A 57,671-nucleotide genomic window follows, 5' to 3' on the forward strand; every position below is an offset into this window, starting at 1 on the left:
TTCCGGCCATTTACTTTCTCCAGCTAAAGTTCAATTATATCCTTAACTGGACTGGTCAACTCAATTAAACCACCTCATATCAGTTGCAAACCACACTACCCCTAGGGTTGCGCGATGCGGCGGATAGTTAAGCGCGTAAAAGCTCGCGTCTACCTCGTCAATTCGGTAGTCTTCAGACTTATCTAAATAGGTATAGCTGGCAACTACATCTGCGCTATCAAAGCGTTTAATGGCAATTACCTCAACACCCAGGGTTTCGATATCAACGGGGTTTGCACTGCGTGCTGAAGTAGCGTCGAAGCTATATGTCCAATCTGTCAGCTCGTTATCCCAGCGATAGAATACAGCGGTATCAACTTTGAAAGACGTTTTATCAAATGACGCCCCAAACTCTAGGTTTTTGCTGACTTCTCGCTGTAACTGATTGTTACTTCTAAACAGACCGCTTGTGGTGCTGCCGCCTACAGCAGTGTAGCCAGCCACCTGCGTCGCCTCTGCATACGAAAGATAGAGTGTACGCGAGGCATTATTACCTGTTTGGGTCAGCCAGCTAATATCGCCCACAAAAGACAGTCGGTCGTCGTCGCGATTTGTATCGTCAAACGCCCCACCTAAACGAACGGTAAGCGATTCATTGCTGTTCAACTGAGTTCGATACTCGGGCACTAGGCTTATTTTGTAGTAGTCGCGAGAGGTGAAATTGTTCTCTAGTGTGGTTGACGTGATGTCGTCTGCAGTAAGCTGTGCTGCGTAGTTAATACCGAATTCTTGCGAAACATTATGAGTACCGGAAAATGCCAATGACTTCACTTGGGTTTCATGAAACGCCTGAAACGCTTCAGGATTTTCACGTGAGAATACGTAATGGTCGTCATTCTCTCTGTAGTAAGCAGAGACCTCAAAGGTATTTTTCATGCTCTCTTCGCCGTAGCGCTGTTTGTGATTTAGCATGACCAAACGGGTTTGAATGTCTTCTGTCTCGTTTACATTAAAAGGCGTGTACAAGTTAGGCCAGCCAAAAAATTTTTGCTGAAAGCCATAAAACACGTCGGTTTGTGAGTCATTACTTGCCAGCTGAATACGCCCTGACGCGCGTTCGAAATTATGATCGCCATTAGCAATAGTGCCATCACTTTCAGAGCGAGAATACTCCCCTTCAATCCCAACAGACCAACCGGGTAAATCACTAAGCGCGTGCTTTACTGCACCGTGTACACGCTGCAAATTGAAGTTGTTATTACCTATTCCCACTGACACACTGCCTGCTGTTTGGATGGGACGCCAGCCATAAGACACGGTACCTACGGAGCTATTTACGCCGTAAAGCGCGTTATCGACGCCCGTGAAAATACTCGGCTTCGTCAACATTTCTGGCGCAATAGGAATCTCGGCGAAATAGTGCCCCGTTTGCGGGTCGATCAGCGTTGCGCTTCCTATGCGAAAACCCGTGTTTTCGAATATACCGCCGCGAATAGTCACGTCAGCCTGCGCTTCTGCCATGTTTCTTGATTGCAAATCGACTCGCGGATCGTACTCTAAGTTAGATATAGGTGAATTAAACGTCCCTACCGGCTTGTTGTTCGCCGTCGCCGCCCCTTCAATCGTAATTTTTTCTACGCCTTTTTCGTTGCTGTTCACGCCAGAGTTAGCGTTTGATGAATCAACACTTTCAGCGGCCATGGCGGTAAAAGGTAAAGTACAAAAGAGCAAAGGTAGGATTGTGTGACGCATTCAGTGTCCTAGTTAAAAATTTAGGTTCAGCCTGCAGGCAAGAGTAATAAAAACGCGAAGTGTATAGCATTAGTAGACCGAGGAAAACGCTGCGCAGGTGAGTTTAGACCAGTAAGTTTATTTTTACCCACAGCTCTGCACATTTCCATTTATCAATACAAACAGCCTGTATGTATCTGTAGCAGCTCGCAATAATCATCAATCTCACCTTATTGTCTGCTTACCCTCCTTGCTAAAAGAAACGAGATAACATAACATTCGCGACCTCTACAAAACCTGCCAAAGATACGTAATATCTTGCTTATGCTTGACCTTAAAAGAAGGGATCACGCGCTTCATTGATGCGCTAGATTTTGTGCCCACCATTGTTAGACAAAACAACTCTGGCGGCATGTTCGATAGCTTTGCGAGCCGAAGTTTTTCTGGCGATGAAAATAACCCATCGGGATATTTAATAAACGGCTTCAACGTGCGTGGCTATAGCGGTAATAGAAGCACGGTTAACGTTCAAACCACAAAGATCAACACGCTCTAGAGCGTGTGACTCACAAAGATCCAAGTACCAACCGAAACAAGCACAATGCCACCAAATGTCTCTGCTCGCTTACCTATCAATGTTCCCATAACACTGCCCAACATAATGCCAATAGTTACCATCGAAAAAGTGGCTATCCCAATTAACGTCGCAGCAATAGCAATATTCACCTCAATTAGCGCGAGACTTGCACCCACTGCCATTGCGTCGATGCTTGTGCCTAACGCAGTAATACACAATAAAATAAAGGATTGTTTTTGAGACGTCGACTCTTCTTCGGCAGGTTTCAGGCTCTCGAGTACCATATGAATACCTAAACCAGAAAGAATGATTAGCGCAATCCAATGATCCCATGCTTCAACGTATGAAGACGCCGCGCGACCAATGAACCAGCCTATAAATGGGGTTGTTGCCTCTATCAGTCCGAACAAAAGGCCAATTTTGAGGGCAAAACTTAAACGAGGGCGATTGATTTTGACACCTTTGCCTATCGCGGCGGCAAACGCATCTGTTGACATAGCAAAGGCTAGCAAGATAAGAGCGAAGATACTCATAGTTTTAGAACTCCGGTCAGGCTAATTGAGTCCACGACAAATCCACAAGCCTGACCTTTAAGCGTGGACTTATCGATGGTCTCGCCAACCAAGAGGTGTCTGTACCATGGTAATGTGACCAATTATGTTGATACAAACTTTTCCATTTGAAACGGAAATAGGCTACTCCCCAACCGAGGGCCCTACGTTAATATAGCCGCTATAAACTGATCAAGTTGATTGCGACAAACTGCCCAACTTGAGATATAAATGACACCATGGTCACGCTCTTTCGATTGCACATATCCCAACAGTGGTCATACACTCAATTTTATTAAGTGTCGGCAACCAAGTATTTTTTCCAGCGTTACGCTTTGCGCCTCTCCCCTACTCATGGACTCCCTGAATAAGCCGTTGTCTTAGCGAGTTAACGATTTCATTGTTCATCTCTTTCCTCTGCCCGTACAATAGAGGCACTTCGTTGTTGCAGCGCCAGTATTTCCGGCTCGCACTGTATAATTCGACAACTCATTGCTAAAAGAGACTTTTTTATGAGAATTCTACTTTCCATTGCCTTCGTTGCCATTCTTGCAGGCTGCGCTACTCTCTCTCAACTGGCGGTTTACACTGTATCTAATGCCGAGTTAGAACAAGTGCTTGATAGCCAAGTGAGTAAATTGCAAAAGCAAACGTCACTTGCTGGTATTCCTCTTTATTTAGACGTGGAAGATATGACAGCTACCATAGGCCCAGATGGCAGAGACGTGGTTCAGCTAGGCACTATTGCCACTGCCCGTATTAGTGCATTTGGGTTGAACTACCCTGCAAAAGTGAGTCTAGCTTTGGAAGGCACGCCTTATTACGACAGTGAAGAAAAAGCGATTTTTGTGCGCTCATTGTCTCTTCTTGATAGCACAATTGATGCTGGCGGCTTTAAAGGTAATTTAGCCCCTGTAAGTGGCGAATTCATGCAGCTCATCAACGGCTATTTGGCCTCAAATCCAGTGTATCGGCTAGATCCTGCGAACAAAGCAGTAAGCATGCTTTCAACGGTGCCAATGCAGCTCACCGTTGAAGAAGGTAAATTAAGGTTAAGCGCTAAGCCTTAACACTATTGGCAATGCCAATGTAAAACAGTGGATTGCTGCTGGCTATACCGCAGACGACTGGCAGGTGCGCGTAAACGTAAACAACCTGTTTTGAGGGCGCTTTTTATTTTTTACGTCTAGTCTCTAGAATCTTATTGTTTCTTCGAAATGCGGAATAAACGCATTCCATCCTTTTTCTTTAATGGCACTTTGCAATGTATGTTTAGCACCTTCCTCTCCGTGGATTAAGTAAATCTTGGGCAGCGTATTGAAGTGCGACAACCAGTCAATTAGCTGTTCTTGACTAGCGTGTGCTGAAAACCCACCTAACGTGTGGATTTGTGCGCGAACGGCAATATCCTCCCCCGCCATTTTTACATGTGTGGCTCCATCGATTATCTTACGTCCCGGCGTCCCCATTGCCTGAAAGCCGACAAAAACTACATGGGACTGTTTACGCCATAAATTTTGTTTTAAATGGTGTCGAATACGCCCACCGTTGCACATACCGCTGCCCGCAATGATTATGGCACCGCTAACCACTTTGTTAAGCGCAATCGACTCTTCTGTTGATGTGGTATAGCTTAATATGGGCAACAATGAATGTAAGCTCTGATTTTGGCTATGAACGCGCTCGGCACTATCGGAAATAGCATCGAGATCTTCTTCGTTATAAACATCTTGGTAGCGGTGATAAATTTCAGTGACCGCAATCGCCATTGGGCTGTCTAAAAACACCCGCTGCTGCGCTAATTTGCCTTGTTGATATAGCTCACCTAATCGAAATATGATCTCTTGGGTGCGCCCTACCGCAAATGATGGAATAAGAATGTTTCCGCCGTTTTCACTGGCTTGTAAAATAACCTGTTCAAACTCATCTAGGGTGGCTTCCATTGAACGATGGTTGCGATCGCCATAGGTAGACTCTAAAAGTACGATATCCGCTTCTTCTATTATATCCGGATCGCGAAGTAACGCGGCTTGCGAATTACCGAGATCGCCAGAAAAGACTAACTTTTTAACGTCACCGTTTTCAGTGATACATATCTCTACTATCGCCGAGCCAAGAATATGCCCGGCGTCAGCAAAATTAAGCTCAACGTCTTGGGTTATTTTACGTTTGGTGTAATAGCGAATGGGTATGCACTGCTTTAACACGCCATCAACTTCTTCTTTGCGATATAATGGTTCGATAAGGGGTTTACCCGAACGCTGACGACGTTTATTTTCCCATTCTGCGTCTCGTTCCTGTAAAGACGCAGCATCTTTTAACAAAACTTCAATGAGATCGGCGGTCGGCCGAGTCATATAGATTGGGCCGCTATAGCCCTCTCTTAGTAAAATAGGCAAACGGCCAGAATGATCAAGGTGTGCATGAGACAATATCACCGCATCAAGCTGGCTGACATCCACGGGCAAGGGTTCGTGGTTTTTTGCTTCTTCATCTCGCCTGCCTTGATATAACCCGCAATCGAGCAACAAGGTGCTGTGCGCTGTCTTAAGCAAATGCATTGACCCTGTCACCCCTTCAACTGCGCCTAAAAAGGTAAGTGTTGCCATAGTATGCTCCTTTAATCACCTTCCACGTTTTGTTGACTATCACCGTGCGTTGAATTTGCCGTGGTAATGCTGTCCTCGACCTGCTGAATGCGGCTAAACACTTTGATCCACATGTGCACAATTTGTAAAAGAAATTCCATACACTCGGTAGCGTCTGTCATTTGGCTAATGGAAATATCACCTTGCGTTGCCTCCAGTACCAGCGCTGATTTCAGTGTATGGTGCTCTTTATCAAGTAAATCGAATTGAACGTTTAACGCGTCGCTGCTATCAAATTGTCTCCAACGCACCATTTTCATGAACTCGTTGGTGACCGATAAATAGTTGGTAAATTGCCCTTCAAGCATTGGTTGAGCGAGCACCTCTCGACGCCTACTCAGTGCTGAAATGGCTTCGGCTTTTTGTGCGTTCGATAACATGTAGTGCTCTACTCGCATAAGCGATGCCAACGCTTCGGTAGTTTGTTCACTTAAGGCTTCGCGCTCTACTTCAACAATAAACTGCGAAATATGCTGACAGAGCGTTTCAACACTCTTTAAATCGTTTTCAACAACCGTTATTTCGCTGCTTTGTTGGGAAAGCAATTTGGGGTAAACGCTTAAGAAGCGGTCTGATACTGATAGTAACTCTAGGATGAGCGCGTTCACTGCCAAATCGGGAGTTTGAGCAATGTTTTTATCTAAGTGCTTGGGCTTCGACGCCTTTTCTTCTAACGATACAAAACGTCGCTCGAGAAAGCTTGTTAGCCAGTCGTTCAGGGGCAAAATAAGCGCCACTCCCAGCAGGTTAAACAAGGTATGAAAGATAGCAAGTGTAATGCCCGGAGCAGCTTCTAAGTCGGCAACAGCGGTTATCCAATTAATAAAGGCAAATAGTAGGGGTAAAACCAAGGCAGCCACAATGGCGGTAGTAACGTTAAAAATAACCTGTGCCGTTGCCACTCGCTTAGCACTGGATGTGGCGCCAATAGAGGCGAATAGAGCGGTAGACGTAGTGCCAATATTTGCTCCAATTACCATTGCACCCGCGGCATAAATGCCCACCATTCCAGAGGTCGCCGCGGTAATAGTTAAAGCGATGGATGCACTAGATGACTGAGTTAGCACTGTCATAATGAAGCCAATAACTAAATACATCAGAAAGCCTTCAATACCAGAGGCTTGAAACTGACTGAGATCGAAGGTGCTCACGATTCCTTCAAAGGCGGTTTTTAAACTGTCAATCCCCACAAAAAACAAACCGAACCCAGCAATCGCAATACCCAGTGATGCTAATCGACTGTTGGGTTTCAGTAGTTTTAGAATCATGCCTACACCAATCATAGGCAATGCAACGGCTTGAATATTTAGTTTAAAACCCACTAAGGCAACAAGCCACCCGGTCATGGTTGTACCTATGTTTGCACCGTAAACAATGCCCAGTGCATGGCGCATGCTAAGAAGACCAGCATTAACAAAGCCTAACGATGCCACAGTTACCGCGCTTGAAGACTGGACTAAAGCGGTCATCGCCGCGCCTGACAACACACCTCTAAATGGCGTTTTACTCCACTTAGCAAGTAACGTTCGTAAAGCGTTTCCTGCCGCTAGTTTAAGCCCGTCGGTCATCATGCCAATGGCTAGCAAGAAAAGCCCCAAGCCACCAATAATATTGCCAATCAGTACGATACTATCCATCTACCACCTTCTTTGTCTGTTAATCGCTTATCGAACGTAATTCGTAATACACTCGCTACATCTAGGCATTCGTTAGGCGGGTGTGGCATATAATGCCCCCACACCGGTGACCAATTTGTAAAGCAGAATGCTACGCACTGAACAAGCGGTGCTATGCATTCAACAAGCGCTGTATGCCTGCATAAAAGTGTAGATAAGAGTACAATGGGCGTAACTTGCATTGTTTGTTCTTGGTCAAACAATAAAGAAAAGTTACTGCGCTTGGCGCTGTAAGTCGGCAAGTCTATGTTCCCGAAGGCACGTGGCAGATCAGTAACGGGCGGCTAGTATGAAAAAGGTGATGGAAGTGACAGATCGTATCAAAACACTAGATGAATTCGCAAAGTACGTAGATTACTCTTTGCTGAATACCCTTACCCCAGACCCGCAGTCGACGTGCGATGGTGACGACCATAACCCGCGCCAAGTGTTTTCAGGTCACTATGTGCCAGTTACTCCGACCCCATTAACTGCACCGACGTACGTTGCTCATAGCGAAACGCTGTTTGCCGAATTAGGCTTAGACGATAGCTTGGCAACATCTAAAGATTTCACCCAGCTGTTCTCAGGGGACATGTCGGATGTACCTGCTCCAATGAAGCCCTTCGGCTGGGCAACCGGCTACGCACTTTCTATTTACGGTACGGAGTACACACAGCAGTGCCCGTTTAGAACAGGTAACGGCTACGGCGACGGCAGAGCAATTTCTATCGTTGAAGCAGTATTAAACGGCAAGCGTTGGGAAATGCAGTTAAAAGGTGCGGGTCGCACGCCTTATAGTCGCGGCGCAGACGGGCGCGCCGTATTGCGCTCAAGCGTGCGCGAATTTTTAGTGCAAGAACACATGCATGCGCTTGGCATTCCGACCTCACGTTCGCTGAGCTTGTTTATGTCTGAATCAAACACGGTAGACAGGCCGTGGTATCGCGAAGGGTCTCATTCCTATGAACCTGAAGTGATGGTAGAAAATATAACGGCTATTTCTACCCGCGTGGCGCCCTCCTTTTTGCGCGTAGGCCAAATAGAGCTTTTTGCTAGGCGAGCTCGCTGTAACGAACACAGCGAAGCGTTAAACGAACTAGAAGCCATTGTTAAGCACCTTATTGAGCGAGAGTACTCAAGTGAAATTGACACAACCACGTTGTTTGAAGAGCAATTGGTAACGCTGGCTGCACTATTTCGAGACCGGCTAACGCGTCTTGTTTCTGGTTGGGTTCGCGTCGGTTATTGCCAGGGCAATTTTAATAGCGATAACTGCGCCGCAGGAGGCTTTACGCTGGATTATGGACCATTCGGCTTTTGTGAATTTTTTGAAGCAGACTACCAACCTTGGACAGGCGGCGGTCGTCACTTCTCGTTTTTAAACCAGCCCATTGCTGCGCAAAAGAACTTTGATATGTTCTGTCGCTCACTGATGCCGCTACTTGAAGGCAACAGTGAACAGCTCTCTAAGCTTAACGAGATCAACGACGGTTTTTCTGGCGTGATGGAACGCGCCATGGAGAGTATGTGGGCAACAAAGCTTGGCATTGCCAGCTACAACCACGACTTGCTGATTAAGCTGCTGCAATTAATGCTGCGCACAGGCGTGGACTACAATCTGTTTTTCCGAGAGCTATCGTCAATGCCTGAAGATATGGCGAGCTTGACGAAAAGCTTTTACTACCCGCCTAAAGCAGAGGTCATGACAGAATGGGAAGCATGGCTACAAACGTGGCGTGAGCGCATTGAAAAGGACGCCGAAACACAAGGTGATGTTACAAACGCTATTGCTGCTACCGCAGAGCATATGCGCAAAGCGAACCCTAAATTCACATGGCGCGAATGGTTAATTGTGCCTGCCTATAAAGCCGCAGAGAAAGGTGACTTTACGCCAATTCACGAACTTCAGAAGATACTTACTGCGCCTTATGATGAGCAATCAAAAGAGGTAGAGAATAAGTACTACCAGCTGCGCCCACTTGAATTTTTCAGTGCGGGCGGAGTCGCTCACTACAGCTGCTCTTCGTAACAAAGAGCAGCTTCATTTTAGTTTACTTACAAAGAGTCAATCGATTCGCTAGGCTCAGTAAACCACACCGGGCCATCTTCGGTCATATAAAAGTGATCTTCTAAGCGAATACCGAACTCGTTTGGTACTACGATCATAGGTTCGTTACTAAAACACATACCAGATGCTAGCGGGTGAGGATTGTCTTTCACCAAATAAGGCCATTCGTGAATATCCATGCCTATGCCGTGCCCGGTTCGATGAGGCAAACCTGGTAAGTTATAGTCTGGTCCTAAGCCATCTTTAGCTAAGCTGTCTCGCGCGGCTTTATCCACATCGCCACAGGAAACACCAACTTTTGCAGCGTTAAATGCGGCAAGCTGCGCGCGTTTTTCGCTTTCCCATAATGCTCTTTGCTTATCGGTTGGCTCACCAAAACAATAGGTTCTCGTGATATCAGAGAGATAGCCGTGCACCTTACAGCCAGTATCAATCAATACTAAGTCATTTTTCTTTAAAACTTGAGGGTCTTTAACGCCGTGGGGAAACGAGGTGGCTTTTCCAAAAAGTACAATGCAAAAATAGTTACCAGTGGCCCCCACTTTCTTATGTGCATCGTTAATAAATGCTTCAACTTCAGTAGTAGTAATACCTTCATAAAGCATACTGGCAGTCGCTTTATGCACAGCAAGTGTCATGTCCATAGCGCGTTGAATAAGCGCTAGTTCATTGTTAGATTTGTGCATGCGACAGTGTGCTGTTACCTCAGCACCATTAATAATTTGCCAAGATTGGCCAAGCATCTTATTCAAACCATCTACGATAAAAAACTGGGTCGACTCATCCACACCCAGCTTATCGCCTCCAGCGGTATTTAGTTTATCTAGCATAGCTATGACAAGCGCATATGGGCTCTCGTGCTCTTGCCAGCCAATTATGTTGCCTTCCACTAATTTGCGTTCGTTTAAAGAGTCGATCTCAAAGGTAGGAGCTAGATATACAACGTCACCCTTTGCAGGCAAAAGCGCACCGACTAAACGCTCACTGGCGTACCACTGCATACCTGTAAAATACGCTAAGTTAGTACCCGCGTTTAAGTAGAGCGCACCAATGCCATTTTCCTGCATATAATGCTGCGCCTTGGCAATTCGGGCTTTGTATTCAGAGAGTTCTATGGGGCGCAGATCGCCTGTCATGTTGGCAAGGCTATCTAAAGCCTGCTGTGGTGTTTTTGTACCTATTATTTTACCCATTTTTTTCGTCCCTACACTGGCGCAAGACTGATTGCCTGTTGGAATGGTCATCAGCCCGCCTTAAATATGAATTTATTAAAACGGGCTCACTGTACAACATTCAATAGAAATGTCGAGATAAGCAGAGATGGCTAGACCTTTTGTACAGCTTGTACAGCGTACCTAAAGATAAACACTCGCTTATGACTCGCTGTGCTTCACAGTGCACTTTTCCACGCAGCCTCTGGTAGCAAGTACAAGCCTTTTTCGCTTTTTGCGCCTTCATTCACGATATAGCCGATACCCGCCGCCATAACGGCCAAAGTTACGTCGAAGGCATTGATGCTGTCACCATAGCCCGCAGTTAAGTTAAACATAGAGCCATCGGCTAGAAGATACAGTGTTTTATCGCCCAGTTTATAGGCATTTACATAAGGCATTGGCTCACTGTGAGTAGCGTTGTTTTTAAGGTAAGGCACATCAATTTCTTGGGCTACATGGCCTACATTTAAAATAAATGTTCCGTCTTTCATGTTGTCTAGATGACTCGAATTCACCACGCCATACGCACCAGTTGCAGTGGCAATAACATCAGCCTGGCTAGCCGCTTCATTTAAATCAACCACTGGCCAGCCGTCGTACTTCGCTTGAAGCGCTCTTGCTGGATCAAGTTCTGCAACTTGAACTTGTGCCCCAAACGCTTTAGCCGAGGCAGCAACGCCCTGCCCTACCAGACCATAACCAATAACAACTACTACTTGTTCGTGCAGGGTTAGATGAGTGGTTTGGAAGAAGGTTTGCCATGCGCTTAAGCCCACCATGTGCCTGTTGTGAAGCCCTTCTTTTACCGGCAAATCATCCCAGTTAAATATTGGATAGTTTGGCGCCATACCATTTAAACGGTTAATGCCAGAGCCCGTTGCTTCTAAGCCCGATACAATGCTCGGTACTGGTTTATTTGCTTTTATATTTTCGTGAAGTCGAGTTGTCAGATCTGCGCCCATTTCACACAAATGGGTAGGCTGCCACGCCAGCGCTTTATCGAATGACTCAGACCAGTCAGCCTCGCTCATATCACGCCATGCATGGGCCGTTGCGCCTTTATCAACAAGGTAAGACACCACGTCATCTTGCACTGTAGTGGGGTTACACGTGGTAAGAAAAATGTCGCATCCTCGTGAAAGTAGCCCTTCAACCAAAGGCGCCATTTTCAAATCTAAATGCATGTTGCAAGCAAGTTTAACGTTCGACAGATCGGGAAGTGATGCAATGGCATTACGAGTGCGCGGCATATGAAGGCTAGCCCACGCCAACTCTGCTTGAAAATCTTGGTACATGAAAAGGATACTCTGAGAAAATGAAAAGCAGAATCATACGTGAGAATGCTGTATTTATAAATCAGCTAGATACTTCCCTTTATTTCTCCTATTGGTTATTTCCTCTTATTCTGAATCTTCCTCCCAAATCACCACTTTGTTTCGACCTTTTGCTTTCGCTAGGTACAAGGCTTGGTCTGACTGTTTAATGAGAACATTTATATCCTCTTCGCCTGGCGAGGTTCCTGCCACACCTATACTTACTGTCACTCGTATGAATTTGTTGATGTCGTGGGTGAAAAGGTGTACGCGGAGATTCTTGGCAATTTGCTTGGCGTAATGCACCCGAGTATGGGGCAAAAATACCAAAAACTCTTCTCCGCCCCAGCGAAAGGTAATGTCAGAGCCCCTAACTTGCCCTTTAATTTCTTCAGCGACTTTTATTGGGCTATTTTTAGCAATATGAGTAACAAGAACACTATATGAATCTAATTCAACAGCCCCCCCCAAACCGTGTTACCAGTGAGCCCATAACGAACGCGCCCATTAGTATTTTTTATAAGTGTATTCTGCTGATATTTAGTCAGGATGTCTTCAGCAGTAAGCTGACTACCTTCCTCGTAATACATCCACAGCTTGTCGTTAACTAACTGCATTTTATCTAAAGACGCAGTACTTTTAGCGTAAGCGTGAGAGAGCCCGCCCCACAAGCAATTAACTATTACAAAACCAACAAATAAAAGAAGTGCTTTCATACATCAATTCTTTTGAATAGGGGCTTTTGAACACAGGGCTAGCTTTTGTATCGGCACCCCTTTCTTATATAAATATTAAGTTACGCTTATCAAAACCGTTTGTGAATAGGTTAAATTCATCAATATTCTACAAATGCGTTTTTGTGTTGTTTCGTTTCCACATGTAAAGGCTTACGTATCTTTTATGCTTAGTTTTATTACCAGCACGCTGATTCCTGTTTTGATCCTTCTGTTAATGGGATGGCTATTTTTTCGCATTAAATGGCTCAATGAAGGGTTTATAGAAGCTGGATCTAAACTGGTATTTAACGTTGCGCTCCCTGCGCTGTTATTTTTATCGATAGCGCGAGCAGACTTTTCTAAAGCCGCCAACCTATCGCTGATAGGCGTTGGGGTTATGGGCACGCTCATTGTTTTTGCCGCTCTGATGATTACCTCTCATCTGACCGTACATCCGTACAAAGCCAGAGGTGTGGTTGTACAAGGCGGTTTCAGAGCCAATATGGGCATTATTGGCCTTGCTTATTGTGCCAATACCTATGGGCAAGAAGGGCTTGCTGTAGCCTCGGTCTATATGGGGTGTATTACTATATTGTTTAACGTATTGTCTGTCTTTGTTCTTAATTTTTATCAAGGCGCGTCGCGTTCTTTATTGGGTCAAGTTACTGGCATGGCGAAAAACCCGCTAATTCTTTCTATCGCGGCAGCGCTCCCCTTCTCTTACTTCGAATGGCAATTGCCCACCACCTTGATAAAAACCGGTGAATACTTTGCGCAGCTAACACTGCCACTTGCACTTATTTGTACCGGTGCTTCCCTACAGTTCCGCTCATTCTCCAGTGACTGGTTTAACATTGTGCTTAGCACAACCAGTAAATGCGTGGTTTATCCCACTATATTAGTCGCGTTTGCCTATGCTTTTGGATTTAGAGGTATGGAGCTGGGCATTGTTCTTCTTCTCGCCATTTCACCTACTGCTGCAGCAAGCTATGTCATGGTTAGAAACTTAGGCGGTGATTATCGTTTGGCGGCAAGTATCATCGCAGTGAGCACATTGGCATCTTTGCCTATTACCGCCCTCGCCTTTGGAATATTAAGTAAACTACAGCTAGTGTGATGAAAATATGTCTTTGTTAAGCACATTTTAAGTTTATAAACAGTGAAGAGTGAGGCTATTGATGTGTTGTTAGACGTTATTGGAAACGAAAAGCGCCGGGTAACTCGACGTTAACCCGGCGAAAAAGGCGTAACAGACGTCGCCCTAATCTGCTTCTATCTCACCCTCTTCAATAGCCACAACGCGACGTGCTTCAACGTAGGTTTTAATAGCCCAAAGTGTCTCTTGGTCTAAGATAGGATCGGTTTGACCTTCAGGAATGCCGCCAAGTGCAGGCATGCCTTTCGCCGAGCCAAAACGCAAGCGCTCAACGAACCATTCGTCGTCTTCAAAGCTTTCTGGGTCGAGTTCACGAAGGTCTGGGTTTATTCCGCCAGACTGCGCGTGCAAGCCGTGACAACCTGCACAGTTATTTGCATAAGCGGACTCACCAAACTTGATGACCTTCGTTTTGGTTTCTTCATCAAGGCTTCGATATGGGTTTTCAAACACCCAGCCATTTTCAGACTCATCGCCATCAGTGATTGGCGGCATAGCTGAGCTATCTGCTCCTTGAGGGATAACATTTCCATGTGCAAGCACGTGGCCAGACAAGCCAGTTACCACGAGTGCCGCAAACAACATCGATATTTTTGTTTTCATAATTCGTACATCCTCAAAAGACTATGAATTAAGTATACGTACGAGGAAATAAGGGGTAACTCTACTTTGGTTTTGAAAGGCTCCTCCTTTGGTAGGAGGCCACAATGATAGCCACTGAAAGCGCAAGCTTTACAATAGCTGCTTCAACGTTAGTGCTAAAGTCAGAGTCGAAATAACGCCCATAAGAATGATGAAGACTTACCTTGCCAACAGGTAAATGAATAGGTGAAGAAAAAAAGGCCAGCGCACCTAGGCGCTGGCCATGTATTAATCACTGTTTACTGCTCAGCTAAGGTTAGTTTTTTGCCACCTGCTGATAGCGCTTGGGCAATTTAAACGTCCACACGGTGCCGCCTTGGTTGAAGTGCTTCACACGTTTAGCAACTTCACCGCCCCATAATGGCACTGCGCCGCCCCATCCTGATAGTACAGAGATGTACTGCTCACCATCCATCTCCCATGTCACTGGAGAGCCAACAATACCTGAGCCAGTTTGGAACTTGTAAACCATTTCGCCGGTTTTGTCGTCAAAGGCCATCAGATAACCTTCAGGGTTACCGGTCCAAACCAAACCACCACCTGTGGTTAACACGCCGCCCCAAAGTGGAGAGAAGTTGTTGTAGCGCCAAACGGTTTTACCTGTTTTAGGGTCAATCGCTTTAAGTACGCCGATAAAGTCCTCATTCACTGATTTGATGGTGAAACCAGCACCTAGGTACGCTGCACCTTTCTTGTAAGAGGTAGGCTCGTTCCAGATATCCATTTCCCATTCGTTTGAAGGCACATAAAAGAGTTCAGTATCCTTTGAATAGGCCATTGGCATCCAGTTTTTACCACCTAAGAACGCAGGGCGAGCGACAACCTGTGCACCTTGTTTACCATCAGCTGATTGCGCTGGGCTTCCTGGGCGATTTTCTTCAATGTAGATAGGTCGACCTTTTTCATCCAGTCCCTTTGCCCAGTTTAATTTATCAACAAACGGGAAGCCGCGAATGAAGTCACCGTTTTCGCGGTTAAGGACGTAGAAAAAGCCGTTTCTGTCGGCGGTTGCCGCCGCTTTCACTGTCTTGCCGTTTTCCTGGTAGTCAAACGAGATAAGCTCGTTTACGCCATCGAAGTCCCAGCCATCGTGTGGTGTGGTTTGGAAGTGCCACACAATTTTTCCTGTATTAGGGTCGATAGCTAAGCGCGACGACGAGAAGTAGTTATCGCCCGGACGTAGGTGAGAGTTCCACGGTGCAGGGTTACCCGTACCGAAAAATAGCAAGCCTGTATCTGAGTCGTAAGTACCACCTAGCCACGTTGCTGCACCACCGGTTTTCCATAAATCAGCAGGCCATGTTTTACCTGGCGCGCCACCTGAAATACCATTTTCGGTTTTCTTACCGTCTTTCCATATGTACCCCATGTGCCCTTCAACGGTAGGTCTAACCCATAGCTGTTTGCCAGACTTCGCGTCGTAAGCATACACTTTACCGACGATCCCGAACTCACCACCGGAAATCCCTGTAATGACTTTTCCGTCAACTACAATAGGCGCTGCAGTAATGGCGTAGCCCGCTCGATAGTCTTCAACCTTTTTCTTCCAAACGGTTTTGCCCGTGTCTTTATCCAGTGCTACTAACTTGGCATCCAAGGTGCCAAATATGACCAGATTATCGTAAAGCGCAACGCCACGGTTTATCACGTCACAGCAAGGCATAATGCCGTCTGGCAAACGCGCTTCATATTGCCATAGCTCTTCACCAGTTCTCGCATCGATGGCCCACACACGAGAGTAAGATCCGGTTACATACATCACACCATCTTTTACCAGAGGCTGCGATTCTTGACCCCGCTGCTTTTCACCACCTAATGAAAACGCCCACACAGGACGTACTTCTTCTACTGTATCGCGGTTAATGGCGGTTAGCGGGCTATAGCGCTGAGCTTTCAAGCCCATTCCATACGTCACTACGTCGTCAGTGGTAACGTGGTCATTTTGAATATCTTTGTCGGTGACAACAGCATGGACAGGAGTTAACGCACTTGCACAAACCAGCATAGATAGGGCAAGTTTTTTAATTGGCATATTATTATTCATAACGGTTCCTAGTTGCATGTAGGCCATAAATGGTCTGTTTCAGACTATTCGTTAGGATTAGCATAGCTAGGGGGGATGTCGATGCCTATGCAACAGCGGAGTGATTTGACTCCTCCTTTAGGAGGAGGAATGAAGGGCTATTTTCCCTTTTGTTTAACACCTTTACGCTTTCACTTCTTTTTAAAGTAATGCGTTCTTCCAATACTGATAGCAGTGCTTAAGATAATAAAGCTGATAGCCACAGAAGTATTGCCCAAAGTGCTTTCGTTCTGAACGCTGTTGTTCAGAGTGCGCTTATTCTGAAAGCTCTTGCCCCGCAAAATAGGGCGGCATCTCATAAATGGTTTTGTATTTCTCAAATAACCGTTGCATATCACCCTCTACCACCATTCGCGTAATTACGTCACCAATTTCATAGCCTAGCGCGCGATAATTAGTATGAACAGCAAGTCCTATATCCCACTTTTGCTTTCCAATAAGCGGAAACGCGTTGCTTGCAAGGCGATATTGCTCATTATCGACAAACTGACTGAGGTAGGATATTTGCGAGCGCAATCCCATTACCGCTTCGACGGTTCCTGCTTTCATTGCGTCAATCGCTTCTGCGTTTGAACCATAGTGCGATGTTTTTTCTCGCAATCGGCCGCCAAACGCTGACGTTAAGTAAAAGTGGGGAATGCTGTCTATTTCCGCCCCAATCGTGTGATACTGAAACATGCCCATGGTTTCCACTTCGGGCAAGGTTTGCGTGTTGTGAATGATTTGCCAGCTTTCACGCTGATAGGGGGCAAACATATGAACGAGCTCATTAACCAACAAGCCCACGTCGTCACGTTTTTGAGAAAAACTGGGGTCGTAAGGCGCGCGCATCATCACATCAGCCTTAATGCGATGAATTATATGGCCCTTCCATAGGTAATTTCTGAAATCGTCCTCTGTCGTTTCACCTGGTGTCATCCATATCAGTTCTAGCTCAACACCAAGGGCGCTCGCGATTTCACGGGCGATATCAATATCAATACCTGTGGGGCTGTCGTTTTCAATAAATGAAAATGGAGGATAGTCGGTGTACACCGCAATTCTAATTAAACCGCTGTCTTTAATATCGTCTAACGATCTTGCTTCCCCGAACGCAGAAAGCGCAGAACCCGTTATCAGGCAGAGTAAAATGAAAATAACTCGAAAAGGTTTAACTAACTGCACAGCTTACCCACTTATTCAATCGAACTTCTTAAGCATACTAAGGGGTTAGCGTGATTTTACTAATGCTACTTTAGCGCCATAGCATTCCTCCTTTAGGAGGATGTTCTTCGGGAAAATTGCCATATACCCTTATGTCAGACAAACAGATATCAGCAAAAGCATGCAGCTGAGCTCGGGGTGGTATATGGCAAAGGGTGTAAAAAGCACGGTTGAAAGACGATTAACCGGTAAGCGTTATCAAAAGTGTGTAGCGTCACTTTTTTGCTGCGTTCTGTTGTCGTTTTTAAACAGCGCGCTCGCGTTTAATGAAGCGCAACCTTCACGTACTCAACAAGCTGCACCACAGGCCTCTTTTGCCACTATTGTGGTCATTTACATAAAAGTTGCGGGCACATCTCCACCAGGCACACCAGACTATTTAAAGTCCCCCAGCAATGAGGGGACAGCTGGCGCAAGTGTGGCGATAGAGGATGCCAATATCACGGGAAAATTTCTTGGTTATCAGTTTGAGTTAACTGAAATCAGTGTGCCTTCTATCGGCGAACTGCAAGCTTCTTTAGCTAAAACACGTAAGCACTCTGGTTCAAGTGCTAACACAAATCACAAAGAAATAAGCAGCAATCAGCAAGGCAACATTGCACCCGTTGTACTACTGGACATGCGAAGCAGTGATAAGGTAAAGGCTGCCTCAATTGAGCAGTTGATTGCCAATATTCAAAGCACGCTTCCTAATGCCGTATTTTTTAACGTAGCTAATAGCGATGATTTGCTGAGACAAAATTCATGTCGCCTGCCCTTGTTTCATACAATCCCCAGTTATCAGATGAAAGCCGACGCGCTAGCCCAGTGGTTTCGCACTAAGCGTATTGACGAGATATTTGCAGTTTACGGAAAAACCGCTGACGATGCTGCATACCTAGCCGCGTTTAAACGCAGCGCTAAAAAATTCAAGCTTTCACTTGTTGAAACTAAACAGTGGCAGGACAGTTTTGATTTACGCAGGGCTGCCTTTGCTGAAATTCCTCAATTTACGCGAACAACCGAAACCTATCAGGCTGTTTTTACCGCCGATAGCGCGGCGCAATTCGCGTATAGCCTACCCTTTAACACCTATTATCCCGTACCTGTGGTAGGTGCTGCCGGCCTAAAAGCTCTAGGTTGGCATTTTACCCACGAACAATGGGGCGCCCGTCAGCTTCAAAGCCGTTTTAACGACGGGTTTAACAGACACATGAATGAAGTCGACTTCGCCGCGTATCTTGCGGTAACGGCGGTGGCAAATGCTGCGCAGCAAGGAAGCGATTTAACGCAGCAGGGAATACTTAAAACCTTGCTTAGCGACCACTACACGCTGGGTGCCTATAAAGGCCGCCCTCTTTCTATTCGCCCCTACACCCACCAATTTCGTCAGCCTATTGCGCTGGCCCACGAAGACGCATTGGTGACTCATGCGCCCCTTGAAGGCTTTTTGCACCAAACCAACGAACTGGACACATTAGGCGCAACACACACTACCTGTAAGGACAAGTTATGAGCTATCGCTTTGCACTCTTGCTTGGCAGTTTAATGGCAAGCTTTGCACTTCCTCAAGCCTTTGCACTTCCTCAGGCGTATGTCACTAACGAAAAAGACAACACGCTATCTGTCATTGATATGACGACATTTGATGTGGTTGAAACTATCGAGGTTGGAGAGCGACCCCGAGGGTTTATTTTAAGTGCAGACCAGTCCCACGCGTATATCTGTGCCTCTGATGCTGATCGCATTCAAATTATGGATTTGTCTACCCATTCCATAGTGGGCGATCTTCCCTCAGGTGCAGATCCTGAAACCATAGCATTACATCCTAACGGCACCACTATTTACACAGCTAATGAAGACGATGCCCTTCTTACTGTTATCGACATTCCAACGGCTCAGGTCATTTCTCAGATAGATGTAGGCGTAGAGCCTGAGGGGCTGGCTGTGAGTCACGACGGCAGCATGATGGTAGTCACATCAGAAACCACTAACATGGTGCACTGGATAGATACCAAAACGCACGAAAATATTGCAAATAGCTTGGTTGACGCAAGACCCAGAGATGCTCACTTTACCAGAGATGACAAGTACCTTTGGGTAAGCTCGGAAATAGGTGGAACCGTTAGTATTTTCGAAACTGCTACTAAGCAAAAAGTGAAGACCCTTTCCTTTGCCATTAAAGGCGTTTATCGCGACAAGGTTCAGCCAGTGGGTATTGTGCTTATGAAAGATAAACCCTACGCCTTCGTGGCGCTTGGCCCAGCGAATCGCATAGCGGTCATCAATACCGATACCTTTGAAGTGGAAGACTACATTTTGGTTGGGCGACGAGTGTGGCAATTAGCGTTTAATCAAGATCAGTCTTTATTGCTGACCACTAACGGTGTGAGCGGTGATGTTTCTGTCATCAATACCCACTCGTTAAACGTAGAGCATACGGTAAAAGTGGGGCGTTACCCTTGGGGCGTGGCGGTTAAATGGAAATAGCGGTTCAGGCGGTTTCACATCAGTACGGCAGCCACAACGCGCTGGACAATATAAGCCTTTGCCTAAAACCAGGCTTAACCATGCTGCTTGGGCCAAATGGCGCAGGCAAAAGTACCTTATTTGCGCTTATTACGGGCCTTCAAAAACTCACGCAAGGCAGCATTACCTTTGATGGTGCTACCCTGTCTCAATCTCGCACATGTATTATGGCGAAAATGGGCGTGGTATTTCAGCAAAGTACCTTAGATATCGACTTATCAGTAAAACAAAATTTGTCCTACTTTGCTTCGCTCCACGGCATAAATACTACTAGCGCGCTATCTCATATTCAAGGCCTGCTCGACGAGCTCGATCTTACGAGTAAGCTCAACACAAAAATAAGAAACTTAAATGGCGGGCACAGACGTCGGGTCGAGTTAGCTCGCTGCCTTATTCACAAGCCATCCTTGCTGCTACTAGACGAGCCTACTGTTGGCTTAGATATAGAATCCCGTCATCTTATTTTGCGGGTAGTACAAGCACTCGCACATTCCCAAAACGTAAGTGTACTATGGGCCACGCATTTATTTGAAGAAGTGAAGCCCAACAACAACTTGATAGTCTTATCAAAAGGACGAGTGTTAGCCCACGACCAATGTGAAGCCTTGTTAGCCAAGTATCATCAACAAGATATTGAGCACCTTTGGCAGCATTTGATGCAGGAAGGCTCCTGATGTATTGGCGCTGTTTTGTGGGCGTACTTACCCGAGAGATGCTGAAGTTCTGGCAGCAACGTACACGCCTGTTAAGTGCATTGGTGCGCCCGCTGCTTTGGCTATTTGTTTTTGCCGCAGGGTTTCGTTCGGCCCTCGGTCTTTCAATGACCGAGCCTTACGAGAGTTATATTTTGTACGAAGAGTACATTGTACCTGGGCTTGCCGCCATGATTGTGCTTTTTAATAGTATGCAAAGTTCATTGTCCATGGTGTACGACAGAGAAATGGGCAGCATGAAAGTACTGCTGTTAAGCCCGGTTCCCCGCCCTTTTCTGCTAGGCAGCAAGCTTATAGCCAACACCTTGGTAAGCGCTATTCAGGTGTACATCTTCTTTGCCTTTGCGCTTTTACTGGATGTACGCCTATCTGCGTTGGGATACGTTTATGCGTTGCCTGTTATTGCGCTACTGTCATTGTTTTTAGGTTCGTTAGGACTATTACTGGCAAACTATATTAAGCAGCTAGAGAACTTTGCCGGGGTCATGAATTTTGTCATTTTCCCGTTGTTCTTTCTATCAAGCGCCCTATACCCGCTTTGGAAAATGCGTGAGGCCAGCGAATGGCTGTATCAGATTTGCGCCTTTAACCCCTTTAGTAGCGGCGTAGAATTACTGCGATTTGCGCTCTATGAAAAACTCGAACACAACGCGCTAGCCGTTGTACTTTGTCTTACGGCTATCACTTTTATTTTGGCTGTTAGAAGCTTTCGCCCCAAAGCCTCAAAAGGGCGCTTCTCGTGATAAAAGCAAACCTAACCTGGGCTAATGAAAGCAATAAAGTTGAAACGTTAGACGATAGTGACTGCTTACTTATTTTAACTACGCCCGAGTTATTAGCGAGCCAACTCTTTCACTTTTCAACACCCGCTAAGACATACATTGAGCAGGTTTTTGACGATGAAGGTTTTGCAGGAAATAAAGGCCAATGTGTATTAGTACAAGGCCTTAAGGCGTTTAAAACAAGTTACATCTCAGACACTGAAAACAGCGGAAAAAACAAAATTAGCCAACAATTAGCTGAAGTAAAACGGGTACTGTTTTATGGTGTCGATTTTGCGCTTTTTGAAGCGTCAGATGCACCCAACGTCTCTAGCTGTGCCTCGACTTTATCTAAAACTAATGACCCTTCCATGGTTAACCGCTCAAGCTACGCTAGCGATTCAAACTCCGCGTTTTATTCGAAAAGCACTAGTGACTTGAAGCAAACTAACGCGCCAGCATTTCGCTACTTAGAACAGCAGTTCGATGCATTGTTTAAAAAGCTTAAAAGCTTGTCGGTAACCTTGGAAAAGCTGGCGTTAATGGCGCTTTCTACCACTGAAACAGTAAGCAGCGACCCTGTTAACACCATTGCGAGCCACTCGCAGTTTCTGAGTGCGCTACTTAGAAGCAATTTCAAGCACGGCTATCACTTTAAGGGCTATAAGACGAATAATCGTTCGGTTTCTAGCAGTCGAGCCCGCGACGACAACAACAACGCAAATAGTGTTGAAAAAAACGCCGCAACTAATGAAGCAATTAACCAAGCAACTGATATTAGGGGCACGCTGTCTCTTGCATTAGATGCCAAGCATTTTAATAAAGCACAAAAGCGTCTCGTTTCACACACTATCCGCTATGAATCAGCCCTGAATGCCGCGATGACGTGGGCTAAAGATCTCGCCCACATGCCAGCCAACTTATGTACGCCAGATTATCTGGCCGAACAAGCTCTGCATCTGGCGCAAACCTTTAATACGGTGTCTTGCGATATCCTCAATGAAAGTGCGCTAAAGCAGTTAGGCATGAACGGGTATTTAGCGGTAAATGCAGGTTCACAGTTTGCTGCCACCATGCCTATTCTTCGCTATACAGCCAAAGGTTTAGAGAATTCACCGCCGGTAGTGTTAATCGGCAAAGGCGTAACGTTTGACAGCGGCGGCATAACGTTAAAACGCAGCCCTGATATGCGCCATATGATTTACGACATGGCAGGCGCTGGCTGTGTATTGGGCGTCATTCAGGCGGTTGCCACGCTGGGGTTAAATATAAATATTATTGGTATTGTGGCGAGCGCCGATAATGCGATTGATGGCAAAGCCTATCGCCCGGGTGACATTATCACTATGCACTCAGGAAAAACCGTGGAAGTCATGAGCACCGATGCAGAAGGGCGTATGCTTATGGCCGATGCAATCAGCTACGCGAAACAGTTCACCCCCTCGGTTATTATTGATATTGCAACCCTAACCGGCGCGGCCATTAGCGCACTGGGGCACAAAGCCACTGCGCTTTTTAGCAACGCTCCAGCGCTTGAAAGTGCGTTAGTTGAAGCGGGTGAACTGGCTAACGACAGGTGCTGGCCTTTCCCGCTTTGGCCAGAATATCAAGACGCCATTACCTCTCAGCACGCGGATATGATGAATACGGGTATAAACTCTCCCGGTGCTATTTCGGCAGGCTGCTTTCTCTCTCGCTTTGCTGACGGCACCCCGTGGGCTCACCTCGATGTGGCAGGAACCGCTTTTACCTACACCAAATTTTTATCGGCAACCGGCCGCCCTATTCCTCTGCTGTTATCTTACTTAAGCAGCTGTGCTATCAAAAATCATCAATAAATCATCAAAATTCATGACAGTTCTCCTCCCTTAGGAGGATATCTGTTAACACATATTCAACATATACTCAGTCATGCGTTTAATCATAAAGAAGAGGAACAATTATGTGGACTAAACCCCAATACACAGAAATGCGCCTTGGTTTTGAAGTAACTCTTTACATCAATAACCGCTAGGCAACGCCCTCTGGGATGATGAACAAAAAGGCTGCCGACGCAGCCTTTTTTTACTTGTAGTATGGAGTTGTTATGCACGTATTGATTCTTGGTGCTGCCGCCGGGGGTGGATTTCCGCAATGGAACTGCCACTGCCCCAATTGTAAGGGTTTACGCGAAGGTAAAATAAAGGCGAAAGGCAGAACACAGTCGAGCATTGCTGTCAGTAGCGATGGTAAAAATTGGGTTCTCATTAATGCCTCCCCCGATTTAAGGGAGCAGATAAATAGCCATCCGCAGCTGTGGCCCGACGCCCATGTTTCTCGCGGCACACGCATAAGCGCAATTGTGCTTACCGACAGTCAAATAGATCATACTACAGGCCTGCTAACATTGCGCGAAGGCTTACCCCTTCCCGTTTATTGTACCGATGTTGTGGCCGAAGACCTAACCACCAGCTTCCCGCTTTTTACCGTATTAAAACACTGGCACGGCGGACTACAACAGCATTCAATTAATACCGATTATCATCAACGCTTTGTACCAAAGGGGGCAGAAGGCCTGACTTTCCAACCCGTGGTATTAGAGTCTAATGCGCCCCCTTACTCGACGTATCGCGACAACATTGTGCCGGGCAACAATATCGGCCTGAAGATAACTGACGACACCACGGGCAACGTGCTTTTTTACGCGCCGGGATGTATGCAGGCAAACGACACAGTAAAACAGGTGATGCGCGAATCTCACTGCGTGCTATTTGACGGTACGCTGTGGGCCAATGAAGAAATGATAGATCACGGCTTTAGCAACAAGCTGGGCACTGATATGGGACACATGCCGGTTAATGGAAAGGGCGGAGCCATTGCGCTGCTAAATGAATTTAACGTTGAGCGTAAAGTACTTATTCATATCAACAACACTAATCGCGTGCTTGACGAAGACTCCAGTGCTTATCACAGCCTGTGTGAGCAAGGCATTGAATTGGCTTACGACGGTATGGAAATTGAGGTGTAGTAATGACAGAACACGCATGGTCTAGACAAGAATTCGAACAAAAACTGAGAGAAAAAGGCGCTTACTACCATATTCATCACCCGTTTCATAAACGCATGAATGAAGGACACTGCAGCGTTGATGAGATTCAGGGTTGGGTGGCCAACCGACTGTATTATCAAATGGCGATACCGGTTAAAGACGCGGCAATTTTAGCGAATTGCGAAGATCAATCGGTACGCAGAACTTGGATCCAACGAATTATCGATCACGATGGACGGGAAGGTGAAGACGGACTGGGCGGCATAGAAGCCTGGTTGCGGTTAGGCGAAGCGGTAGGCTTGAACCGCAGTGAATTACTTGATGAAACCCACCTGTTGCCAGCGGTTAAATTTGCAGTAAATGCCTATGTGAATTTTGCCCGCCGTGCGTCGTGGGAAGAGGCTGCCTGCTCATCGTTAACTGAAATGTTCGCCCCTGAAATACATCAAAGCCGATTAGATACCTGGCCTGGGCACTATACATGGATTGATAGTGAAGGCTTTACCTACTTTCAAATGCGGTTAAGTCAGGCGCGCCGTGATGTAGAGCATGGCCTGCAGATTACCCTTGACCACTTTGTTACCCGACAACAGCAAGAACATGCGCTCAATATACTTCAGTTCAAAATTGATATTTTGTGGAGCATTGCTGATGCCATTTGCTTTGCCTATGAATATAAGAGAAAGCCGTTTGATGGTATTGCCGACCAGCGGGTGTGCCATAAAGGGAGGTTTTAATGATGTCGAATTTACAATCACAAACCGAACACCACTTAGATGCTGATAGCGTCGGTGCTGATAACGTGGAAGATAACATTGAAAATAGCAGCAGTCACAACAACGAGGGCGGCCGCACAAGAGACAAAACAGCTTCTTTAAATCCGCTTTTTCGCATGCAGTACGAGAAAGCTCAGGGTTGTTATGTTTTGTTGTTCCCCGAAGGAATGATCAAACTTAATCCTTCTGCGGCAGAAATTCTTAAGCGAGTAGATGGCAGCAATACGGAAAATGCCATTTGTGCTGAGCTTCGCCAAGCGTTCCCTGATGCACCTGAAGATTTAGAAGAAGATGTTCATGCATTTCTGGTCCATGCCGAGCAAAAGAAGTGGATCCGCTATGACGAATAATACAGACGTTGATTTACAAACCGACGTATCAAATACCATAACGCCTCCGCTATGGCTCCTAGCCGAAATTACCTATCAGTGCCCATTGCATTGCCCCTATTGCTCAAACCCAGTAAACATGGAAGAAACATTTAATGAGCTCTCTACTGAGCACTGGGAGCGTGTGCTGCGTGAAGCGCGGGAAATGGGCGCCGTGCAATTAGGCTTTTCTGGCGGAGAGCCATTGCTTCGAAAAGACTTAGAGCACTTAGTCGCTTATGCGCGGGCTTTGGGTTTTTACACCAACTTGATCACCTCTGGCATTGGCATGACAGAAAAACGTATTGCCAAACTCAAAGAAGCCGGCCTTGACCACATTCAGCTTAGCTTTCAGGCAGCCAATGCTGAAGTCAATGACTTAATAGGCAACAAGCGTCACTCATTTGAACAAAAACTTAAAATTGCGAAGCTGGTAAAACAATACAACTACCCTATGGTGCTTAACTTCTGTATTACCGCGCAGAACATTCACGAAATAGAAGACGTAATGGCGCTCAGCGAGCAGCTAAACGCTGATTTTGTCGAGCTGGCTACCGTACAGTATTACGGCTGGGCCTATGAAAATAGAGACCATCTGTTACCTACCTCACAGCAGCTACAGGAAGCTGAGGCCGCAGTGAACCGCTACCGCGCGCAGCAAAACGGTAAAGGGCCAACCTTCATATTTGTGTCGCCCGACTACTACGAATCTCGCCCTAAGGCGTGCATGAATGGCTGGGGCACAACGTTTTTAACCGTAACGCCAGATGGCAGTGCCCTTCCGTGTCACAGTGCAAAGATATTGCCCCTTCATTTTCCTAATGTGAAAGAACGCTCGTTGCACGATATTTGGCACCAAGACTTTAGCTTTAATCATTTCCGTGGCGATAGTTGGATGCCTTCGCCCTGTAGGGACTGCGATGAAAAAGATAAAGACTTTGGCGGCTGCCGATGTCAGGCCTACCTGCTAACAGGTGATATGTATAAGACGGATCCGGTTTGCAGCAAGTCGCCCGATCACCATTTGATGAAAGGCATTACCGATAAAGCAGGTACTGCACCGTCGAAGGCACTACAGTATCGGAAGGTGGAAAAGCCGATTCCCATTCTAGAAGTAAGTGCTACGAGGTAAGCGCTACGAGACAAGTAATACGAAATGAGTGCGCTGCGATAAGTACTAAACCAAAAGAGATACCGTTAAACCGCAATGATAAAAGTGTATGTCTGAATTTCATTTCATTGATGCCGGCTCTGGGTCAAAAGTGCATAGCGTTGTTTTTGCGCTAAAAACCCCTGCAGCAGGCCATACTGGGTTGTCTCACTTAGCTGAGCACATGAGCTTTCGACGCTCTCACCAATACCCCGCTGCCCACGAACTTTTTACGGCCAATACACTTCTGCCTGTTACTATTAACGCTACCACACTCGCCGAGTACACCTTCTTTTTCGCTTCGTCTGAAAAAGCGAACGTGCTGCTTGATGCTGTAAATTACCTGTACTGTGGCCTGCTTAACCGGGATTACGGTACCGATGAGGTAATCTTAGAGCGTGACGGGGTTATTTTTAACGAGCTCGCCATGCTAGAGACAAACAGCGACTATGCATTAAACGCCGCTATTCGATTAACCGATACCAATAAAAATGCCTATCAACACGCGGGTGGTTTTACACAAACCATAGGCAGCAACAGCATTCAAGCGCTTCAAGACTACAAACGCCAGTGGTATCAGCCAAGCAATATCACCACGCTGGTTTATAGTAATTCAGCCCACTTTTTTGAGCAGTGCAAGGAGGTTGTTACAGCCCTGAGCGCGGAAACAGCTTTGAGCGAAGAATCAACACTGAACAGAAACGCCTCTCTGAGTCAGCACGCATCTCAACGTGAACACTCACATTTAGACAAAGAAGCCTCTCTTGATGCGCAAACGACAAAAGGCGAAAACGAATCAATAAGGCATGTATTAACCTGGTGGTTTCCTCAGTGCTTTTTAAATGGTTTACTACAGCAAGAAGCAACACTTAGCACCGTAGCAGGCCTTGAAAACACTTTATTTATCGACCCCGAAATCAATCAACAAGGCAATTTTGCAATTCGCCTCGTCACAAACGAAGCGATGAAGGAAGTAGCAAGCGAGCTTTCGATAGAAGCACTTCCAAAGCTTTCACAAAATCTGACACACAAGCTCGTGAGCGATGATAATGATAAAAGGCTGCGACAACTAAAACATGTGGTATCCGCGTGTCTTGCCTCATTTGATATTAGACCTTCAAAGCCAATGCCAGACACTGATAAACATGCAGAAGGTGTGGGGGCGGCTATTCGCTATTTTGCGCAACTAACAGATGCGTTGGGTTCTAACGAGTGTGCCGCCAAAGATTGTGCCACCAAAAGCACTTATTTAGCGAGTGCTAATAAGGTATCGCACTCCTACCTGAGGGCTCTACCTTCACCAGAAAAATCAGTCGCTCGCGAGCGGATTAGAAAGGCACGCAAAGACTTTTCCGCGCAAGCCAGCGCTTCCAATAGCGAGCAGTCACTTTTAATACCGCATCTTAACTCTAAATACCGACATTTTATTGCGTTAGAGCACTTGCCTGCACTTCCACGTTTATTGCGGCCACTCGCCAACAAGACCACCAATTTGAAACGCTTTAACGCTGAACACATTGCTTCGCACTGGGTGTATCGCATCGCGTTCTATCAACAGTCAAGACTACAAGCGGTGCTGGCACACCACCTTTTCTGGCAACCAAGAACTTCGGGGGAATGCTACGCACTGGGCGCTGCAACCTATGAAAATAACCTTTTTCTATTTGGTGCCAGCGATACAAATATCACAGAGCGTGAAAACTGGTGTCATAAGGTTTTATCGATGCTCTCGTAGGGAATTCGGGAAAAAACACTGCTACCAATTTATGATACTTCCTCCCCCTTAAGGAGGATATTTTTAGGGAATGGTTAAGGCAATACTGAAAGTATAAATAATAACGAAGCAGTCAAGACCATGCCTACGCGAATTTCTACTAAAAGCTCTAGCCAAAACGTTGCACAATCCCCAACACATCAACTTGCCCGTTCACCATTTGCTCTTGCGATTATTGCAAGCGCTGTAACCTATGCGTTTAGCTCTGCTGCAGAAGCTAACGATGCAATGGACCACTACGAGGTTATAGAGGTACAGGGAGCGACACCGCTTAGCGCCAACAGCAATAACTCTGCTGTATTTGGTAACGTTCAGACACTCACTCAAGACGATATTGAAGGGAGCGTCAACCGTTCACTACCGGAGCTACTCAAAACTCAACTGGCAAGCGTGAACCTAAACGATGTTCAAAACAATCCGTTCCAACCCGATCTGCAATACCGCGGGTTTACTGCCTCTCCGCTGCTTGGTCTACCTCAGGGCATTTCGGTGTACTTAAACGGCGGTCGGGTTAATGAAGCGTTTGGCGATACTGTGCATTGGGACCTCATGCCTCTAGATGCTATAGATACCGTTTCTTTGTACTCTGGTTCAAACCCTCTGTTTGGCCAAAACACGCTAGGCGGCGCCCTTGCGCTTAGAACGAAAACAGGGTTTAGCTTCAACGCCAACGAAATAGATTTACAGGCTGGACAATTCGGCCAGAAAGCCGCGTCTGTGGAATCGGGTGGTCATAACGATCACTGGGCGTATTATGTGAACCTGAATCATTATGAGGAAGATGGCTGGCGCGACTATTCGCCATCTGAAGTGCAGCAAGTATTTACATCGCTTACCTATAAAAGTGACAAAATGCATCTCGACATGAACCTCTTTATGGCCGATAACGAGTTACTCGGCAATGGTGCATCACCTATTGAACTGCTGGATATTGAAGGAAGAGAAGCGGTCTACACCCACCCCGATCAGACCAACAACGAACTTACGCACGTTAATATAACCGGTGATTTCGTTATAACTGACACCTTATCTTTAACCGCCAATATGTTTTATCGCGACACACAAACTCAATCAATCAACGGCGATGACAGTGATTTTGGTGCCTGCCAGTTCGCTGATGGACGCGTAACACTGTGTGAATTTGAAGATGATGACGACGATGATGATGCTCCGCTTGATAGTGATGATGATGGCGACGACGATGATGACGATGATTTGCCTGTTGTAGGAGAAGGCGACGATATAGAAGCGGTTGAATTTATTGGCTTTGATGACGACACTGCGCTTGCCGAAATATCAGATGTGGACGCAGATGAACTTGATGGAACATACAATACGGGCCGGACAGACGCCAAAGCTACTGGGTTATCTTTTCAGCTAGCAAAACAATATGCCTTAAGCGGCTTCAGTTCAGAGTTAATTGTTGGTGCCAGCTACACCAAAGGAGATGTTAACTACGCCGCTGATACTACATTTGGTATTTTGGAAAACGAATCTGCACAAGACTCACGCACCGTTTTACCCATCGACGGGCTCATGGCACAAGAAGCCAGGGTTAGATTAGATGTAGACACCACCGCATGGTCGCTATTTTTCATGAATAGTACACAGCTCTCTTCAGCCGTATCACTCAATCTTGGTGGACGTTTTAACCGAGACCATATTGTTATGGAAGACCTGATTGATGACGGTGAAGGTTCATTGGACGGCAATCACCGTTTTACCCAATTTAACCCAGCGGTAGGTGTAGACATTACTATTGATGAGCAAAGCCAGTTGAATCTTGCAATCAGCCAGTCTTCAAGAACGCCAAGCCCAGCAGAGTTAAGCTGTGCAGATGAAGACGACCCTTGCCGCTTACCGAACGGTTTTGTGGCCGATCCTCCTCTTGATCAGGTGGTCACCCAGACTATTGAAGCAAACTACACCACACGCATTGATAACATCGACCTGATGCTAAATGTTTTTCATAGTAGGAGTAAGGATGACATTATTTTCCAACAAGCTGGCTCTGTTGCCTCTCGCGGATACTTTATTAACGTTGATGAAACCCAGCGTCAGGGCGTAGAATTCAGCGTAGGTTCAACGTGGGAAAAACTAACCTACCGGTTAAACTACAACTATCTTAACGCAACCTATGAATCAACATTCACGTCGTTTAGCCCCTTTAACCCTCAGGGTCCAGACAGACTCGTAACACCAGGTGACAAAATTCCAGGCCAGCCAGAGCATTTAGTCAAGCTCTACGCAGATTACGCCTTAACGGATAAAGCGCGTTTAGGCGCAGAAGTTATTTCAGCATCTAGTCAGTACTTTAGGGGCGATGAGGCTAACGAAAACGAAAAGATTGACGGATACGTTATTGCAAACATTTATGCATCGTACCGGTTCAACGACACATTTACCGCATCGCTTCGTGTGAATAATGTGTTCGACAAAGACTATGAAACCTTTGGCACGTATGGCGAGGCTGATGAGGTATTAGAAGACATTTATCCCGACGTAGAAGGTGCAGAGTTCGTGGGCCCCGCACAACCGCGAATGGTCAGTGTAAATCTAAAAGCGAGATTCTAATCAGATAGCAGTTGTTACCACACGCGCTTTTATCCACACAAAAGCTGCAAAAAAATCAAAAAAACGCGACTTACTTTTTCACAGTAGTCGCGTTTTTTATCATTTATACATTTAATTTTCCCGCTACTAAAGAAGGAGATTAACACGCCTTACGGCCGATGGTTCAAAATTCAATAGAACCTATTATCAATTTACTGGACACCGAAAGCATTAAAACCAGTCAAAAATAAAAATAAAAAGCCACTGTAATTAATCTACACTACCAATATTGGGACAGTAAAATGAAAAAGAATACATTTACAAAAACCTGTTTATCTATTGCCATTTTAAGCACAGTCAGTAGCCATAGTTTTGCCCAGGACGAGCCCTATTCATGGAATATCTCTGGATGGATAAATGAAGGCTTAACCTATTACGACGACGGTGTGGGTAGTGATGTGGCACAACTTTCAGACAATGGTACAACGTTAGGCAGCCGGATCACGCTTTCAGGAAACTATAAACTGGAAGAACAAGGCATGGACGTGGGCTTTGAGGTCATTATTGAACCTCTTTCAGGTGCACCGAACTACGCCGGTGGTGGCCATCAAACCCCGCTTTTATTTGCCAATCAGGATAACTTAGACACCTTCAATGGCGGCGACATAGGCCTGTTGGGCAGTAGCCTCTACTTTGGTGGCGACTGGGGTAAAATCACCATTGGTTTACAAAGCCTTCCCACCGATAACATTGCCGTTCTAGCTGATCCTTCTGGCACAATCTGGTCGGGAATTTCTCCATTATTTAGAGCAAATGGCTTCTTTATTCGAGGCGTAGAAGAAGGTTCAACCAATGTCGCGTGGGGTCAATTTGCTCAGTGCTTAGCAACGCCTGGCTTGGGTATTGGTATTGACTGTAACGGCATATATCGCAACGGTGTGCGCTACGATCTCCCTCAAATGGGCAACGTGAGTATTGCAGTAGGTTATGCAAACGACGAAATTTACGATATTGCGGTTAAGTATGCGGCTGAGCACGAAGGCTTCAAAACTAACCTTCATGCAGGTTACTCAGTGAATAAAGATGGCGGTAGCAATGTTGGGGGCAACAGTTCAACTACGCTGCAACTGCAAGCAGGGCTCATGCATATTGAGTCAGGAGTATTTGGGGTAGCCACTTATCAGATGGAAGAAGCTGACGATGCGATTGTTGGGTCGGGTGACGATACAGATGCTTATTACTTTAAAGCAGGCATAAGAAAACAGTTTAATCGCTTTGGTGATTCTGCTTTCTATGCTGAATATGCCAGTTATAACGACCAATACGGCATGGCTCATTTAGATGGCGTTACCGGCTCAGAGCTTAGTCAGTGGGGCGTTGCAGCAGAACAATATTTTGGATCGCGCTTCTTGGTGTACGCGAAATACGAAAATCTAAGTTTAGATATTGATGGTTCAGAATCTGCGCAAGGAATTTATAACAGCGCAGAAGACTTAACCCTAATTCAACTAGGTGGCACTGTGTTCTTTTAATTTAGAATTAAAAATCAGTCATATTTTAACATTGAACTTATATCTAATTACTCTGAAACTTAAAAATTACTCGATTCATTTAATTAATGATAAAAAACTGATTAATTTTACACTTAATTAAGAAATTAAAATTAAGCTAAAAGATATGACATAAAAAAGCGAGATTCACTCTCGCTTTTCCTATTGAAAAAGGAAAGATCATGAAAAATATATCTCTATTTTCATTACGTTCAGCTCAACCCATTCTGTTAGCCCTACTCTTCATAACGACAGTACATATCGCAGACGCACAGGTCATATTTCAGGAGGACAAAAACAATTTTATTCGCCTTGTTGAAAAGCAAAACGAAACAGACAGTGACATGCGTGCCAACCAGCACCCCTTTACGCTGCAAGAGCAGGATGTATCCGCCATACTTAGCGCTATTCAGGTGGTTAAGAACAAAAATACGTCAACACCGCTTTTTTCCAACGAACAGGTTGCGTTACTTGCCGCCTATCTGCCTGAGGCGCTGCGAACAGCGACTGCTCAGCAAGACGTAATTTTTGCCCTTAGTAAAGAGAAGCGCTATTTGGCAGGCCTTAAAACCCAAACGTATTACGTTGCAGGCAGTATTTTCGTTGCAGACGACCAGCTCAATATTCTTATTGGCGAGTTCGATAAAGTAGCCAATAAAGCCTACGAAATGGCTTACGATCCTACTTCTCAGGGCTTGGTAAAATACGACTTTGATTTTGGTAATCGCAAACAAGCAAAGTTCTCATTCGATTCCCCACTCTCTTTTTCCGCACCTGGTATAGAACTGAAAACGAAAAATCGCTTCGATTGGGTGGTCGCACCGACTCAGCTGGCATTTGAAGCACCTGTAGAAAAGGAAACACTTTCCCCAGCGAATAGGGAAAACACACCCAGTAAGAAAGACGTAGCTGGCTCGGCCCCCTTACCAGCAGAAAACGATATCGTTGCTCGTTTTAAACGGTTAGACGCACTAAAAGAGGCGAAACTAATTAGCGAAACAGAATACGCCGAAAAAAGAAGGCAGTTACTTGACGAGTTATAGAACGAAAGTCCCGTCAGTACTGGTCTTACGTGCTTTTTTATTATAAGCCATTGGTCTTATTAGGCCTGATTTGATGTTATATTAATGTTAACATTGTAAACACGTGAAGTGACTGTTTAGCTTTTAATATTTCGGGGAACTTGGTCACTTTGAAGCGTTTCATTTACGCCATAATTTTGTCTTAATAAAAGGCTTATGTGTGAATAAAACGCCAGCCCAAATAAGTCACAAGGCCAGCGGCAAATGTCGCTTTTTTAGCTGAGGGAAAGACCATGCACCGTATCTTGATAATTGACGACCACCCTATTTTTCGTCACGCAATGATTACCATTTTAGGGAAAAAGTTTCCCGACTCAGAAACCCTCGAAGCCAATTCAATTTCTGAAGCGTTAACGTTGCTAGAGCAAGACGCGAAGTTCGACTTAATCATGCTTGATTTAAATATGCCGGAAACCTGTGGCCTAAACGGACTTTTAGAAATTCGAAACCAACACCCTAACGTACCTGTAGTGATTATTTCCGCTGAAACGGAAAAGCAAAATATACTGCAAACCATTTCTTATGGTGCCGTTGGCTTTATTTCAAAAAGCAGCAAGATTGAAGAAATAGCCACATCTATCGAGAGTATTTTTGAAGGGAACGTGTGTTTACCATCAGAGATATTGAGAACGCCGTCTACCAGAACACGCATGACCAATGACAACGGTATTTCGCCGGAGCAAATTCGTTCATTAACACGAAAAGAGCTGACTGTACTGAAATATCTAACTCAAGGGTTAGCCAATAAAGTGATTGCCTACGAGCTTAATATTTCTGAAACCACGGTTAAGTCTCACGTCTCATCTATTCTCAAAAAATTAGGCGCCAGCAACCGAGTAAAGGTTGTGGCCAGTGCCGCGAATATCGACTTTAACCAATACGTATTTAATTAAGACCTGTTGATCTTTGCTGTGCACCGAAGATTAACAGGCCCCATGTTCCTATACTTTTAGCCATTCAAGCTTGAGACTAGCGCCGCCTTAAGCACCGCGGAGTTAACAGGTTTGTGCAGCAGCTGAATGTCGGTGCCTTCAAGTTCATTCGCTAACGCTTTTGAGTGATTAGCGGTGCAAATCATAATGGGCATTGAAGGCGCGATTTTTCTTACGCGTTTCGCAATGTCTAAACCGGTTTCTTCTTCATCTAGGTGGTAATCGACAATAAGCATGTCGCACTCGTCAAAACTGCCATTATTTACAGCACTGCATTGTTCAAAACCTGAGAAAGTGTCTACTTCCATGTCCCAGTTTGCGAACAACGTTTGCATAGCAATGCGCATATTCGCATCGTTATCAATGTGCCATATATGCTTATCCAAAACGTAATCTGGTAACGATGGCTCCAAAGTATAAAGATAGTCTTGTTCCTGACTCGTATCACACACTTCGGTAATAGGAATGGTCACCGTGAAACATGCGCCTACGCCCTCTTTCGAGCGCACTCGAATATCGTGCTCTAGCAACTTACTCATTTTATCTACAATGTATAATCCCAGACCCAAACTGTAAGAGTAGTTAAAATCGTTTTCTAATCTGGAAAACTCTTTAAAAATAACTTTCTGATCGTCTTCGCTTATACCCACACCTTGATCATAGATGCTAATTTCCAGGTTTTCATTCACCTTTCGTGCTGCCAGTAACACCTTGCCGTTGGCACCGTATTTCATTGCATTTATTAATAAATTTCGCAATATTCGAGAAAGTAAGTTCACGTCTGTCACCACGAAGGCTTCTTTCAAGCGATAGCGAAAATCTACACTGTAGTCTTTACTGATATGCGTAAACTCTTCGGCTAGCTGCATAAGTAACGGCAATACATTTTCTTGCTGCTTATCGGGCTGTAACACCCCAGCGTCCAGTTTGGATGTTTCAATAAGCGTGCGAATAAGGCCATGTAAATCAGACAGTGAATTATCGAGGGCGGCAACAATGGGGCTGGATGAACTATCCACTTGATCTTTCAATGTTTCGTTGAACAAGATGGCAGCGCTAAGGGGCTGCATAAGATCGTGGCTAATAGCAGCCAAAAATTTGCTCTTTGAATCAATCGCTTCTTGAAGGGCGATGTTGGCGTGATTGAGTTCACGGGTACGCTTTTCTACATTCGATTCTAATTGGTCTTTAGCCGCTTTAAGCTGGAGTTGGCTTTCTACCTGCTGCGACACGTCTGTTGCCAAGACAAAGTGCCCGGTGATATCGCCAGATTCATTGAAATGAGGCAAATAAACTTTCTGTAAAAAGCCAACGTCGCCATGAGCATTTTTTTCTTTGCTTTGAAAGCTCACCACTTCGCCTTGGTTAACACGGCGCAAGTACTGAATAAGATTAGGGTAAACCTCTTTCAGGTGGCTTCTATCCATAGGCATATCATTAATGTCTTGCTCACTAACGCCATACCAATCGCGATAACCTTTATTGGTGTATTGAAACTTTTTATCGGTACCAATGTAAGCAATAAGCGCCGGTACATTATCGGTTATCATGCGGATCCAGCTTTCGTTTTGCTTCAGCGTTTCCGCGTAGTGATGCTGCGATGTAACATTGGTGAACGTGCACAGCGTATTGCCGTCGGGCAGTGTAGTGATGTTGCGTTCAACCACCAGTTGCTCGTGGATAATCTGTGTACTTGGCCCCACCGGGTTTAAGTTGAGCCCGCTCCAGTGACGGTTATTTTGAAGGGCATAAATATTCTTACTGTTTACCAGTACGTGCTGGGGCACGTTTGACTGGGTCAAAAACGTGTTATTCCAAAACGCAATGCCACCTTCTTTATCAATGAGCAATATTCCAACATCAATATTATCGATAAGGCTTTGCAACAGCTTGTTTTTCTCTTTAATGACTTGCTCGTAACGATTCGATTCAAGCAGTTTTACTTCAGTGATGTCGTTAAACAGAATAACGTTCCCGCCTTCTTGCGTGGGTCGATTGGTCAGCTGATACCATCGCCGGTTCGACAACTGATAGATCATCCTGCCTTCGACATCAGCAGGCAGGGCGCGGCGAATAACCCCGGAATGCTTGGCAGCTTGGGTGATATCGTAATAGTTATCGCCAATTTTAGGGGTAATGGAAAGGTCATCCCAAACAGTTTCAAAGTGCCGATTAAAGAAGATGATCCCGCCCAGTCTATCTAGCAACACCATCGCCTGATTAGTGCTTTCAATGGCGTCGTGTAAACGCTGTTTAACCTGATGGGTTTCTTCGTGAGCCCGCACTAGCTCGGCATTTGACTGCTCCAGCTTTTGCAGTACTGACTGCAGTTCTTCGGTTTTCTGACTCACTTTTTCAGAAAGTTGAACCGAATGTTCGAAGGCGCGGTAGCTGTGATGATTAAAACCGCCCTCTTCCATGCGATACATCAGCGCTGCGTTTATTTTTTCAAGCTTTTCGTTTTCACGCCGTTGCTCGTAAAGGGCCTTTTGGAGCGCTTCCACGTCGGTAAATTGATTATTGGGCTGCAAAATACACCCCCGTAAACGTTTGGTTCAAGTGAACCGAGTGAATATGCTCGCCATAGGCATTGAAGCCCGCGACATTGTACCTTTGCTGTAGCCGTCTTATTTCGTGGTCGTTTTTGCCTTGTTGAATTTCGAGCCTTCGCAAAAAGCAATCGCAAGCATAGACAAATTCGGGCTCGCCAAGCTGAGCGCGCAGCTTGTCTAGTTTACTTTCTAATGCTTCAATGCAGTCACCCAGCTGAACAAATGTAAGAATAATGCCAATATCTACCGCGCAGTAGAAGGTAATGGCGTTAGTGGCCAAATCTACTTTTTGAATAGAGCGGATGAAATATTTGCCCCCTACCATCACTGCAAGGGGAAACATGGAAAACACATCCGGCGTTAAGTCTTCAGCTTTCATTCCCAATAAACTGGCGTAATACTGCGCAGCAGGTTCACCGTTTATTTCATACACGGTTCGCGACTCAGGATCGGCGTGGGTGACCACCAGCTTCGATACGGGAGAGTTAATGTGATCAATGGAGAATACGGTGAAGGGCTTTCCCGTGCCAACAAGCAGCAGTACTGCTGCGTCTCGATGAAATTCACCGTTGTAAAACACATAGGTGGCTTCAAGCTTTAAATCGTCGCCAGCGCTACCACCTAAGTGTGGAATATTGCCAAATGCGGTCGCAAAGGTTTCTAGAAAATGTTCCTCATGGCGGGTAAGTCCATCGAGCACAGAAATAACGAAGTGCTGCTCTGTATCGTAACGACGCTCCCTCCCCTGTAAGGCTCGGCGCAAACCACTGGCAATATCGTGGGCTTCATCAAAGTTTACTTCGCCTAAATTAGGCACCAATGCTGTGGCAATAGAAAATTCGTTTTTCAAAAACGCGACGGCCAAGAGTTTTTCTGTTCCGTAGCCATTTTTATTAAATTCTCCAGCACTGGTGCAGCCAACAATATTCACGTGAGGAAAACGTGCGGAGATTTCCTTTGCTACGGTGTCTAAGTCAAACAGCGTGCTGGTATGAAAGAGTAATAGCTCTATTTCATCGCACTTAACGTTGGCTAAAATCTCATTGGCCACATCACGGCAGGCTTCTTTAGCACCGTATAAACTAGAATGGTTGTCATCGTTAACCTTGCTATTAGCAGGTTGACTAAGTGCGGACAGGATTGAGGTTTTTGACACGCGTTGGCACCTTTTTCTTTTTATATTTATCGATTTTGCACAAGTCAGGGTTATCTAACGTAACCACACACTCAAGGCACTGAATACATTCAGCATAGTCAATGCTGCCGTCTTGTTCTATAGCATCAATACCACATTTCTTTTGTTTGCACAGCTGACACGGATTACCACAGGCATCTTTACGTGTAAGCAATTTAACTAAAGGGAAACGCCCCAAAATGGCAAGCCCCGCTCCCAACGGACATAAATAGCGGCAGTACACTTTATGAATTTTTAAACTAAGTAGCAGCAATAAAACCGAATACAGTACAAAAGGCCAATATCGAACAAAGTGTAGGGTTATGGACGTTTTGAACGGCTCTATCTCAGCGAGCTTCTCTGCAAGGTTTAGCGAATAGAATGAGCACGCAACAAGCCCTATAAGCAACCCATATTTAATTTTTTGTGCCCGTTTGTGGTGCTGTGGCTTAATTCTAATTTGTTTTATCCTGAGCTTTTCAGCCAGTATTCCCATCATTTCCTGGAGTGCTCCGAAGGGGCAAAGCCAGCCGCAAAATAGTCCCCGCCCAACGATAAACAACGAGACAAATACAAAGCTCCACAAAATAAAAATGACCGGGTCGAGAAGATATACCTCTAAGGAAAATCCGTCGATAATATCCAGTAGCAGCGTGTATATGTTGACAACAGACAGTTGCCCTTGAGCGTAAAAGCCAATAAAAAACAGCACGAACACAAGGGAAAATGCCCGCACTGTATGCACAAACTTGGTGTAAGGCGTTAGCCTTTGCTGGAATGCAAAAAACAACGACAGCGCTACAAGATAAACAACGGTGATGCTTATCGTTAAGGTTCTGTCCCTCCAAATTTTCTGCCACAACGGAATGGGCTTCGCTAACTGAGCCTCAGGATTTTCCATAAATAGTTCACTAGGCAGTGTCACTTTCAAAGGGAACAGATGCTCATCTTGCTCGAAGAAACTCGGCTTAAACGGCACACTAATCGCTATTTCCATTTCTTGGTCAAGTGACAGCCCACCTTTCGATTTTACTCGAAGTACTTTGATCTCGTTGTAGTCGGGCAATGCTTGTGAAAATGCGGGGTCATAGAAGCTATAAAAATCGATATCGCGGATAGCTGTGGGAAAGCCGCCTTGAGATACCCGTAAATGCTCAGGAGTGGTTTGGGGAATAAACTCATCGCTGATAAAACTGAACCCTTTCGTATTCAGTACCATCAGTGCCATTTCACCCGGATTTAGATTTTCCTGTAACCGAGCAAATTCCTCTTCATCTAGCAGGTTTTTCCCCACAATAGGAAGACTTAAAAACGCATAGTAGTGTTCGGCAATGATGTCACCATCAAGAGCAAACTCGCTTTGAATATCGTCAACCGCCCGAACCACTTCTCTCGAAAGCCCTTCGGTATTTTGCTGAGTAATCTGGTGCTTTTGAATGTAGCCCTTGTCCACCAATTCGCTAAAAGTAAAAGGTTCGTAAAAGTCTGGATTGATAATATTGTTGCTAGGCGCAACAAAGCCATCGAGCTTAGCTCTGGCAACGGCTAATGCAGATGTCACGATGGTATCGTTGATAACCAGCACCGATACGGTGGCTTTCGTAACCCCATCAAAGTAGGTAGCGTCTTTGCCTACATTGCTTTTACCACCAATGATAAAACGTTCTTTGACACTGTGCCCTTGATATTGAGCAACGAAATCAAACATGGATTTCTCGCCAAGCCCGTGCAAAAAAATCGGCTCGCTATGCTGCTTGACGAAAAGATCGACCACATTGCCTTGCGTGTCTAGCCCAATCACTACATTAACCGGTTTGCCTGAAAAGCCTATGAAGTCGACAAAGTCATTCGACTCAAAAACATATCCGAGTAGTTGCTGAAGCTGATAGACCGGGGTTACCTTGATGTCAGTGTGCATCTCCCCCACGCGTGTAGCGTTGGGAAATATTTTGTAAATGTCTTGTGGAATGTCTGTCGCGTCAGACTGCGCCAACACATTGGTGCTGAGAAACAGCAAGAAAATGATTGAGGAAAATGCGATGCGCATAAAAGTAGCGGGCGGCGGTAGGCGCCGCCCTCAGATTTACTTAGAAGAAACCAAGTGGGTTGATGTCGTAGCTTACCAATAGATTTTTTGTCTGCTGGTAGTGATCTAGCATCATCTTGTGGGTTTCGCGGCCAATGCCCGATTTCTTGTAGCCGCCAAACGCAGCGTGAGCTGGATACAAGTGATAACAGTTCGTCCATACGCGACCTGCTTCAATCGCTCGACCCACGCGGAATGCTACATTCGCATCGCGGCTCCATACACCAGCGCCAAGTCCGAAGCTTGTATTATTGGCAATCTCAATCGCCTCTTCTTCGGTTTTGAAGGTTTGAACAGCGATTACAGGACCAAAAATCTCTTCCTGGAACACACGCATGTGGTTTTCACCCTTCAAGATAGTCGGCTGAATGTAGTAGCCTCCATCAAAGCCAGGTAGCTGCTCTTTCTCACCACCAGTGACAACCTGAGCCCCTTCTGACTTACCGATATCGATGTATTTAAGGATCTTTTCGAACTGCTCATTAGATGCCTGTGCACCCACCATGGTGTCTGTGTCTAGTGGGTTGCCACGTTTGATCTTCTGAATTTTTTCCAACACTTTTTCCATGAATGCATCATAGATGTCTTCGTGAATAATCGCTCGAGAAGGACACGTACATACTTCACCTTGGTTGAAGTATCCAAGCACTAAACCTTCCGCACACTTATCAATAAATTCAGGCTCGTGATTCATGATGTCTGGGAAGAATAAGTTTGGCGACTTGCCGCCAAGCTCAACGGTAGATGGAATAAGGTTTTCAGCAGCACAGCGAAGGATATGTCCGCCAACAGGTGTAGAGCCAGTAAACGCAATTTTTGCGATTCTTGTGCTTGTTGCAAGAGCCTGTCCGGCTTCTGCCCCGAACCCGTTAACGATGTTTAGTACACCCGGTGGTAGTAGGTCTTGGATTAGTTCGGCGAACAATAAGATAGATACTGGCGTTTGTTCTGCTGGCTTTAGCACCACTACGTTACCGGTAACAAGTGCTGGCGCAAGTTTCCATGCAGCCATAAGTAGCGGGAAGTTCCATGGAATGATTTGCCCAACAACACCATAAGGTTCGTGGAAGTGATACGCCACCGTGTTTTTATCAATTTCACCGATGGTGCCTTCTTGGCTTCGAATACAGCCTGCGTAATAACGGAAGTGGTCTGCGCACAGCGGAATGTCTGCATTAAGCGTTTCGCGAACGGCTTTACCATTGTCCCATGTTTCCGCAACGGCAAGTAGCTCTAGGTTTTCTTCAATGCGATCGGCAATTTTCAGAAGAATGTTAGAACGCTCAGCTACTGACGTATCTGCCCAGCCCTTTTTCGCAGCGTGAGCGGCATCTAACGCAAGCTCAATGTCTTCAGATTTTGAGCGTGGGATTTGTGCGATGTCGCTGCCGTCTACTGGAGATGTTGCGGTGAAGTACTCACCTTTAACCGGTGCTACCCATTCGCCATTGATAAAATTACCGTAGCTTTCTTTGAAGCTTACGACCGAACCTTCACTACCTGGCTTTGCATAAATCATAAGAAGTACCTTTTGATAACTTTGCGCGTACCACGCGCACTAACTTGGTTTGTTGTGTAGTTTGATAATGGTACTTTTACGTTGTACCTACCATGATGCGATAGACCGATTTGACTCCTACTTTAGGAGGGGAAACCTATGGCTACTTCTCACTCTTCTCGACAAAAGACACCGATTGAGACGCTGAAAGCTCTGCATCACCGATATAGCCGTGTTTAGCCGCAATGGCTGAAAACTGGGAGGGCACCGCGTCAAGCTTTCGCTTAATGACGGTAAGTGCGTTAGAAACAGTCTTAGCCGATAAGCCCAACTCATCAGCAATATCGAAGCGGGATTTATTCATCGCTATCGCAATAAATATTTCGAACTCGCGTTTTGTTAATTTGGCAGCAATGTCCACATTAGTATCGAGAAGTTGATTGGCTAAATTTACCGCCAGGCCGCGCTCAATATACTTTTGCCCTTTTGCGACGACCTTAATTGCCGAGATCAATATTTCAGGCGAACTACTTTTACTGATGTACCCCATAGCACCGGTCTGCATGGCGCGATGCAATATGACGCTGTCTTCGAACATACTGAAAAAGATAATTTTTAAATCAGGATGTCGCTTCAAAAAAATCTTGGCTAAAACAAGGCCACTTTCATTTGAAAGGTTTATGTCTAGGATTAAGATCTCAATGTCACTACTGGCTAATAAACGATGGGTTTGCGCGCCGTTTTCAGCATCAAAAATACGGCAATCGGGCATCATCGCATTGAGTAAAGCTTTGTATCCTTCACGCACCACAGCGTGGTCGTCGACAATTAGAATATTCATGCGACGTTAGCGCCCATAAGAGGAGGCATTTTTTTAAGGGTAAGAGACAGCGATACGGCAACGCCGCCATCATCGGGTGACGTCACACTACAATTTGCTCCTATACAACGCGCTCGGCTGCGCATTGAAGACATGCCAATATTTTCTACAATGTGGTTCCCTAATCCCCGACCGTTGTCTTTGACCATCACAGAAACACGGTGAGTATCGCCATAAATTTGAATGCTAACCTTGGTGGCCTTCGCATGCTTAATCACGTTGTTAATGGCTTCTTGAGCAAATCGGTAAAGATGAATATCTCGCTCATTATCTTCTTGATAGCGCTTTAGATTAATAGACACGTCCCACTGCGTATCGGGCTGCGCTACTTCTTGTTCGTACACCAGTCGCTCAAGCGACGACTGAAGAGAGACTCTATCTAAAACAAGCGGATGAAGGTGAGCAGTGAGCTTTCTAATTGCATCGCTTATTTGATGTGACATCACTTGAACCTTCTGCGCCGACAGTTCAACAACAGATCGCTCTTTTGCGTTAACCAAAATATAAGCGTGGGCTTTTATCGTGGTCAGCAACTGCCCCACATTATCGTGAAGCTCTCTGGCAAGGTAATTTCGCTCTTGCTCTTGAAGAAGCGCTAATTGCTTATCTATTTTGATGAGCTGCTTTTCTTTTGATTTAAGTGCATTTTGTAGGTGCTTAAACTGGTCTAATACCCTGTTCATTTCGGTGATATCTGAATGTGGCAGGGGCTGTGATTCCTTGCCTTCTCGTAGCTCAGATAATGCGTCAGCGAGCTGATTTAGCGGCACTAACCTTTGCTTAACCGCAACTTTTAACGTAAACAGCAACAGCACAAAGGTTGCGAAAAACAGTCCCGCCACCAAGGCAAAAAAAGTGAGATTCTGGGTGAGTTCAGTAGCATCAAAAGGCGTAACGATAAGATACTGATTTTCCTGAATTGGAATGATAACAGGTGTGAGTGCAGTGCGTTCAGTTGTCGACATTACTGAAGTCTGTTCTGCCTGAAGGCGACCCGTGAAATAATGGGCGGATAAGTGAGGGCTAGGCTCAACAATCGCTTCGATATCAGCAACAGGGATATTGAGGTTGACCATTTCTCGCACTTGATTAAGCGCGCCCGTCATCTCTTCCTCAATGTTATCTTGTATGTGGAAGTAGACCAGACAGGTAAAAACCAAAAAGCAGCCAATGAATACGGCCACTATAGCTGTAGATATTTTCGTAAAACCTGACATAACCGCCCCCGCAAGCCTTTTATTACAGGGTTATGCTATACAGGCTACGTTAAAAAGCACATCCTGCAATAGGGGCGAATTCATCCTACCAAGGTAGGATGAATTCTGTTTTGAGCGATGTTTTATTTGGTAAGAACTTAGACAGTTTACACTTATCGGTAAGCCTGTTTCTCGGTGCTACTAACTTCCCAGTCGACTGCTGAATTGGCCTACTGCATCAACGACTTCTTTTGCACCGTATTGAATTTGTTCGATAACTTCACCCGCCTCTCTGGCGTAATTGAGCCCTGATTGCGCCTTTTCATCGCCTTCATTAACCAAGTTCACTGCGTCGGTGGCCAATGTCTGGTTGTGTTTAACCACATTGATGATTTCTTCTGTGGCTTCGGTTGTACGCGATGCTAATTGACGCACCTCGTCAGCAACCACAGCGAAACCTCGCCCCTGATCGCCAGCACGTGCCGCCTCAATCGCAGCATTTAGAGCAAGCAAGTTGGTTTGTTCGGCAATCGCACTGATACTTCCGATAATCGTGGCAATTTGTTGAGATTGAGCGTCCAACGCGTTAATTCCTTCTTTTGCCCTATCCATTTGTTGCGACAGCGAAGACATTTCAGAAAGCAGTTCGCTAATGACTTCCTTTCCTCGCGTGGCGATTTGATCCGTTGTGTTTGAAGAACGGTAGGCGATATCAGCGGCACTGGACACGGCATTTTCTCGTGCCACCTGCTCAGTAATATCAGTAGCCAGCTTAACCACTTTATACATACGACCGTGAGAATCACAAATCGGGTTATAGGTGGCTTCCAGCCAAATAGTGTTGCCGTGAGCATCGAAACGTTCGAATCTTCCTGCGACGAATTCCCCCTGAGTAAGTCGTTCCCAAAACGTTTTATATTCGCGGGAATTCGCATACTCCGTATCACAGAAGATTCTATGATGCTGACCTTTAATGTCATTAAGGCGGTACTTAACGGCTTTCAGGAAAGCTTCGTTTGCGTCCTGAATATTTCCGTTTAAATCGAATTCAATCACCGCATTTGACTTGTGTAATGCGGCCACCAAATCTTCGTGCTCTTTCGAGTTGGCTATAGTGCGCGTGAGGTCGTTGAGGTTGACTGAGAATTTGTGAATATTCCCTTTTCCGTCAAAAATAGGTTCAACTACGCCCCTTAACCACGCTTCTTCACCATTTTCTCGAAGAAACTCAATCGCCCCCCAGTAATGAACACGCTGCTCGATAGAATCTTTTAGCTTTTTAAAATGAGGCGTGTTTCTGGCAATCTCGGGAACAAATTCAAAGAAGCGATGCCCTTTCACTTGAGAGAGTGAGTAACCCAGCTCTTTCTCGAACACCTCGTTGACGGCTTCAATTTCACCACGCTCATTAAGATTGAGAAAGATCATTTCTTCGCGCAAGCCATCTCGCACTTGCTTGAGTATATGTAGCTCCTCGCGAAGCGCTTCGTTTTCTTTCACTAAGTGTTTATTGAACATAGGGCCTGCCCTGACAGAGAAATACAGTAATATGCCGTTTATCGGCAGTAACTAACCTTGCCTTAACGGTAATTTGATGAATCTACACAAGGTTTAGCAAACTATTCGCTAGACAATGTCTTTTTAACTAGGACGTGTCGGCCTAATTTATTAAAGCCTTAGAACACATTTAGCCACTTGTATCAGGGGGTGGCGAGTTTTTCGACGCTGCTACGCTACTTTTTACATATTTACCCTGCAAAAGACAGTAGATAAACGTCTAATTTTTTAGTCGAGAAATTTTGAATGGTATTGCGTAACTTTATCTGTAAGCCATTTTGTAAATACTTGAAAGCGTGCTTGAGAATGAGTTTCTTTGTGTGTGGCCAGCCAGAATGTACGCTTAATATGAATCTCGCTTTCAATGAGTCGAACTAAGCCTGGCTGAGTTTCCGCCATAAATTTAGGTAAAATGCCTACCCCTGCGCCATTTACAAGCATTTGATACTGCGCATTAATACTGGTGCTGCGAAGCGCACTTAATTGTGACAAAGCAGTCTCTTCAATGAACTTTAATTGGGGAGCGTAAACCAAATCGGGCACGTAACTCACTAAATTGAACGCGGTGAGCTCTTGTAATGTTCGTGGTTCGTTGTCGCTGATAAGGGACTGGTGGCTATAAAGATAAAGGTTATAGTCAGTCAATTTTTGTGTAACCAGCAAGCCTTTACTGGGCTTTTCTAACAAGATAGCCATATCGGCTTCTCGTTTATTCAGGTTTAAAAAGCCGCTGGTTGCCACAAGCTCAATGCTGATCCCCGGATACTGCTTTTTAAAATCGGGTAGTAAAGGCGCCAAAAACCAGCTACCGAAACCTTCAGAAACACTCACTCTGATCGTGCCTGCCAAATGCGAGCGTTCGTCACCTAATTCATTTTGTGCCTCTAAAAAGTAATGCTCTGCTTTTTCAATATACGTAACTAGCTCACTACCATGGGTGGTTAGCACATATCCTTTTTTAGTTAGCTCGAACAACTTACAATTTAATGAGTCTTCCAGTTTTTTTACACGACGAATTAACGTCGTAGGGTCTACCTTCAAGCCTTTAGCTGCAATAGCTACGCGTCCATTTCTTGCCAAACCAAGAAACAAACGCATGTCGTCCCAATTCACTTAAACACCTGCATTTTTACAGCACCATACTGCAAGTATATGTATTGCCTTTGCAAACACAAGGTTTCAATATTGTTAAAAATTATAGGAGCTATGTCATGAGAAAGATTGTTCACTTTATTGCAGGTAAAGATTTTGAGGATAGCAGCGAGAATACCGCGTCGGTATTTGCGCCTAACACAGGTGAAGTACAGGCTGAAGTAAGCTTGGCTAACACTTCAACTTTGGCCTATGCAATTGAAACAGCCCAAGCTGCACAGGTTGAGTGGGCAGCAACAAACCCTCAACGACGCGCTCGTGTTATGTTCAAGTTTAAAGAGTTGGTTGAAGCAAACCGCGATCGCTTAGCGGCACTATTATCAAGCGAGCACGGTAAAGTGTTGGTTGATGCGCAAGGTGATATTCAGCGTGGCCTTGAAGTTATCGAGTTTGCCTGTGGTATCCCTCATGCGCAAAAAGGTGAATATACCGAAGGTGCAGGCCCAGGAATCGATGTGTATTCCATGCGCCAAGCACTAGGTGTAGTGGCAGGTATTACGCCATTTAACTTCCCAGCCATGATCCCAATGTGGATGTTCGGTGTGGCAATTGCCTGCGGCAACGCGTTCATTTTAAAGCCATCAGAGCGCGATCCGTCAGTACCTGTTGAACTGGCAAAGCTTATGATTGAAGCAGGCCTTCCTGCAGGTGTACTTAATGTTGTACACGGTAACAAAGAAGTGGTTGATGGTATTTTAGATCATCAAACTATTAAGGCGGTGAGCTTTGTAGGCTCTTCTGATATCGCTAATTACGTGTACGAGCGTGGCGCTCGTGCAGGTAAGCGCGTTCAAGCCATGGGTGGCGCGAAAAATCATGGCATCGTAATGCCTGATGCTGATTTAGATCAGGTGGTAACCGACTTAGTTGGTGCTGCGTATGGCAGTGCCGGTGAACGCTGTATGGCGCTACCGGTTGTCGTTCCAGTGGGCGATGAAACCGCTGAGAAACTGAAAGCCAAGCTTATTCCGGCTATTAAAGACATTATGGTAAGTCATAGTGAAGATCCTAACGCTCATTATGGCCCTGTGGTTACTGCTGCTCACAAAGAGCGCGTTGAAGGCTATATCGACCTTTGCATAGAAGAAGGTGCTGAGCTTGTTTACGACGGCAGAACCAGTCAGATCCCAGACGACAGTCAAGGCTACTTCATCGGCCCAACGTTCTTCGACCACGTGACCAAAGACATGCGCTCATACCAAGAGGAGATTTTTGGTCCAGTGCTGCAAATGGTGCGCGCGAAAGATTTCAACGAAGCGGTTAACTTAGCAAGTGATCATCAATACGGTAACGGTGTTGCTATGTACACCCGTAACGGCCATGCGGCGCGCGAATTTGCGCAACGTGTAAACGTGGGCATGGTAGGGATTAATGTACCTATTCCAGTGCCAGTTGCTTACCACACTTTTGGGGGCTGGAAGCGCTCTGCATTTGGTGATACCAACCAGCACGGTATGGAAGGGGTGAAATTCTGGACCAAGGTTAAGACCATTACGCAGCGCTGGCCTGATGGCTCAGATACGAACGACAACGCCTTTGTTATTCCAACCATGGGCTAAGTGAGGAGACTATTATGACCACAGTTGCATTTATTGGCCTAGGTAATATGGGCTCAGGGATGGCAGATAACCTAGTTAAGAACGATTACAACGTATTGGCTTTTGACTTAAGCGAAGCGGCACTGGCCAAAGCCAAAGAAGCAGGCTGCACTATTGCGCAAAGTACCGAGCAAGCTGCTGCTGAGGCCGACATCGTTATTACTATGTTACCAGCAGGCAAGCACGTAAAAGATATCTATTCAAATCAGATCTTGGCTTCTGTCCGCGAAGGCACCTTGCTTATTGATTGCTCCACCATCGACGTAGAAACGGCGAAGAGTGTGTCAGAATTAGCTGAGAAAAAAGGCCTTAAAATGCTGGATGCGCCAGTTTCTGGTGGTGTTGCAGCGGCTGCAGGCGGCACACTTACGTTTATGGTGGGTGGCGACGCTGATGCCTTTGACAAAGCCCATGGTGTACTTAGCGCAATGGGCAAAAAAATCGTCCATGCGGGCGGCCATGGTGCGGGACAAGCAGCAAAGATTTGTAACAACATGTTACTTGGCGCGACCATGATTGCGACGTGTGAAAGCTTCCAGCTGGCACAAAAACTAGGCTTAGATGCGCAAGTGTTCTTCGATATTGCGTCAAATGCCTCGGGACAGACATGGTCAATGACCACCTACTGCCCTGTAAAAGGTGTGGGGCCACAAAGCCCTGCTGATAACGATTTTGCTGGCGGTTTCGCTTCTGCGCTTATGCTCAAAGACTTGGGGCTGGCCATGCAGGGCGCGAAGGGCGTCAACGCGCAAGTACCTATGGGTGAGCTTGCTGCAAAGTGGTTTGAAATGCATTGCGAAGAAGGCAATGCAGGGATGGATTTCTCTTCAATAATCAACCGATTAGCGTAAGAGAAAACCAACAGTTCTCCGACGGCTACTTTCCCTCAGAAGAGGTGGCCTTCTTACTGAGCGAGTAAAGGATTTTACTCGCTCTTTTTTTAAAACAAACTGCGTCTACGCTTTTTCTCTCCGATTTTCTTTCTAAGCCATCCGCGGTTTAATCATTTCCCCTAGGCTGCCTCAACATGTCATCATACGCATCCATTTCCCAAGGCAGTTCGCCTGGGCTGGTATCGAGGAAGTGCAGATAACTTTCGAACTGATCTAAGATGTCCTTAGTAATACTCTCTTTGTCATATCCGTAAATATCGTAAGCTTGCCCTCCGCGGCGAAGGAACACTTCAGCGCGAAAATATTTTTCCGACTCGTCTTCTTCTGAACGCAGCTCTGCGTAGCTAAACCCTGGCACTAAATATTCAGTCATACGAATATCGTAGATAAAGTCCATGTGATCGTGACGCTCAACAGTGAAGGTGGCCCTTCCCGTTTCCTCATCAAGCTTAACAAACGCCTCCCACTCTCGCGCTTTCAAAGCAGCCTGTACGTCTTTCATCGCTGCAATCACAGTTTTATCAATAAACTCATGCACCTCATTTCGGCTTGGGTAATCTACCATTGCTGCCAGTCGGCCTTTTAGGCTAGTCGAGCGACCGTGGTTTCTATTAAGCGTATTCGCCTTCAAACTGTTGTTTCGGTAGCCTTCAATGACTAGCGCACGCCATAGACCTGCTGCAGACGCTAGCATAATGAAGGCGAATGGTAAGGCGCTCGCAATGGTCATCGTTTGCAGGGCATTCAGCCCGCCAGCCAACAGCAACACTGCAGCAACGGTTCCTTCCAGACACGCCCAGAAGATACGCTGCCAAACCGGGCTTTCTTCTTTACCACCAGAAGCAAGAGAATCGATAACCAGCGACCCAGAATCTGATGACGTCACGAAGAACGTGATGATCAATAACACGGTCAAGCCTGACATGATTGACGCGCCAGGTAGCAAGTCATAGAGCTTAAATAAGGCAACAGCTTCGTTTTCCTGCACATCGCTAATGAGTGTAGTAACACCTTGGTTCATAATGGCATTTAGCGCGGTGTCGCCAAACACGGAAAACCAAAGAAAGGTGAACATGGTAGGTACAAGCATTACACCAAAAACAAACTGCCTAATGGTTCTACCTCGACTTATTTTGGCGATAAACATGCCTACAAACGGCGCCCAAGCGATGGTCCAGCCAAAAATAAACAGCGTCCAGTTCCCAATCCAATCGCTACGACTATAGGCCTGAAGATTAAAGGTGCGCTCAATGATGCCGTTGATATAACTTCCCGTGTTCTGTAAAAAGGTTTCTAAAATATGTACCGTTTCTCCGAAGATAAAAACGATACTCATAAGCGATACAGCCAGAACCATATTAAGAATTGATAGCCTTTTAATGCCCTTATCCATGCCCGCGACAACCGATATTGTTGCGGCAATGGTTACGATCGCAATGGTGCCTACCTGCACCATGATATCAATGGGGATATCGCCGGAAAGATAGTTAAGCCCTGCATTAATCTGTGTAACGGATAGCCCGAGCGTAGTGGCGATACCAAATAGTGTACCGAGAATGGCAAATACATCTACCGCGTGACCTATAGGGCCATAAATTTTATCCCCTATCAGTGGATACAAAGCTGAACGTATAGACAAGGGCAAGCCATGTCGAAAAGCAAAATAGGCAAGAACCAAACCGACTAGCCCGTAGATCGCCCAGATGTGAAAACCCCAATGAAAAAATGCGATTTGCATGGCTTGTTTCGCCGCATCAACAGTTTCAGCTGCTCCTGCAGGCGGTGAAGAATAGTGTAGAACAGGCTCTGCTACGCCAAAGTAGAGCAGCGCTACGCCGTAGCCTGCTGAGAACAACATAGAAAACCATTCAGGAAAGCTATATTGAGGCTCTGCATGATCGGGCCCCAACTTTATGTTTCCCCAGCTAGATGATGCTACCGATACAATGAATACCAAAAAGATAGCGACCGACAACATGTAAAACCAACCAAAGGTTTCTGTAATCCATGCCAATGTATTGTCGAAGGCGTCGCCGGCAAGTTCGGGGTTGCTGATAGTTCCGATCACCAAAAGCAAAATAATGATAACGGCGGGGAGAAATACTGGAAGAAGAATGGTGGAGTTGTTTACTTGGCCTTTCATAGCAAGTCCCTTTTCACTGACAGGTAAGTTGAAACGCTGCGAAAACTTAAAAGCTGTTTTTTTCTACTAGTGAGGATTTGCTTTGGTTCAGATAATTACCCAAATATATTCTTTTCTTGGCGCTACGGACCGTGATTTTAAGTAAATAAGGTCCTTCAAGCGGCAACGACCTGCTATGAAACAAGGGGTTAACCGGCGTGATTGCCGTTGGCGTATCAAAAATAATCAGACATAGATAAATAGCGCTGCCTGATATGTTCAATTAACAGCTTAATTTTTCGAGATGGCTGGCGGCTGTAAGGATAAACGGCATAAACGCCTAACACCTTACCTACCCGCTCTGGAAACAAATCGACCAGTGTTCCATTACATAAATCTTCGAATACCAAACATTTAGGTACGTAGGCAATACCTCTACCAGCAAGAGCTGCTTTGCGAAGCGCCCCCGCATTGTCACTTGAAAATGCGCCATCTACGGTGATGGTGTAATTGCCTTGAGACGACGTAAACTCCCACTCCCTTGCGCCGGATGTGTGGTAGGAATACAACAAACAGTTGTGAAAACTCAAATCCTCAGGTGCTTTGGGCCTGCCCTTTCGTCTAATGTAATCCGGCGATGTGCAAACCACCCAATGGGAATCTAAAAAGTGCCGCGCGATCAGACTTGAGTCTTCCAAATATCCCGTTCGAATAACAAGATCAAACCCTTCCTCGACTAGATTTACAAATCGATTATCCAGAGACATATCAACGCTTAGCCCTGGATGAAGTGTACAAAACTCAGCTACCGCATCGGCTAACAGTAAATCGCCCGAAATCGTTGGAACCGACATTTTAATGTGTCCGGATATTTGTTCACTGTATCCAGAAATTGTGTCGATAGCTTCTTGCGTGGACGCCTTTACATTCATGGCGCCTTGCTTCAAAGCTTGACCCGCTTCGGTAAGCGTGAGTTTGCGAGTAGTGCGATACAAAAGCTGCGTTCCCAGCTCTTTTTCAAGCTTTGCTATTCGCTTACTGACTACCGAGTTGGTAATGTTGTTCGCCTCTGCTACTTTGCTAAAACTGCCCATCTCCGCAATTTGTGCAAAAAGAATTAAATCGTCTGCTCTCACGTTATTACTTCACTTTTGGAAAAGATAAATTTCATTGTTGCCGTATATCCCTAAGGCGAGAAACGTTATATTTTTATCAAGTTAATTACAATCGATTAAAGACATGATTATTTCATCGCCGACTGATTATCGACGCGCTGCGCAAAAAATATTACCGCCGTTCCTATTTCACTACATTGATGGTGGTGCCTATCGAGAGCATACACTTAAACGCAATGAAGCTGACTTGGCTGACATAGCATTAAAGCAGCAAGTGCTGAGAAATATGTCGTCGCTTGACCTTTCCACAACGGTCTTTAGTGAAGAATTGGCTTTACCTATTGCCCTTGCTCCCGTGGGATTAACCGGAATGTATGCGAGACGTGGCGAAGTGCAAGCCGCTAAAGCGGCAGCAAACAAAGGCATACCGTTTACCATGTCGACGGTGTCAGTATGTCCTATTGAAGAAGTCGCACCAGCCATTGAACGTCCAATGTGGTTTCAACTCTATGTGCTTCGCGATCGCGGCTTTATGAAGAATGTTCTGGAGCGCGCCAAAGCAGCGGGTGTAACAACGTTGGTCTTTACCGTAGATATGCCTGTACCAGGGGCTCGCTATCGCGATAAACACTCCGGTATGAGTGGGCCATTTGCTGCAAGCCGTCGCGTACTGCAAGCGATGACTCATCCTCGTTGGGCATTTGATGTAGGCGTGTTCGGTAAGCCTCATGATCTTGGCAATATTTCTACTTATCGTGGCGAACCGACCCAGTTGGAAGACTATATTGGCTGGTTGGGCGCTAATTTCGATCCGTCTATCAGTTGGAAAGACTTAGAATGGATCAGAGAGTTTTGGGACGGCCCAATGATTATCAAAGGCATTTTAACTGAACAAGATGCCAAAGATGCGCTGAGTTTTGGCGCAGAAGGCATTGTAGTATCCAATCACGGCGGTCGTCAGCTAGATGGCGTGCTTTCTACCGCTAAGGCTCTTCCAGCGATTGCTAGCGCGGTGAAAGGCGATCTAAGTATTTTCGTAGACTCAGGTATTCGTAACGGCTTGGACGTGGTGAGAATGCTTGCACTAGGTGCCGACTGTACTTTACTAGGGCGCTCTTTTATTTATGCACTTGCTGCTGAAGGCCAACAAGGGGTAGAGAACTTACTCGATCTGTACAAACAGGAAATGCATGTCGCGATGACACTATGCGGTGCAAAATCAGTCAGTGAACTTAACCTCGACTCTCTCGCTTTTTAGTATCGCTGGCACCAAGGCCACTAAAAAGACCCCCAGTAATTGGATAGTCCAACTATTGGGGGTCACTTCATTTTTTATGGCTCTTTTATCAATGCACAAGTGGCTGGAAGCGTAATTTGCGCTTAATGATGCCCACCACAACAACTTCCATCATGCTCAGCCCAATTTTTAAGTTTGGTGGTTTTGCCTATTCCCGGGTTAAAACTATTGGTTGGGTCTAATTCTCGGTAAAAGTTTTTCAGCGCATCTTTTGCAAAGTACTCGTGTCCCACATTGTGCTCTGCTGGATATTCAGCGCTTCTCGCATCAAAAGTTTCCAGAATTTTACCCTTTAACAATTTGGCATCCGCCCCTTTTTTCAACACGTAATTCTGGTGCATTACGTGGCAGAATAAATGGCCGTAATACAGTTTTGTGTCTATCTGGTCGTCTATTTCTTTAGGCAGCACTTCAAACCAGTCGGGATCGTTGCGGCGAAGTGCAACATCGATGGTCATCATAGCGCCCACGTCTTTGCTGTGCATCACGTGGTAACGACCTATCGCGCCACCAGCAACAAAGCGATGCAAAATAGCCTTATCAGCTTCTTCTTCTGTACACTCAAAATAACTACCTTCATTGGTTTTAAAGAAAGCATCAAGGTAGGCTTTGGCCTCATCTACCCCGTCGTTGCTCATCTCCAATATCCAATGATGCTGATACTTGTCTCTGTACTCTTCCATTCGCGTAGGCAAGTGGTTAGGAAAAACGTAGCTCATATACTGCATAACGCGATCTGACATTTTGTTGGGTAAGAAGCCCAGCTTGTCAGTAAATGCGTCAAATTTGCGCTTAAATGCAAACAGCTTAGGAATAAATTTGGCGCCAAGCTTGCTGATAACGATAAACATATCTTTACCGTATTTCTTGGATACGTCGTAGCAGTCACGGTGAAGGTACTCACCCGAGTCAGGCAAGTTCTTGAAAGTAGAAAGTATGTCGCGACGCACTTGGGTAAACACAGCGGCGTCGTTAGACCCCACATAAAATACCTGTTTTTTCTCAGGAATAGGAAAGGTGTCTAGCCTCACTGCGAACACGGCAAGCTTACCCGCACAGCCTGAAGCTTCATGAAGTCTTCTGCCGTCATTGTTGAAGCGCGAAGGTGTGTCTGAATCAACGTCTCGAACTCGTTCATCATACTCGTTGTCTGATGCACGAGCGTCAGGGTGCTGAACGTCAGCTTCTTTGTAACGTTTGTTCTCAAGATTATTCAGAATTTCTTCTGGCTCACTACCTAGATTAATCCCCAGATTGTTTACCAAAGATAGATTGCCATTAGCGTCGATTTGGGCAAAAAGCGCTAATTCAGTATAGGCAGGGCCTCGCTTGACCAAAGCACCACCTGAATTGTTACATATTCCCCCCACGATCGATGCGCCAATACATGAAGAACCAATCACAGAGTGAGGTTCGCGACCATAAGGCGCAAGCGTCTCTTCCAATCCAAACAAGGTACTCCCAGCCAAGCCAACGATCTGTTTTCCGTTGTCAACTAACTGAATATCATCAATACGCATAGTACTGATAATAACGAGAGGCCTGTCGTAATCTTTACCATCTGGCGTAGAGCCGCCCGTTAACCCTGTATTGGCCGCCTGCATAATAACCGCAACGTCGGCTTCAACACACAGCTTAAGCACACGCCAAATTTCGACAAGCGTTCCAGGGCGCACTACCGCAAGTGCTTCGCCCGCACCAAAACGAAACCCTTTAGTGTAAGGCTGCTTCTTCGCTTTATCAGTTAACAAATAGGCCTGCCCTACTACATCGCGCATTGATGCAATCAAAGACTGAGTGTCAACGTTTACGGTCATGGTTCTCTCTGTGTGTTGAAATAATGGAAGGAATGACTTGGTGTTGAACTATACACTAACACCATTATTAACAAAGGGGGCAAGCCGCTTTTATCGAGATAATTTACTTATATTTAATTCGTTGAACATTTAGAGGCTCTAGCATTTAAGCAAAACTTACAGGCGTTTTTCACTGTTACATTTTGTTACGCTTTGGCGGAGCAAGTTAGACCAGAGGAGTATTGTAAAGCCAATGTATAGTTCGTAAGGTTGATAGACACGAAAAGGAGCTTTCATGTCACATCAAGCGTTCGTTTTAACAAGAAAAAGTTTTTCAGAAAATACTAGAAAGGATGGGGCTTACGAACGATTCCTAAGTATTTTGCCGTCATGTGGATTTGTCGTCACAACCGGTGCGATTCATCCACCTCGAAGCGTGCTTAATAACACCTATACCTTCTTTATCGATGCGCAGTATTGTGACTCTGCCGCTATGCTCAACTTGCCTGTAGTCAACGATAACCCAGAGTTGAACAAAGTCATTTTCAACGTGCCAGAGTCTGACGTCGATTTTCATTATGCGGCACTGCAACATGGTATTAATGGTATTTTCCATATTGAAGATAGCTTAGAACTTCTGGTTCGCGGTGTTCAACAAGTTCAGGCGGGCAACAAATGGTTCAGTCGCGAGATTATGAGTCGCTATATTGATGCCAATTTAGTGTCTAAAGCAAAACCCGTTGCTGCACTTCAATCGTCACATACTGTGCTGACCAAGAGGGAATTGGCCATCACACGCAAAATTGCAGATGGTGCCCAAAATCAGGAGATTGCAGACTGCTTACACATCAGCGTAAATACGGTGAAAACTCACGTTTACAGCATATTTAGGAAAACGGACTGCCGAAATCGCGTTGAGCTTATAAAGTGGTTCGATCATCAGTTTAGCCAACCACAACAAGTAAGCATCTAAACTGATAATCCATTGAATTTAATTGCGTATGGCGCTTACGCTTTTGCGCGCCATACGCCTTTCTCCATTCCTTGTAACACCAACTCAGTCACCGCTTTTTCTATACTTTGTTTAACGCACTCGAACATGGGTTCATTAGTCGTGTAGCCCGTTTCTGCTTCAAGCAAACGCTTAAGCGAAACATACCTAAACAGGCCTGCTCTCACCTCCTGGCTTAGTACTTTCTTAGATGTTGAAACCGACACCAATACTTGACCTGTTCTCACGTCAACTGCACGCATGTAAATGGAAATTTGATCTTCCCTAAACAGCTCACTCGCTCCAATGCCAAAGTACTCTACACCAGCGCCGCCGGTACGAATGTTGGTATCGTAGCTAATTATCCCACCTTCTATAATAATTCTCGCTGTCGTGAGTGGCGGCAAATCGCCTCCGCTGCTTTCGTCGGCTCTAATTATTTTGCGTTCGGTAAGAATGTTCTGCAGCCCTTCACGCTCCACAGGTAAAAACCACGATGTCTCGCTTAAGGTCTGAACAAGAATAGAGGTTGCGCCTTGAGTCACCGCAGTAGAAAACGAACTTGCCCCAGTGCTAGGTTTATATTGCCCGGTCTGGTCTCTAAACGCATATACAGAAACCGGAATTTGTCCCATAGGCGCTGGCAAGCTTTTTACTTCAGACAATGTGGCACTGTCTTTAATTACATCAGCGGCCGTTGTATCTGGCGGCAGCGTATTAGTGATGGACTGGCATCCTGCAAGCGCCATGGCCACTATTAAAAAAACGGTACTTCTCATGTGTTTCCCTACCCAAACCGTGGAATTTCAACGACAGTAACCTCACCTGTCAGTAAGTTAGTAATGTTCACAACAATGCTGTCAGGATTACTCGTTATTAGTTCTACCTGAAAGTCACCACTAACAAAAATACTATCCTGATTGAATATGCTGTCTATCGGGTTTCCATCTTCATCATATTCTTGTTCACCGAATGCGATGTCTGTGATTTCGCGGACTATACGATTGATATAGGCGCGCTCGAGTGATTC

The 57,671-nt window shown here is 45.6% G+C and carries 46 protein-coding genes, 1 pseudogene and 1 riboswitch (1 of these 48 running past the window's edge); of the genes and pseudogenes, 23 read left to right on the top strand and 24 right to left on the bottom strand.

Features of this window, described 5'->3' with window-relative positions:
- Positions 1-60: 60 nt before the first annotated feature.
- Positions 61-1,731, bottom strand: a complete 1,671-nt coding sequence (locus QME20_RS09495) for a TonB-dependent receptor (protein ID WP_281715839.1) — start codon at positions 1,729-1,731, stop codon at positions 61-63.
- Positions 1,732-2,050: 319 nt separating this feature from the next.
- Here QME20_RS09495 and QME20_RS09500 point away from each other — a divergent pair.
- Positions 2,051-2,254, top strand: a pseudogene (locus QME20_RS09500) (hypothetical protein); the annotation flags it as partial.
- An 8-nt stretch (positions 2,255-2,262) separates the two neighbouring features.
- Here QME20_RS09500 and QME20_RS09505 read toward each other — a convergent pair.
- On the bottom strand, positions 2,263-2,820 hold the full coding sequence (locus QME20_RS09505; protein WP_049588156.1) for a manganese efflux pump MntP family protein: 558 nt from the start codon (positions 2,818-2,820) through the stop codon (positions 2,263-2,265).
- A gap of 53 nt (positions 2,821-2,873) precedes the next feature.
- Positions 2,874-3,000, bottom strand: a riboswitch (yybP-ykoY riboswitch).
- A 350-nt stretch (positions 3,001-3,350) separates the two neighbouring features.
- Here QME20_RS09505 and QME20_RS09510 point away from each other — a divergent pair.
- Entirely contained in the window at positions 3,351-3,908 is a 558-nt protein-coding gene (locus tag QME20_RS09510) for a DUF1439 domain-containing protein (RefSeq protein ID WP_049588154.1), read from the top strand.
- A 123-nt stretch (positions 3,909-4,031) separates the two neighbouring features.
- Here the strand turns inward: QME20_RS09510 and QME20_RS09515 are convergent, their stop codons facing one another.
- Together QME20_RS09515 and QME20_RS09520 are read right to left on the bottom strand one after the other, a co-directional pair.
- Positions 4,032-5,447 (bottom strand): MBL fold metallo-hydrolase, encoded by a 1,416-nt coding sequence (locus QME20_RS09515; RefSeq protein WP_281715840.1) that lies wholly within the window; start codon positions 5,445-5,447, stop codon positions 4,032-4,034.
- A gap of 11 nt (positions 5,448-5,458) precedes the next feature.
- The gene (locus QME20_RS09520) at positions 5,459-7,123 is read right to left on the bottom strand and encodes a Na/Pi symporter (RefSeq protein WP_281715841.1); all 1,665 of its coding nucleotides are present in this window, start codon (positions 7,121-7,123) and stop codon (positions 5,459-5,461) included.
- Positions 7,124-7,469: 346 nt separating this feature from the next.
- Between QME20_RS09520 and QME20_RS09525 the strand changes: the two genes are divergently transcribed.
- Complete coding sequence (locus QME20_RS09525) at positions 7,470-9,173, top strand: protein adenylyltransferase SelO family protein (RefSeq protein ID WP_281715842.1); 1,704 nt, start codon at positions 7,470-7,472, stop codon at positions 9,171-9,173.
- Positions 9,174-9,199: 26 nt separating this feature from the next.
- Here the strand turns inward: QME20_RS09525 and QME20_RS09530 are convergent, their stop codons facing one another.
- The 4 genes from QME20_RS09530 to QME20_RS09545 form a co-directional block, all read right to left on the bottom strand.
- Positions 9,200-10,405 carry a Xaa-Pro peptidase family protein gene (locus QME20_RS09530; protein ID WP_061487004.1) on the bottom strand — a complete coding sequence of 402 codons (1,206 nt, stop codon included), beginning with the start codon at positions 10,403-10,405 and terminating at the stop codon, positions 9,200-9,202.
- A gap of 197 nt (positions 10,406-10,602) precedes the next feature.
- Complete coding sequence (locus QME20_RS09535) at positions 10,603-11,721, bottom strand: adenosylhomocysteinase (protein ID WP_187447322.1); 1,119 nt, start codon at positions 11,719-11,721, stop codon at positions 10,603-10,605.
- Positions 11,722-11,826: 105 nt separating this feature from the next.
- Entirely contained in the window at positions 11,827-12,210 is a 384-nt protein-coding gene (locus QME20_RS09540; protein ID WP_049588467.1) for a GGDEF domain-containing protein, read from the bottom strand.
- Positions 12,189-12,455 carry a hypothetical protein gene (locus QME20_RS09545; RefSeq protein WP_049588468.1) on the bottom strand — a complete coding sequence of 89 codons (267 nt, stop codon included), beginning with the start codon at positions 12,453-12,455 and terminating at the stop codon, positions 12,189-12,191. Before QME20_RS09545 ends, QME20_RS09540 begins: the two co-directional genes overlap by 22 nt.
- Positions 12,456-12,639: 184 nt before the next feature.
- On the opposite strand from QME20_RS09545, the gene QME20_RS09550 reads away from it, so the two are divergent.
- Complete coding sequence (locus tag QME20_RS09550) at positions 12,640-13,572, top strand: AEC family transporter (RefSeq protein ID WP_049588469.1); 933 nt, start codon at positions 12,640-12,642, stop codon at positions 13,570-13,572.
- A 144-nt stretch (positions 13,573-13,716) separates the two neighbouring features.
- On the opposite strand, the gene pedF is transcribed toward QME20_RS09550, so the two are convergent.
- The 3 genes from pedF to QME20_RS09565 all read right to left on the bottom strand — a co-directional run bounded on the left by pedF (position 13,717) and on the right by QME20_RS09565 (position 17,500).
- Positions 13,717-14,214 (bottom strand): cytochrome c-550 PedF, encoded by a 498-nt coding sequence (gene pedF, locus QME20_RS09555; protein ID WP_014950662.1) that lies wholly within the window; start codon positions 14,212-14,214, stop codon positions 13,717-13,719.
- A gap of 295 nt (positions 14,215-14,509) precedes the next feature.
- Positions 14,510-16,297, bottom strand: coding sequence for a PQQ-dependent methanol/ethanol family dehydrogenase (locus QME20_RS09560; protein WP_239246624.1), 1,788 nt, complete (start codon positions 16,295-16,297; stop codon positions 14,510-14,512).
- A gap of 294 nt (positions 16,298-16,591) precedes the next feature.
- A complete protein-coding gene (locus QME20_RS09565) occupies positions 16,592-17,500 on the bottom strand; it encodes an ABC transporter substrate-binding protein (protein WP_187447320.1) in 909 nt (302 codons plus the stop codon).
- A gap of 184 nt (positions 17,501-17,684) precedes the next feature.
- Between QME20_RS09565 and QME20_RS09570 the strand changes: the two genes are divergently transcribed.
- The 15 genes from QME20_RS09570 (at position 17,685) to QME20_RS09640 (ending at position 34,695) form a co-directional block, all read left to right on the top strand.
- Positions 17,685-19,034: an ABC transporter substrate-binding protein gene (locus tag QME20_RS09570; protein ID WP_281715843.1), complete on the top strand. Its 1,350-nt coding sequence runs from the start codon at positions 17,685-17,687 to the stop codon at positions 19,032-19,034.
- Positions 19,031-20,008 carry a PQQ-dependent catabolism-associated beta-propeller protein gene (locus QME20_RS09575; RefSeq protein ID WP_281715844.1) on the top strand — a complete coding sequence of 326 codons (978 nt, stop codon included), beginning with the start codon at positions 19,031-19,033 and terminating at the stop codon, positions 20,006-20,008. The genes QME20_RS09570 and QME20_RS09575 overlap by 4 nt, the downstream gene beginning before the upstream one ends.
- Positions 19,999-20,721 carry an ATP-binding cassette domain-containing protein gene (locus QME20_RS09580; protein WP_281715845.1) on the top strand — a complete coding sequence of 241 codons (723 nt, stop codon included), beginning with the start codon at positions 19,999-20,001 and terminating at the stop codon, positions 20,719-20,721. The genes QME20_RS09575 and QME20_RS09580 overlap by 10 nt, the downstream gene beginning before the upstream one ends.
- Positions 20,721-21,503 carry an ABC transporter permease gene (locus tag QME20_RS09585; protein ID WP_049588477.1) on the top strand — a complete coding sequence of 261 codons (783 nt, stop codon included), beginning with the start codon at positions 20,721-20,723 and terminating at the stop codon, positions 21,501-21,503. The genes QME20_RS09580 and QME20_RS09585 overlap by 1 nt, the downstream gene beginning before the upstream one ends.
- Positions 21,500-23,359, top strand: a complete 1,860-nt coding sequence (locus QME20_RS09590; protein ID WP_281715846.1) for a leucyl aminopeptidase — start codon at positions 21,500-21,502, stop codon at positions 23,357-23,359. The genes QME20_RS09585 and QME20_RS09590 overlap by 4 nt, the downstream gene beginning before the upstream one ends.
- Before the next feature lie 104 nt (positions 23,360-23,463).
- Positions 23,464-23,535 (top strand): pyrroloquinoline quinone precursor peptide PqqA, encoded by a 72-nt coding sequence (gene pqqA / locus QME20_RS09595; RefSeq protein ID WP_071953288.1) that lies wholly within the window; start codon positions 23,464-23,466, stop codon positions 23,533-23,535.
- A gap of 72 nt (positions 23,536-23,607) precedes the next feature.
- On the top strand, positions 23,608-24,528 hold the full coding sequence (gene pqqB, locus QME20_RS09600) for a pyrroloquinoline quinone biosynthesis protein PqqB (protein WP_014950672.1): 921 nt from the start codon (positions 23,608-23,610) through the stop codon (positions 24,526-24,528).
- A 2-nt stretch (positions 24,529-24,530) separates the two neighbouring features.
- Complete coding sequence (gene pqqC / locus QME20_RS09605) at positions 24,531-25,286, top strand: pyrroloquinoline-quinone synthase PqqC (RefSeq protein WP_049588479.1); 756 nt, start codon at positions 24,531-24,533, stop codon at positions 25,284-25,286.
- On the top strand, positions 25,286-25,675 hold the full coding sequence (pqqD, locus tag QME20_RS09610; protein WP_014999502.1) for a pyrroloquinoline quinone biosynthesis peptide chaperone PqqD: 390 nt from the start codon (positions 25,286-25,288) through the stop codon (positions 25,673-25,675). The genes pqqC and pqqD overlap by 1 nt, the downstream gene beginning before the upstream one ends.
- Positions 25,665-26,825, top strand: a complete 1,161-nt coding sequence (gene pqqE, locus QME20_RS09615; protein ID WP_049588481.1) for a pyrroloquinoline quinone biosynthesis protein PqqE — start codon at positions 25,665-25,667, stop codon at positions 26,823-26,825. Before pqqD ends, pqqE begins: the two co-directional genes overlap by 11 nt.
- An 88-nt stretch (positions 26,826-26,913) precedes the next feature.
- A complete protein-coding gene (locus tag QME20_RS09620) occupies positions 26,914-28,578 on the top strand; it encodes an insulinase family protein (RefSeq protein ID WP_168463003.1) in 1,665 nt (554 codons plus the stop codon).
- A 120-nt stretch (positions 28,579-28,698) separates the two neighbouring features.
- Positions 28,699-31,191 carry a TonB-dependent receptor gene (locus tag QME20_RS09625; protein ID WP_281715847.1) on the top strand — a complete coding sequence of 831 codons (2,493 nt, stop codon included), beginning with the start codon at positions 28,699-28,701 and terminating at the stop codon, positions 31,189-31,191.
- A gap of 281 nt (positions 31,192-31,472) precedes the next feature.
- A complete protein-coding gene (locus tag QME20_RS09630) occupies positions 31,473-32,702 on the top strand; it encodes a porin (protein WP_014980250.1) in 1,230 nt (409 codons plus the stop codon).
- 200 nt (positions 32,703-32,902) lie between these two features.
- Positions 32,903-33,763 (top strand): hypothetical protein, encoded by an 861-nt coding sequence (locus QME20_RS09635; protein WP_281715848.1) that lies wholly within the window; start codon positions 32,903-32,905, stop codon positions 33,761-33,763.
- Positions 33,764-34,035: 272 nt separating this feature from the next.
- Entirely contained in the window at positions 34,036-34,695 is a 660-nt protein-coding gene (locus tag QME20_RS09640; protein ID WP_014950680.1) for a response regulator transcription factor, read from the top strand.
- 56 nt (positions 34,696-34,751) lie between these two features.
- Here QME20_RS09640 and QME20_RS09645 read toward each other — a convergent pair whose 3' ends face one another.
- The 8 genes from QME20_RS09645 to QME20_RS09680 all read right to left on the bottom strand — a co-directional run bounded on the left by QME20_RS09645 (position 34,752) and on the right by QME20_RS09680 (position 46,790).
- Entirely contained in the window at positions 34,752-37,265 is a 2,514-nt protein-coding gene (locus tag QME20_RS09645; RefSeq protein WP_156086929.1) for an ATP-binding protein, read from the bottom strand.
- Positions 37,252-38,442: a nitric oxide-sensing protein NosP gene (nosP, locus tag QME20_RS09650; protein WP_014980253.1), complete on the bottom strand. Its 1,191-nt coding sequence runs from the start codon at positions 38,440-38,442 to the stop codon at positions 37,252-37,254. Before nosP ends, QME20_RS09645 begins: the two co-directional genes overlap by 14 nt.
- Positions 38,411-40,507 carry a 4Fe-4S binding protein gene (locus QME20_RS09655; protein WP_061486527.1) on the bottom strand — a complete coding sequence of 699 codons (2,097 nt, stop codon included), beginning with the start codon at positions 40,505-40,507 and terminating at the stop codon, positions 38,411-38,413. Before QME20_RS09655 ends, nosP begins: the two co-directional genes overlap by 32 nt.
- 40 nt (positions 40,508-40,547) lie before the next feature.
- A complete protein-coding gene (locus QME20_RS09660; RefSeq protein WP_281715849.1) occupies positions 40,548-42,065 on the bottom strand; it encodes an aldehyde dehydrogenase family protein in 1,518 nt (505 codons plus the stop codon).
- A 142-nt stretch (positions 42,066-42,207) separates the two neighbouring features.
- The gene (locus QME20_RS09665; RefSeq protein WP_014950685.1) at positions 42,208-42,885 is read right to left on the bottom strand and encodes a response regulator transcription factor; all 678 of its coding nucleotides are present in this window, start codon (positions 42,883-42,885) and stop codon (positions 42,208-42,210) included.
- Positions 42,882-44,141, bottom strand: coding sequence for a histidine kinase (locus tag QME20_RS09670; RefSeq protein ID WP_061486528.1), 1,260 nt, complete (start codon positions 44,139-44,141; stop codon positions 42,882-42,884). Before QME20_RS09670 ends, QME20_RS09665 begins: the two co-directional genes overlap by 4 nt.
- 180 nt (positions 44,142-44,321) lie before the next feature.
- The gene (locus QME20_RS09675) at positions 44,322-45,638 is read right to left on the bottom strand and encodes a PAS domain-containing methyl-accepting chemotaxis protein (RefSeq protein WP_281715850.1); all 1,317 of its coding nucleotides are present in this window, start codon (positions 45,636-45,638) and stop codon (positions 44,322-44,324) included.
- Positions 45,639-45,905: 267 nt separating this feature from the next.
- Positions 45,906-46,790, bottom strand: coding sequence for a LysR family transcriptional regulator (locus tag QME20_RS09680; RefSeq protein WP_281715851.1), 885 nt, complete (start codon positions 46,788-46,790; stop codon positions 45,906-45,908).
- Positions 46,791-46,888: 98 nt separating this feature from the next.
- Between QME20_RS09680 and QME20_RS09685 the strand changes: the two genes are divergently transcribed.
- Both QME20_RS09685 and mmsB read left to right on the top strand, forming a co-directional pair.
- Positions 46,889-48,388, top strand: coding sequence for a CoA-acylating methylmalonate-semialdehyde dehydrogenase (locus tag QME20_RS09685; protein WP_020744244.1), 1,500 nt, complete (start codon positions 46,889-46,891; stop codon positions 48,386-48,388).
- A 14-nt stretch (positions 48,389-48,402) separates the two neighbouring features.
- The gene (gene mmsB / locus QME20_RS09690) at positions 48,403-49,278 is read left to right on the top strand and encodes a 3-hydroxyisobutyrate dehydrogenase (RefSeq protein WP_014950690.1); all 876 of its coding nucleotides are present in this window, start codon (positions 48,403-48,405) and stop codon (positions 49,276-49,278) included.
- Positions 49,279-49,426: 148 nt separating this feature from the next.
- On the opposite strand, the gene QME20_RS09695 is transcribed toward mmsB, so the two are convergent.
- Both QME20_RS09695 and QME20_RS09700 read right to left on the bottom strand, forming a co-directional pair.
- Positions 49,427-51,463, bottom strand: a complete 2,037-nt coding sequence (locus tag QME20_RS09695) for a BCCT family transporter (RefSeq protein ID WP_281715852.1) — start codon at positions 51,461-51,463, stop codon at positions 49,427-49,429.
- Positions 51,464-51,678: 215 nt separating this feature from the next.
- Positions 51,679-52,578 carry a LysR family transcriptional regulator gene (locus QME20_RS09700; protein ID WP_281715853.1) on the bottom strand — a complete coding sequence of 300 codons (900 nt, stop codon included), beginning with the start codon at positions 52,576-52,578 and terminating at the stop codon, positions 51,679-51,681.
- A gap of 103 nt (positions 52,579-52,681) precedes the next feature.
- Between QME20_RS09700 and lldD the strand changes: the two genes are divergently transcribed.
- Positions 52,682-53,815 (top strand): FMN-dependent L-lactate dehydrogenase LldD, encoded by a 1,134-nt coding sequence (gene lldD, locus QME20_RS09705; RefSeq protein WP_281715854.1) that lies wholly within the window; start codon positions 52,682-52,684, stop codon positions 53,813-53,815.
- Between the two features lie 122 nt (positions 53,816-53,937).
- On the opposite strand, the gene dld is transcribed toward lldD, so the two are convergent.
- On the bottom strand, positions 53,938-55,671 hold the full coding sequence (dld, locus tag QME20_RS09710; RefSeq protein WP_039235552.1) for a D-lactate dehydrogenase: 1,734 nt from the start codon (positions 55,669-55,671) through the stop codon (positions 53,938-53,940).
- A gap of 274 nt (positions 55,672-55,945) precedes the next feature.
- Here dld and QME20_RS09715 point away from each other — a divergent pair, with 274 nt between their 5' ends.
- On the top strand, positions 55,946-56,623 hold the full coding sequence (locus tag QME20_RS09715) for a response regulator transcription factor (RefSeq protein ID WP_014980265.1): 678 nt from the start codon (positions 55,946-55,948) through the stop codon (positions 56,621-56,623).
- A 35-nt stretch (positions 56,624-56,658) separates the two neighbouring features.
- Here QME20_RS09715 and QME20_RS09720 read toward each other — a convergent pair whose 3' ends face one another.
- Entirely contained in the window at positions 56,659-57,420 is a 762-nt protein-coding gene (locus tag QME20_RS09720) for a CsgG/HfaB family protein (RefSeq protein WP_014950698.1), read from the bottom strand.
- Positions 57,421-57,428: 8 nt separating this feature from the next.
- Positions 57,429-57,671, bottom strand: partial view of a curli assembly protein CsgF gene (locus QME20_RS09725; RefSeq protein WP_281715855.1) — the 3' portion only. Its footprint extends 207 nt past the window's final position; the window shows 243 of its 450 coding nt (coding positions 208-450); its start codon lies off the right edge, out of view; the stop codon is at positions 57,429-57,431.

This window comes from Alteromonas sp. CyTr2, assembly GCF_947311905.1.
In the GTDB taxonomy this organism is placed as follows: Bacteria; Pseudomonadota; Gammaproteobacteria; order Enterobacterales; family Alteromonadaceae; genus Alteromonas; species Alteromonas macleodii.

Coding starts and splice junctions, on each gene's coding strand:
- QME20_RS09635 (WP_281715848.1), top strand. CDS start 32,903: ATGAAAAATATATCTCTATTTTCATTACGTTCAGCTCAACCCATTCTG.
- QME20_RS09495 (WP_281715839.1), bottom strand. CDS start 1,731: ATGCGTCACACAATCCTACCTTTGCTCTTTTGTACTTTACCTTTTACC.
- QME20_RS09570 (WP_281715843.1), top strand. CDS start 17,685: ATGGCAAAGGGTGTAAAAAGCACGGTTGAAAGACGATTAACCGGTAAG.
- QME20_RS09575 (WP_281715844.1), top strand. CDS start 19,031: ATGAGCTATCGCTTTGCACTCTTGCTTGGCAGTTTAATGGCAAGCTTT.
- pedF (WP_014950662.1), bottom strand. CDS start 14,214: ATGAAAACAAAAATATCGATGTTGTTTGCGGCACTCGTGGTAACTGGC.
- pqqB (WP_014950672.1), top strand. CDS start 23,608: ATGCACGTATTGATTCTTGGTGCTGCCGCCGGGGGTGGATTTCCGCAA.
- QME20_RS09715 (WP_014980265.1), top strand. CDS start 55,946: ATGTCACATCAAGCGTTCGTTTTAACAAGAAAAAGTTTTTCAGAAAAT.
- mmsB (WP_014950690.1), top strand. CDS start 48,403: ATGACCACAGTTGCATTTATTGGCCTAGGTAATATGGGCTCAGGGATG.
- QME20_RS09665 (WP_014950685.1), bottom strand. CDS start 42,885: ATGAATATTCTAATTGTCGACGACCACGCTGTGGTGCGTGAAGGATAC.
- pqqE (WP_049588481.1), top strand. CDS start 25,665: ATGACGAATAATACAGACGTTGATTTACAAACCGACGTATCAAATACC.
- QME20_RS09580 (WP_281715845.1), top strand. CDS start 19,999: ATGGAAATAGCGGTTCAGGCGGTTTCACATCAGTACGGCAGCCACAAC.
- QME20_RS09510 (WP_049588154.1), top strand. CDS start 3,351: ATGAGAATTCTACTTTCCATTGCCTTCGTTGCCATTCTTGCAGGCTGC.
- QME20_RS09585 (WP_049588477.1), top strand. CDS start 20,721: ATGTATTGGCGCTGTTTTGTGGGCGTACTTACCCGAGAGATGCTGAAG.
- QME20_RS09640 (WP_014950680.1), top strand. CDS start 34,036: ATGCACCGTATCTTGATAATTGACGACCACCCTATTTTTCGTCACGCA.
- QME20_RS09630 (WP_014980250.1), top strand. CDS start 31,473: ATGAAAAAGAATACATTTACAAAAACCTGTTTATCTATTGCCATTTTA.
- lldD (WP_281715854.1), top strand. CDS start 52,682: ATGATTATTTCATCGCCGACTGATTATCGACGCGCTGCGCAAAAAATA.
- QME20_RS09515 (WP_281715840.1), bottom strand. CDS start 5,447: ATGGCAACACTTACCTTTTTAGGCGCAGTTGAAGGGGTGACAGGGTCA.
- QME20_RS09660 (WP_281715849.1), bottom strand. CDS start 42,065: ATGATTTATGCAAAGCCAGGTAGTGAAGGTTCGGTCGTAAGCTTCAAA.
- QME20_RS09530 (WP_061487004.1), bottom strand. CDS start 10,405: ATGGGTAAAATAATAGGTACAAAAACACCACAGCAGGCTTTAGATAGC.
- pqqC (WP_049588479.1), top strand. CDS start 24,531: ATGACAGAACACGCATGGTCTAGACAAGAATTCGAACAAAAACTGAGA.
- QME20_RS09560 (WP_239246624.1), bottom strand. CDS start 16,297: ATGAATAATAATATGCCAATTAAAAAACTTGCCCTATCTATGCTGGTT.
- dld (WP_039235552.1), bottom strand. CDS start 55,671: ATGACCGTAAACGTTGACACTCAGTCTTTGATTGCATCAATGCGCGAT.
- QME20_RS09670 (WP_061486528.1), bottom strand. CDS start 44,141: ATGTCAGGTTTTACGAAAATATCTACAGCTATAGTGGCCGTATTCATT.
- pqqD (WP_014999502.1), top strand. CDS start 25,286: ATGATGTCGAATTTACAATCACAAACCGAACACCACTTAGATGCTGAT.
- QME20_RS09625 (WP_281715847.1), top strand. CDS start 28,699: ATGCCTACGCGAATTTCTACTAAAAGCTCTAGCCAAAACGTTGCACAA.
- QME20_RS09505 (WP_049588156.1), bottom strand. CDS start 2,820: ATGAGTATCTTCGCTCTTATCTTGCTAGCCTTTGCTATGTCAACAGAT.
- QME20_RS09685 (WP_020744244.1), top strand. CDS start 46,889: ATGAGAAAGATTGTTCACTTTATTGCAGGTAAAGATTTTGAGGATAGC.
- QME20_RS09620 (WP_168463003.1), top strand. CDS start 26,914: ATGTCTGAATTTCATTTCATTGATGCCGGCTCTGGGTCAAAAGTGCAT.
- QME20_RS09545 (WP_049588468.1), bottom strand. CDS start 12,455: ATGAAAGCACTTCTTTTATTTGTTGGTTTTGTAATAGTTAATTGCTTG.
- QME20_RS09675 (WP_281715850.1), bottom strand. CDS start 45,638: ATGTTCAATAAACACTTAGTGAAAGAAAACGAAGCGCTTCGCGAGGAG.
- QME20_RS09720 (WP_014950698.1), bottom strand. CDS start 57,420: ATGAGAAGTACCGTTTTTTTAATAGTGGCCATGGCGCTTGCAGGATGC.
- QME20_RS09655 (WP_061486527.1), bottom strand. CDS start 40,507: ATGCGCATCGCATTTTCCTCAATCATTTTCTTGCTGTTTCTCAGCACC.
- QME20_RS09520 (WP_281715841.1), bottom strand. CDS start 7,123: ATGGATAGTATCGTACTGATTGGCAATATTATTGGTGGCTTGGGGCTT.
- QME20_RS09550 (WP_049588469.1), top strand. CDS start 12,640: ATGCTTAGTTTTATTACCAGCACGCTGATTCCTGTTTTGATCCTTCTG.
- QME20_RS09695 (WP_281715852.1), bottom strand. CDS start 51,463: ATGAAAGGCCAAGTAAACAACTCCACCATTCTTCTTCCAGTATTTCTC.
- QME20_RS09535 (WP_187447322.1), bottom strand. CDS start 11,721: ATGTACCAAGATTTTCAAGCAGAGTTGGCGTGGGCTAGCCTTCATATG.